The organism is Exiguobacterium sp. SH5S13 (genome assembly GCF_004337085.1).
GTDB lineage: Bacteria > Bacillota > Bacilli > Exiguobacteriales > Exiguobacteriaceae > Exiguobacterium > Exiguobacterium aurantiacum_A.
The window spans coordinates 1-55,423 of the sequence record NZ_SJUS01000017.1 but is presented as its reverse complement, the minus strand read 5'-3'; the positions used below and the strand labels follow the sequence as shown (position 1 = coordinate 55,423).

General features: G+C 53.2%; 56 protein-coding genes and 1 pseudogene. 33 read left to right on the top strand and 24 right to left on the bottom strand.

Annotation, left to right across the window (positions count from 1 at the left end; genetic code table 11):
* Positions 1 to 15: 15 nt before the first annotated feature.
* Positions 16 to 1,122, bottom strand: coding sequence for a glycerol dehydrogenase (locus tag EVJ30_RS09820; protein ID WP_131457848.1), 1,107 nt, complete (start codon positions 1,120 to 1,122; stop codon positions 16 to 18).
* 382 nt (positions 1,123 to 1,504) lie between these two features.
* Here EVJ30_RS09820 and EVJ30_RS09815 point away from each other — a divergent pair, with 382 nt between their 5' ends.
* From EVJ30_RS09815 to EVJ30_RS09795, 6 genes are all read left to right on the top strand, one after another.
* Positions 1,505 to 2,164: a type 1 glutamine amidotransferase domain-containing protein gene (locus EVJ30_RS09815; protein ID WP_071398770.1), complete on the top strand. Its 660-nt coding sequence runs from the start codon at positions 1,505 to 1,507 to the stop codon at positions 2,162 to 2,164.
* Between the two features lie 110 nt (positions 2,165 to 2,274).
* Positions 2,275 to 2,511 (top strand): DMT family transporter, encoded by a 237-nt coding sequence (locus EVJ30_RS15420; RefSeq protein ID WP_255417553.1) that lies wholly within the window; start codon positions 2,275 to 2,277, stop codon positions 2,509 to 2,511.
* On the top strand, positions 2,463 to 2,693 hold the full coding sequence (locus tag EVJ30_RS15415; protein ID WP_255417729.1) for a DMT family transporter: 231 nt from the start codon (positions 2,463 to 2,465) through the stop codon (positions 2,691 to 2,693). The genes EVJ30_RS15420 and EVJ30_RS15415 overlap by 49 nt, the downstream gene beginning before the upstream one ends.
* Before the next feature lie 11 nt (positions 2,694 to 2,704).
* A complete protein-coding gene (locus EVJ30_RS09805) occupies positions 2,705 to 3,376 on the top strand; it encodes a Crp/Fnr family transcriptional regulator (protein ID WP_083274036.1) in 672 nt (223 codons plus the stop codon).
* 11 nt (positions 3,377 to 3,387) lie between these two features.
* Positions 3,388 to 3,864, top strand: coding sequence for a DMT family transporter (locus EVJ30_RS09800; RefSeq protein ID WP_070328067.1), 477 nt, complete (start codon positions 3,388 to 3,390; stop codon positions 3,862 to 3,864).
* Positions 3,865 to 3,990: 126 nt separating this feature from the next.
* A complete protein-coding gene (locus EVJ30_RS09795; RefSeq protein WP_236634034.1) occupies positions 3,991 to 5,280 on the top strand; it encodes a hemolysin family protein in 1,290 nt (429 codons plus the stop codon).
* Between the two features lie 12 nt (positions 5,281 to 5,292).
* On the opposite strand, the gene EVJ30_RS09790 is transcribed toward EVJ30_RS09795, so the two are convergent.
* A complete protein-coding gene (locus EVJ30_RS09790; RefSeq protein ID WP_131457845.1) occupies positions 5,293 to 6,477 on the bottom strand; it encodes an amidohydrolase in 1,185 nt (394 codons plus the stop codon).
* A 203-nt stretch (positions 6,478 to 6,680) separates the two neighbouring features.
* Here EVJ30_RS09790 and EVJ30_RS09785 point away from each other — a divergent pair, with 203 nt between their 5' ends.
* Both EVJ30_RS09785 and htpX read left to right on the top strand, forming a co-directional pair.
* A complete protein-coding gene (locus EVJ30_RS09785; protein WP_131457844.1) occupies positions 6,681 to 7,229 on the top strand; it encodes a LemA family protein in 549 nt (182 codons plus the stop codon).
* Between the two features lie 21 nt (positions 7,230 to 7,250).
* Positions 7,251 to 8,132, top strand: coding sequence for a zinc metalloprotease HtpX (gene htpX, locus EVJ30_RS09780; protein WP_236634042.1), 882 nt, complete (start codon positions 7,251 to 7,253; stop codon positions 8,130 to 8,132).
* 36 nt (positions 8,133 to 8,168) lie between these two features.
* Here the strand turns inward: htpX and nagE are convergent, their stop codons facing one another.
* From nagE to EVJ30_RS09765, 3 genes are read right to left on the bottom strand one after another with little or no spacing between them, the layout of a single operon-like run.
* Positions 8,169 to 9,656, bottom strand: a complete 1,488-nt coding sequence (gene nagE, locus EVJ30_RS09775; RefSeq protein WP_131457842.1) for an N-acetylglucosamine-specific PTS transporter subunit IIBC — start codon at positions 9,654 to 9,656, stop codon at positions 8,169 to 8,171.
* On the bottom strand, positions 9,653 to 10,501 hold the full coding sequence (locus tag EVJ30_RS09770) for a PRD domain-containing protein (protein ID WP_131457841.1): 849 nt from the start codon (positions 10,499 to 10,501) through the stop codon (positions 9,653 to 9,655). Before EVJ30_RS09770 ends, nagE begins: the two co-directional genes overlap by 4 nt.
* A gap of 19 nt (positions 10,502 to 10,520) precedes the next feature.
* The gene (locus EVJ30_RS09765; RefSeq protein WP_236636077.1) at positions 10,521 to 10,991 is read right to left on the bottom strand and encodes a PTS sugar transporter subunit IIA; all 471 of its coding nucleotides are present in this window, start codon (positions 10,989 to 10,991) and stop codon (positions 10,521 to 10,523) included.
* Positions 10,992 to 11,467: 476 nt separating this feature from the next.
* Between EVJ30_RS09765 and EVJ30_RS09760 the strand changes: the two genes are divergently transcribed.
* Positions 11,468 to 13,378, top strand: coding sequence for an endonuclease MutS2 (locus EVJ30_RS09760; RefSeq protein WP_131468927.1), 1,911 nt, complete (start codon positions 11,468 to 11,470; stop codon positions 13,376 to 13,378).
* Positions 13,379 to 13,472: 94 nt separating this feature from the next.
* Positions 13,473 to 14,180 carry a hypothetical protein gene (locus EVJ30_RS09755; RefSeq protein ID WP_131468924.1) on the top strand — a complete coding sequence of 236 codons (708 nt, stop codon included), beginning with the start codon at positions 13,473 to 13,475 and terminating at the stop codon, positions 14,178 to 14,180.
* 31 nt (positions 14,181 to 14,211) lie between these two features.
* On the opposite strand, the gene EVJ30_RS09750 is transcribed toward EVJ30_RS09755, so the two are convergent.
* Entirely contained in the window at positions 14,212 to 14,784 is a 573-nt protein-coding gene (locus tag EVJ30_RS09750; protein WP_131468922.1) for a hypothetical protein, read from the bottom strand.
* Positions 14,785 to 14,927: 143 nt separating this feature from the next.
* Here EVJ30_RS09750 and EVJ30_RS09745 point away from each other — a divergent pair, with 143 nt between their 5' ends.
* The 5 genes from EVJ30_RS09745 (at position 14,928) to EVJ30_RS09725 (ending at position 19,936) form a co-directional block, all read left to right on the top strand.
* The gene (locus EVJ30_RS09745; RefSeq protein WP_131457837.1) at positions 14,928 to 15,575 is read left to right on the top strand and encodes a response regulator transcription factor; all 648 of its coding nucleotides are present in this window, start codon (positions 14,928 to 14,930) and stop codon (positions 15,573 to 15,575) included.
* The gene (locus EVJ30_RS09740; protein ID WP_131468920.1) at positions 15,575 to 16,843 is read left to right on the top strand and encodes a HAMP domain-containing sensor histidine kinase; all 1,269 of its coding nucleotides are present in this window, start codon (positions 15,575 to 15,577) and stop codon (positions 16,841 to 16,843) included. The genes EVJ30_RS09745 and EVJ30_RS09740 overlap by 1 nt, the downstream gene beginning before the upstream one ends.
* Positions 16,834 to 17,574 (top strand): AAA family ATPase, encoded by a 741-nt coding sequence (locus EVJ30_RS09735; protein ID WP_131468929.1) that lies wholly within the window; start codon positions 16,834 to 16,836, stop codon positions 17,572 to 17,574. The genes EVJ30_RS09740 and EVJ30_RS09735 overlap by 10 nt, the downstream gene beginning before the upstream one ends.
* A 353-nt stretch (positions 17,575 to 17,927) precedes the next feature.
* Complete coding sequence (locus EVJ30_RS09730; RefSeq protein WP_131457835.1) at positions 17,928 to 19,445, top strand: GGDEF domain-containing protein; 1,518 nt, start codon at positions 17,928 to 17,930, stop codon at positions 19,443 to 19,445.
* Positions 19,442 to 19,936: a hypothetical protein gene (locus tag EVJ30_RS09725; RefSeq protein WP_131457834.1), complete on the top strand. Its 495-nt coding sequence runs from the start codon at positions 19,442 to 19,444 to the stop codon at positions 19,934 to 19,936. The genes EVJ30_RS09730 and EVJ30_RS09725 overlap by 4 nt, the downstream gene beginning before the upstream one ends.
* 42 nt (positions 19,937 to 19,978) lie before the next feature.
* Here the strand turns inward: EVJ30_RS09725 and EVJ30_RS09720 are convergent, their stop codons facing one another.
* The gene (locus tag EVJ30_RS09720; RefSeq protein ID WP_161566949.1) at positions 19,979 to 20,851 is read right to left on the bottom strand and encodes an ROK family protein; all 873 of its coding nucleotides are present in this window, start codon (positions 20,849 to 20,851) and stop codon (positions 19,979 to 19,981) included.
* A gap of 136 nt (positions 20,852 to 20,987) precedes the next feature.
* On the opposite strand from EVJ30_RS09720, the gene EVJ30_RS15410 reads away from it, so the two are divergent.
* The 4 genes from EVJ30_RS15410 to EVJ30_RS09705 are packed head-to-tail and all read left to right on the top strand — an operon-like array spanning position 20,988 to position 23,091.
* Positions 20,988 to 21,110, top strand: a complete 123-nt coding sequence (locus EVJ30_RS15410; protein ID WP_255417728.1) for a hypothetical protein — start codon at positions 20,988 to 20,990, stop codon at positions 21,108 to 21,110.
* Positions 21,107 to 21,808, top strand: a complete 702-nt coding sequence (locus EVJ30_RS09715; protein WP_131468918.1) for an ABC transporter permease — start codon at positions 21,107 to 21,109, stop codon at positions 21,806 to 21,808. Before EVJ30_RS15410 ends, EVJ30_RS09715 begins: the two co-directional genes overlap by 4 nt.
* Positions 21,801 to 22,412 (top strand): class I SAM-dependent methyltransferase, encoded by a 612-nt coding sequence (locus EVJ30_RS09710; RefSeq protein WP_131468915.1) that lies wholly within the window; start codon positions 21,801 to 21,803, stop codon positions 22,410 to 22,412. Before EVJ30_RS09715 ends, EVJ30_RS09710 begins: the two co-directional genes overlap by 8 nt.
* 16 nt (positions 22,413 to 22,428) lie before the next feature.
* Positions 22,429 to 23,091: an NAD(P)H-dependent oxidoreductase gene (locus EVJ30_RS09705; RefSeq protein ID WP_131468913.1), complete on the top strand. Its 663-nt coding sequence runs from the start codon at positions 22,429 to 22,431 to the stop codon at positions 23,089 to 23,091.
* A 38-nt stretch (positions 23,092 to 23,129) separates the two neighbouring features.
* Here the strand turns inward: EVJ30_RS09705 and EVJ30_RS09700 are convergent, their stop codons facing one another.
* Together EVJ30_RS09700 and EVJ30_RS09695 are read right to left on the bottom strand one after the other, a co-directional pair.
* Positions 23,130 to 23,765 (bottom strand): nitroreductase family protein, encoded by a 636-nt coding sequence (locus EVJ30_RS09700; RefSeq protein WP_131468911.1) that lies wholly within the window; start codon positions 23,763 to 23,765, stop codon positions 23,130 to 23,132.
* Entirely contained in the window at positions 23,762 to 24,208 is a 447-nt protein-coding gene (locus tag EVJ30_RS09695; RefSeq protein WP_131468909.1) for a MarR family winged helix-turn-helix transcriptional regulator, read from the bottom strand. Before EVJ30_RS09695 ends, EVJ30_RS09700 begins: the two co-directional genes overlap by 4 nt.
* 179 nt (positions 24,209 to 24,387) lie before the next feature.
* On the opposite strand from EVJ30_RS09695, the gene EVJ30_RS09690 reads away from it, so the two are divergent.
* The 3 genes from EVJ30_RS09690 (at position 24,388) to aceA (ending at position 28,214) form a co-directional block, all read left to right on the top strand.
* Entirely contained in the window at positions 24,388 to 26,580 is a 2,193-nt protein-coding gene (locus EVJ30_RS09690) for a malate synthase G (RefSeq protein ID WP_131457829.1), read from the top strand.
* Entirely contained in the window at positions 26,577 to 26,873 is a 297-nt protein-coding gene (locus EVJ30_RS09685; RefSeq protein WP_131457828.1) for a hypothetical protein, read from the top strand. The genes EVJ30_RS09690 and EVJ30_RS09685 overlap by 4 nt, the downstream gene beginning before the upstream one ends.
* A 66-nt stretch (positions 26,874 to 26,939) precedes the next feature.
* Positions 26,940 to 28,214: an isocitrate lyase gene (gene aceA, locus EVJ30_RS09680; protein ID WP_131457827.1), complete on the top strand. Its 1,275-nt coding sequence runs from the start codon at positions 26,940 to 26,942 to the stop codon at positions 28,212 to 28,214.
* 43 nt (positions 28,215 to 28,257) lie between these two features.
* Here the strand turns inward: aceA and EVJ30_RS09675 are convergent, their stop codons facing one another.
* The gene (locus tag EVJ30_RS09675) at positions 28,258 to 29,427 is read right to left on the bottom strand and encodes a LysM peptidoglycan-binding domain-containing protein (protein WP_370250812.1); all 1,170 of its coding nucleotides are present in this window, start codon (positions 29,425 to 29,427) and stop codon (positions 28,258 to 28,260) included.
* Between the two features lie 304 nt (positions 29,428 to 29,731).
* Between EVJ30_RS09675 and EVJ30_RS09670 the strand changes: the two genes are divergently transcribed.
* Complete coding sequence (locus tag EVJ30_RS09670) at positions 29,732 to 30,475, top strand: FixH family protein (RefSeq protein ID WP_131457953.1); 744 nt, start codon at positions 29,732 to 29,734, stop codon at positions 30,473 to 30,475.
* A gap of 35 nt (positions 30,476 to 30,510) precedes the next feature.
* Here EVJ30_RS09670 and EVJ30_RS09665 read toward each other — a convergent pair whose 3' ends face one another.
* On the bottom strand, positions 30,511 to 32,136 hold the full coding sequence (locus tag EVJ30_RS09665) for an ABC-F family ATP-binding cassette domain-containing protein (RefSeq protein WP_131468907.1): 1,626 nt from the start codon (positions 32,134 to 32,136) through the stop codon (positions 30,511 to 30,513).
* 132 nt (positions 32,137 to 32,268) lie between these two features.
* Between EVJ30_RS09665 and EVJ30_RS09660 the strand changes: the two genes are divergently transcribed.
* Positions 32,269 to 32,880, top strand: a complete 612-nt coding sequence (locus EVJ30_RS09660) for a stage II sporulation protein M (protein ID WP_161568833.1) — start codon at positions 32,269 to 32,271, stop codon at positions 32,878 to 32,880.
* 24 nt (positions 32,881 to 32,904) lie between these two features.
* Here the strand turns inward: EVJ30_RS09660 and EVJ30_RS09655 are convergent, their stop codons facing one another.
* The 4 genes and pseudogenes from EVJ30_RS09655 to EVJ30_RS09640 all read right to left on the bottom strand — a co-directional run.
* Positions 32,905 to 33,627 (bottom strand): DNA/RNA nuclease SfsA, encoded by a 723-nt coding sequence (locus EVJ30_RS09655; protein WP_131468903.1) that lies wholly within the window; start codon positions 33,625 to 33,627, stop codon positions 32,905 to 32,907.
* Between the two features lie 2 nt (positions 33,628 to 33,629).
* Positions 33,630 to 34,076, bottom strand: coding sequence for an SACOL1771 family peroxiredoxin (locus tag EVJ30_RS09650; RefSeq protein ID WP_131468901.1), 447 nt, complete (start codon positions 34,074 to 34,076; stop codon positions 33,630 to 33,632).
* A gap of 54 nt (positions 34,077 to 34,130) precedes the next feature.
* On the bottom strand, positions 34,131 to 35,369 hold the full coding sequence (pepT, locus tag EVJ30_RS09645) for a peptidase T (protein ID WP_131457948.1): 1,239 nt from the start codon (positions 35,367 to 35,369) through the stop codon (positions 34,131 to 34,133).
* 115 nt (positions 35,370 to 35,484) lie between these two features.
* Positions 35,485 to 35,610: pseudogene (locus tag EVJ30_RS09640) on the bottom strand (SDR family oxidoreductase); the annotation flags it as partial.
* 296 nt (positions 35,611 to 35,906) lie between these two features.
* On the opposite strand from EVJ30_RS09640, the gene EVJ30_RS09635 reads away from it, so the two are divergent.
* Positions 35,907 to 36,992, top strand: coding sequence for an RNA-guided endonuclease TnpB family protein (locus EVJ30_RS09635; RefSeq protein WP_131468899.1), 1,086 nt, complete (start codon positions 35,907 to 35,909; stop codon positions 36,990 to 36,992).
* Between the two features lie 169 nt (positions 36,993 to 37,161).
* Here the strand turns inward: EVJ30_RS09635 and EVJ30_RS09630 are convergent, their stop codons facing one another.
* The 4 genes from EVJ30_RS09630 to EVJ30_RS09615 all read right to left on the bottom strand — a co-directional run bounded on the left by EVJ30_RS09630 (position 37,162) and on the right by EVJ30_RS09615 (position 42,064).
* Positions 37,162 to 37,818 (bottom strand): LrgB family protein, encoded by a 657-nt coding sequence (locus EVJ30_RS09630; protein WP_236636076.1) that lies wholly within the window; start codon positions 37,816 to 37,818, stop codon positions 37,162 to 37,164.
* A 14-nt stretch (positions 37,819 to 37,832) separates the two neighbouring features.
* The gene (locus EVJ30_RS09625) at positions 37,833 to 38,189 is read right to left on the bottom strand and encodes a CidA/LrgA family protein (RefSeq protein WP_131468895.1); all 357 of its coding nucleotides are present in this window, start codon (positions 38,187 to 38,189) and stop codon (positions 37,833 to 37,835) included.
* 133 nt (positions 38,190 to 38,322) lie between these two features.
* Complete coding sequence (locus EVJ30_RS09620; RefSeq protein ID WP_131468893.1) at positions 38,323 to 41,469, bottom strand: efflux RND transporter permease subunit; 3,147 nt, start codon at positions 41,467 to 41,469, stop codon at positions 38,323 to 38,325.
* Positions 41,470 to 41,497: 28 nt separating this feature from the next.
* Positions 41,498 to 42,064, bottom strand: a complete 567-nt coding sequence (locus tag EVJ30_RS09615) for a TetR/AcrR family transcriptional regulator (RefSeq protein ID WP_131457942.1) — start codon at positions 42,062 to 42,064, stop codon at positions 41,498 to 41,500.
* Between the two features lie 227 nt (positions 42,065 to 42,291).
* Between EVJ30_RS09615 and EVJ30_RS09610 the strand changes: the two genes are divergently transcribed.
* The 3 genes from EVJ30_RS09610 to EVJ30_RS09600 all read left to right on the top strand — a co-directional run bounded on the left by EVJ30_RS09610 (position 42,292) and on the right by EVJ30_RS09600 (position 45,838).
* On the top strand, positions 42,292 to 43,362 hold the full coding sequence (locus EVJ30_RS09610; protein ID WP_131457941.1) for a Fe(3+) ABC transporter substrate-binding protein: 1,071 nt from the start codon (positions 42,292 to 42,294) through the stop codon (positions 43,360 to 43,362).
* A 131-nt stretch (positions 43,363 to 43,493) separates the two neighbouring features.
* On the top strand, positions 43,494 to 45,131 hold the full coding sequence (locus tag EVJ30_RS09605) for an ABC transporter permease (RefSeq protein ID WP_131457940.1): 1,638 nt from the start codon (positions 43,494 to 43,496) through the stop codon (positions 45,129 to 45,131).
* Positions 45,131 to 45,838, top strand: a complete 708-nt coding sequence (locus tag EVJ30_RS09600) for an ABC transporter ATP-binding protein (protein WP_131457939.1) — start codon at positions 45,131 to 45,133, stop codon at positions 45,836 to 45,838. The genes EVJ30_RS09605 and EVJ30_RS09600 overlap by 1 nt, the downstream gene beginning before the upstream one ends.
* Before the next feature lie 52 nt (positions 45,839 to 45,890).
* Here EVJ30_RS09600 and EVJ30_RS09595 read toward each other — a convergent pair whose 3' ends face one another.
* The 4 genes from EVJ30_RS09595 to EVJ30_RS09580 form a co-directional block, all read right to left on the bottom strand.
* On the bottom strand, positions 45,891 to 46,337 hold the full coding sequence (locus tag EVJ30_RS09595; protein WP_131457938.1) for a hypothetical protein: 447 nt from the start codon (positions 46,335 to 46,337) through the stop codon (positions 45,891 to 45,893).
* Between the two features lie 105 nt (positions 46,338 to 46,442).
* Entirely contained in the window at positions 46,443 to 47,339 is an 897-nt protein-coding gene (locus EVJ30_RS09590) for a class F sortase (RefSeq protein ID WP_131457937.1), read from the bottom strand.
* Between the two features lie 19 nt (positions 47,340 to 47,358).
* Positions 47,359 to 48,684, bottom strand: a complete 1,326-nt coding sequence (locus EVJ30_RS09585; RefSeq protein ID WP_236636075.1) for a globin family protein — start codon at positions 48,682 to 48,684, stop codon at positions 47,359 to 47,361.
* 98 nt (positions 48,685 to 48,782) lie between these two features.
* On the bottom strand, positions 48,783 to 49,562 hold the full coding sequence (locus EVJ30_RS09580; RefSeq protein WP_131468889.1) for a helix-turn-helix domain-containing protein: 780 nt from the start codon (positions 49,560 to 49,562) through the stop codon (positions 48,783 to 48,785).
* Between the two features lie 123 nt (positions 49,563 to 49,685).
* Here EVJ30_RS09580 and EVJ30_RS09575 point away from each other — a divergent pair, with 123 nt between their 5' ends.
* Both EVJ30_RS09575 and EVJ30_RS09570 read left to right on the top strand, forming a co-directional pair.
* Complete coding sequence (locus tag EVJ30_RS09575) at positions 49,686 to 51,335, top strand: glycoside hydrolase family 13 protein (RefSeq protein WP_131457934.1); 1,650 nt, start codon at positions 49,686 to 49,688, stop codon at positions 51,333 to 51,335.
* A 102-nt stretch (positions 51,336 to 51,437) separates the two neighbouring features.
* Entirely contained in the window at positions 51,438 to 51,944 is a 507-nt protein-coding gene (locus EVJ30_RS09570; RefSeq protein WP_131457933.1) for a flavodoxin domain-containing protein, read from the top strand.
* Here the strand turns inward: EVJ30_RS09570 and EVJ30_RS09565 are convergent.
* Positions 51,908 to 53,506 carry a glycoside hydrolase family 55 protein gene (locus EVJ30_RS09565; protein ID WP_131457932.1) on the bottom strand — a complete coding sequence of 533 codons (1,599 nt, stop codon included), beginning with the start codon at positions 53,504 to 53,506 and terminating at the stop codon, positions 51,908 to 51,910. The genes EVJ30_RS09570 and EVJ30_RS09565 overlap by 37 nt on opposite strands.
* A gap of 265 nt (positions 53,507 to 53,771) precedes the next feature.
* Between EVJ30_RS09565 and EVJ30_RS09560 the strand changes: the two genes are divergently transcribed.
* The 3 genes from EVJ30_RS09560 (at position 53,772) to EVJ30_RS09550 (ending at position 55,381) form a co-directional block, all read left to right on the top strand.
* Entirely contained in the window at positions 53,772 to 53,972 is a 201-nt protein-coding gene (locus EVJ30_RS09560; protein ID WP_016507985.1) for a cold-shock protein, read from the top strand.
* Between the two features lie 125 nt (positions 53,973 to 54,097).
* The gene (locus EVJ30_RS09555; RefSeq protein WP_070328358.1) at positions 54,098 to 54,511 is read left to right on the top strand and encodes a pyridoxamine 5'-phosphate oxidase family protein; all 414 of its coding nucleotides are present in this window, start codon (positions 54,098 to 54,100) and stop codon (positions 54,509 to 54,511) included.
* A 213-nt stretch (positions 54,512 to 54,724) separates the two neighbouring features.
* Positions 54,725 to 55,381 (top strand): RNA-guided endonuclease TnpB family protein, encoded by a 657-nt coding sequence (locus EVJ30_RS09550; RefSeq protein WP_236636074.1) that lies wholly within the window; start codon positions 54,725 to 54,727, stop codon positions 55,379 to 55,381.
* The last annotated feature ends 42 nt before the right edge of the window (positions 55,382 to 55,423 follow it).

Sequence of the window (55,423 nt, the reverse complement as noted above, 5' to 3'; positions counted from 1 at the left end):
CCGTTCCTCGTCTTTTTAGGTCAGTTTGCTTTGGTAGAGGCGGGCGTAACGGTCGGCGGCGATGATGGCGTCGGCCACATCTTCAGGCGACACGTCGAAACCGCTATGAATCGTTTCCCCTTCAGCGGTCGCTGCTTGACCGACTTTCAAGATATCTTCTCGTGACGCGTCTTTTAGTTTCACGTCTTCGAGTGTGACCGGCAAATCGAGCGCCATGTAAAGGGCGACGTACCGTTCGAACTCGGCTTGCGTCCGTCCTTCAAGCGCGAGCTGGACGAGTGTCCCGAACGCGACTTTCTCACCGTGCGTCAAATGATGGATCTCCCCGTCTAAGGCGGTGAAGCCATTATGGATGGCGTGGGCTGCCGCTAATCCACCGCTCTCGAAACCGAGACCGCTCAATAGCGTGTTCGCTTCAACGACATCTTCAAGCGCTGGCGTGACGACTTTTGCTTTTACCGATTCATAGGCCGGAATCCCATAATCGAACAACACTTCTTCACAGCGTTTGGCGATCGCTTCGGCGGCGATCGTCGGGACGCCGCCTGCCATCGTCTTGCCACCGAACGCGAGGACACTCCGGACCTCGACCCACGTCGCGAGTGCGTCGGCGATCCCTGAGGCGAGGAAGCGGGCCGGGGCCTCGGCGATCAGTTTCGTGTCAACGAGGACCAAATCGGGATTCTTCTTATAAAACCGGTAACTCTCAAAATTACCTTCATCCGTATAGATGACCGAGAGGGCACTCGTCGGGGCGTCAGTCGAGGCGATGGTCGGCACGATGACGATGCGGGCATTAAGCGCATCGGCGACGGCTTTGGCCGTGTCGAGCGTTTTCCCGCCGCCCATACCGATGACGAACGACGTCTCGTTCGCTTCTGCCACCTTGGTGATCCGTTCGATTTCGTGGCGCGATGCCTCCCCGACAAAGTCAGCTTTCTCGGCGTTCACACCGCTCGACGTCAACGAGGCGGTCACCCGTTCCCCGATCAAGCGCCAGACGATATCGTCGGCGATGAGAAGTGCCTGTGAGCCGAAATGCCCGACATAATCCCCGATCCGGTCAATTGTATTCTTGCCTTGCACATACTTTGCGGGACTGATGAAAACGCGTTCTGACATATTCAACATCCTTTCTCAAATGAATGTGGCGATGGGACAACATGTGTCTGTTCCCGATTTAAGGCGTGTTTCAAACGAATAATCATGTGACATCTCAGCGAAGCGAGGTCACATGTTCGTCCACATTCCGCCGAGTACTACGAGGACGACAATTAGAGCGGCGACAGCGAGAAATCCCCATTCAAGTATCGATTTGGTCACGATGGTTCCCTCCTGATGACTGATAATCCGAGTATAACGAGTTCAGGCACCGTTCCTGTTTCAAAAAAATGACCAGGTCAAAAAAAGAATGACGTCTCGTCGTGTCGAGCGTTCGATGGTTTGAATCGAACCACAACGGGAACATTTAATTCGTATGCTTATTTCAGAAGGAGGAAATCACATGTCTAAACACGTACTGATCGTCACGACATCTGCCAATAAATTAGAGAACGGCCACGAAACAGGGTTATGGCTCGGGGAGTTCGCTGAACCGTACCTTTTGTTCGAGAAACAAGGCTACAAAGTAACGATTGCTAGTATCGAAGGTGGAGACGTGCCAATCGATGCGAACAGCCTAGAAGACGGGTTACCGGAAGAAATCTTAAATACGAAAACCTTGTTGAAAGATACGGTCCGCCTTGATCAAGTAGCGGATGAGACATATGATGCTGTCTTCCTTCCAGGCGGACACGGGACAGTCGTCGACTTCCCAGGAAGCGAGACGTTACAGCGTGTCGTTCGAGACGTGTACGAGAGCGGCAATATCGTTGCAGCTGTCTGTCACGGCCCGATCGGCCTCGTCAACGTCAAGTTGAGCAACGGCGAACCACTCGTGAAAGGTAAGCGCGTGACTGGATTCACGGATGCTGAAGAAGTCGAGATGCAACTCGATTCAGCTGTACCGTTCTTGTTAGAGACGGCCCTTCGTGAGAAGGGCGGAGATTTTGACAAAGCAGACAATTGGGCTGTCAACGTCGCCGTCGATGATCGCCTTGTCACGGGACAAAACCCGCAGTCTTCTGAGCAAGTCGCGGAAGAAATCGTGAAAATTTTAGGATAATGATGCGAACGACCTAGGGCTTGACCTAGGTTGTTCTTTTTTTTGGACATATGTCCTTTTCAAGCATTTTATTCTCGCGTACAGTAAGACGAGGAGAATAGGAGGTAAGTATGGGAATCATTTTTGCAGTACTCTCGGGCACGTTCATCGCGCTACAAGGCATCTTTAACGCAAAGCTTGGTTACGCGGTCGGGGCCTGGTTGTCCGTCACGATCGTCCACTTTGTCGGACTCATACTCGCTTTGGGCATTTATGCGTTCAAACGTGATGCAGACATGACGGCGTTCCGGCGTGTGCCATGGTATTACAGTTTAGGTGGGTTATTTGGCGTCTTCGTCGAGAGCTGACGGCCATCCAGCGACTCGGTGTGACGTGGGCAATCTGCGTGTTGCTCGTCGCCCAATTGATCGGGGCGTTCCTTATCGATTTGAACGGTTGGTTCGGGATGAAGAAGAAGCCTGTCAATCAAGGTCAGATCATGGGACTCGCCTTGATGGTTGTCGGTATCGGGATTTATACATTCACGTGAGGAGGGGTGACATGGGAGTTGAAGCTGCGTTAACACGCCTTAACTGGCACCATCTTTTTTCGACGGAGACACTCGCGGCGTCGTCGATCGTGACATTTCCCACCGGTGCGATGTTGTGTGCGAACGATCAAACGATTGAGTCGTTGTTCGTCGTTTTAGAGGGACGCGTCAAAATTTATACGTTGAGCGAGGAAGGGAAACTGAGACTCTTGCGGTTGAAGACGGCGCCGTCTTTGATTGGCGATATTGAGTACGCCAGCGGCCGGGACGTCCTGCATACGGTCGAAGCGGTCGGGGCGGTCACGTGTCTGCGCATCCCGTTTGAAGCGCTGCGGACGCATAACCGGACGATTGAGTTTACGGAACATCTGCTCCGCGGGGTGTCGGAAAAGTTATTTATTGAGGCGAACGCCTCCTCGAATCATCTGATGTCGACGCTTGAAGAGCGGTTAGCAGGCTATCTCGTCTCACTCAGTGCGTCAGGAAATGAGTTGTTCCAACAAGAGATGAGTCAGTTGAAACGGAAAGAAGTCGCCGAATGGCTCGGGACGAGCTATCGCCACTTGAATCGGACGCTGCAGGCGTTCGCGGACGAGGGACTCGTCGAACGGAGTCGGACGAAAGTGACAATTCTCGATGCGAAACGATTAAACGAACGTGCCAATGGCATGGTGTATGAATAAGGAGGCAGTTCATGTTAGTAGGAATCATTTGTTCAGCGGTGGCTGGCGCGTTCATCAGTGTACAAGCGGCGGTCAATGCCAAAATGAACGTGTATTTAGGAGCTTGGGCGACGACCGTGCTCGTCTTTATCGTCGGATTCGTCGGGTCGCTCGTCCCGCTCGCACTTTTCGGCGGAAACATCCGCGGCGTGTTCGACATTTCACCGATTTATGCGCTCGGTGGTTTGCTCGGTGTCGGGGTTGTATTTTGTGTGATGCGAAGCATTCAACTGCTCGGTCCGACATTATCTGTCTCGATCATTCTCGTGTCTCAGTTGATTTGGGCACTCGGCGTCGACCTCTTCGGAGTGTTCGGAATGCCGCGGTTATCACTGTCACCAGGCCAAATCATCGGGTTGATGATCTTGCTACTAGGCGTGATTGTATTCAAACAAGCTCAGGCGGCAGCCATCGAACATCAAGCGACGGAACAGGCTACTTCACAATGAAGTGGCTTTTTTCGTGAGCAAAACGGGTACAGGTGGATAATGGATGTCTGATATGATGAGATGGAGTAGTACAAAATATACGTAGAGGTGATGAAACAAGTGGATTCTTCCATAGTAATTGATTTAATGATCGTCATATTTTTGATCGTGTTGAACGGGGTGTTCGCGATGACTGAAATCGCGCTCATCTCGTCGAAACCGGCAAAACTTGAAGTCGAGGCGAATCGAGGCAAACGCAGCGCCAAGATCGCGCTCAGACATTCAAAAGACCCGACCGACCTGTTGTCGACCGTCCAAGTCGGGATCACATTGATCGGGATCATCAACGGGGCTTACGGGGGCGCGCGTTTTTCAACACCGCTCGCTGACTTATTCGCACAGCTCGGAATGAGCGCGCAGTATGCGCCGACGGTCGGTTACGTCGTCGTCGTCACGATCATCACGTATTTGTCGCTCATCATCGGAGAGCTTGTCCCGAAACGGATTGCGCTCGTGTCACCTGAACGGGTGACGATGTCGATCATTCCGGCGCTTGACCTGTTCAGCAAAGTCATGCGCCCGTTCATTTGGATCTTATCGAAATCGACACTGTTCTTGTTCAAATTGCTCGGCTTGAAAGCAGAACAGTCGAGTGGGGAGACCGAGCTCGAAATTAAACAGTTGTTGTTCGAAGGGGCGCAGCAAGGGGCGTTCGCCCATGAAGAAGTGCAACAAGTCGAGCGCGTCTTCGCTTTCCACGACCAGTTGATTTATGAACTGATGCAGCCGCGGACGATGCTCGAATGGGTCGACCTCGAGGATGACATGGACGATATTAAAAAATCGATTTATGAGAGTAAACACAACAAACTTCCAGTCGGACGCGATTCGCTCGACGAGTTCGTCGGCTACATCGATGTCCGTGATATTTTAACGCTCGCGACGTTGCGTGAGCCGTCACAAATTTTAAAACGCATTAAGCAGCCGCTCATCGTGCCAAAGCAACGCGAGGCCAGCCAAGTGCTGCAGATGATGCAAAAGAACGGTGTCGAGATTGCGTTCGTGCTCGATGAATACGGTGGCTTCCTCGGTATGGTCACGTTGTTCGACATACTAGAAGAGATTGTCGGAGAAGTGATGATTGAAGAAGAGACACCGGAAGTGGTCCGCCGCGCGGACGGGACGTACTTGGCGGATGGCTTGCTCGGGATTGAAGATTTAAAACGAACGTTCGGGATTCGAGATAATCGTTTCGATGAGGGCCGTAATTTGTACCACACGCTAGCAGGGCTCGTCATTTACTCGCTCGGTGACTTCCCGAAACGCGGAGACATCGTCGAGGCGTACGGGTTACGTTTCGAAGTCGTCGATATGGACGGGAAACGCGTCGACCAAGTTCTCGTGTCGATGTTGCCAGAAACGCCAAACGAAGACTGATGCCTCAGGGCGTCAGTCTTCGTTTTTGTGTGTGTTCCATGTCTCGAACGCCGCGCGCATGAGGACACGGGCGGTGTGGAGCATGGCCCGTTCGTCCACATCGAAGCGAGGATGGTGATGAGGGAAGAGGGCGCCGACTTCAGGATTGCCGGCCCCGGCGAAAAAGAAGCTGCCGGGAACGTGTTGCATGTAGTAGGCGAAATCTTCTCCGACCATGAGCGGAGACATCTCGATGACGCCGGCTTCACCGACGACGTGAGCTGCACTTTGGCGAACATGCTCTGTCTCGGCGTAATGATTGATGACTGGAGGGTAGCCGCGGATATATTCGAGCTCATACGTCGCCTCGCTCGCCGCGCAGACGTGGGAGATGGCGCGCTCCATCTCTGTGATGATCCGTTCTTGTGTTTCTAGCGTGAACGTTCGGACTGTCCCCGATAACTTCGCTTCGTCAGCAATCACGTTGAACGCCTGGCCCGCGGTAAACGTGCCGACGCTTAAGACGGCCGGTTCGAGCGGATCGGTGCGACGGCTGATGACTTGTTGCAACTGACCGACGACGTTCGCCCCGACCATGACGGCATCGACCGTATGTTGCGGAATCGCGCCGTGACCGCCTTTCCCTTTGATCGTCAGCTCGAAGCGGTCGGCTGCGGCCATGATCGGACCGGATTTTACCCCGATCGTGCCGTACGGGAGCGGCGTCCAGATGTGAGCGCCGAAGATGTAGTCGACACCGTCCAAGCAGCCGTCTTCGATCATCGGTTTGGCTCCTCCGGGCGCGAGTTCTTCCGCAAACTGATGGATGAGAACGACGTCTCCCGGCAGGTCGGTCTCACTCAAAGCTTTGGCGAGCACGAGCAGTGTCGCCGTATGGGCGTCATGGCCGCACGCATGCATCGAACCGTTCACTTTTGAGCGGTACGGCACGTCTTTCAAGTCTTGGATCGGCAAAGCGTCAAAGTCGGCCCGGAAAGCGATGGTTGGTCCGTTGCCGCCTCGGATGCGTCCGACGACGCCGTTGCCGCCGACGCCTTCGCGGACTTCGAGGCCGAGCTTGCGCAAATAAGTGGCGATCGTTTTTGGTGTCTCCTGTTCTTCAAACGACAGTTCGGGATATTGGTGAAAATGGCGTCGGAGCGACACCATCTCGTCGTACAGTTCCGTCAATCGTGAATCGAGGTCAGTCACAAGCATGATTTGCACTCCTGTCAGTTAATCATTTTTGTTTGAAACCAGCTCCATAGATTATACGTATCTAAGAGGTAAGAGTTTCTAATCGTCTAAGCGGTGTTTCCCACGATCACCATGAGTCATTGGTTACATTTTTCTAAGTTATGCTTATGGTATACGACGAAAGGGAATTAATACAGAAGTAAATCATGAAATGAGGTGTTGAAATGGGTTGGATTATCGCAATTGGTATCATCGCCGTCTTGGCGGTCATCTATTTTTCGATGTACAACGGGCTCATCAAATATCGAAACTGGGTCGACGAGTCGTGGGCGCAGATCGATGTTCAGCTGAAACGCCGTTACGACTTGATCCCGAACTTGGTCGAGACGGTGAAAGGATACGCGAAGCATGAACAAGAGACGCTCACGAAAGTCGTCGAGCTACGAAACCAGCTTGGCTCGAAGACGAGCCGTCAAGAACAGATGGAAGTGAACGATCAACTGAGCGGTGCGCTCAAAAACTTGTTCGCGCTGCGCGAGGCGTATCCGGACTTGAAAGCGAACGAGAACTTTATGATGCTTCAAGAAGAGCTGACGCAGACAGAGAACAAAGTCGCTTACTCGCGACAGCTGTATAACAATACGGTCATGAAATACAATACGAAAATCGAATCGGTCCCGACGAACATCATCGCTTCCGTCCATAAGTTCGAAAAACGCGACATGCTCGAGGCGCGAGAAGAAGAACGCGAGAACGTTCGCGTCTCATTCTAATGGATTGGAGTGGCGACGATGATTCTGTATGAACAAATCCGCAAGAATAAGATTAAAACCGTGTTCATCGTGGCCGGATTCGTCCTCCTCGTCTTAGCCGTCGGGGTTGTCATCTCGTATTTGAACTATGGCGATCCGCTCCCAGGGCTCATCTTTACTCCGGTGTTCTCGTTGTTTTACATCGGGATCGTCATCATGTCGAGCACGAATATCGTCATGAAGATGAATCACGCCCAAGAGATCACATCGGTTGAACAACATCGTTTCTTATGGCACACGGTCGAGAACATGGCGATGGTCGCCCGTGTCCCGATGCCACGGATCTTCATCATCAATGACGCGTCACCGAACGCGTTCGCGACCGGGCTCAAACCCGAGAAGGCCGCGGTCGCCGTGACAACCGGTTTAATGGACCAGTTGACCCGTGAAGAACTCGAAGGTGTCATCGCCCACGAAGTTGCGCATATTAAAAATTATGACGTCCGCCTGGCGACGGTGACGCTCGCCCTCGTCTCCGTCATCGCCATCATGAGTGACATCGGCTCACGGATGCTGTTTTTCCGAAGTATCGGTGGACGGCGCGACAACAACCAAAATCCGATCTTTATGATCGTCGGGCTCGTCCTGTTGATTTTAGCCCCGATCATCGCGACGCTCGTCAACCTTGCTATCTCGCGAAATCGTGAGTTTTTGGCTGATGCGAGCGGGGCCGAGTTGACGCGGAACCCGGACGCACTCGCTTCGGCGCTCGAGAAAATCGCTAACGTCAAAACGCCAGTGAAAGAGGCGTCACGGGCGTCGGCATCACTTTATTTTTCGGACCCTATGAAGAAAAAGCTGAGTGGGCTGTTCTCGACACACCCGAATCCGGCTGAACGGATTGCCAGACTGCGAAGCATGTAAAAAAAGCCACCTCGCTATGGAGGTGGCTTTCGTTCGTCATCCGGCGCGGTTGCTCCGGAGTTTTTCAATCTCTTCGAGGACGAATTGAACGTTCGTCCCGACGATGACTTGAATATGGTTCGGGCTGACGACTTTAATTCCTGGGATGCCCGCTTTCTTAATTTGCGTTTGATCGACCGTCTCCATGTCTTTGACGTCGACACGGAGACGTGTGACACACGATTCGATACCGGTGACGTTTTGGTCACCACCGAGACCGTCATAAATCATGGCTGCCATCGCAGAGTACTGACCACCTGCTGCGACTGGTGCCGTTTTCGTGTCACCTTCAGGCGCTGTTTCTGTCGCGACCGCATCAACTGCTTCGTCCGACTCGCGACCTGGCGTTGCCAAGTTAAGTTTGACGATCATGAAGCGGAAGATCGTGTAGTAGATGGCACCGAAGACGAGGCCTTGGACGAGCAACATGTACGGCTGGTTCGCAAGCGGTAGCCGTGAGCTGAGGACGAAGTCGACGAGACCGGCACTGAAGCCGAACCCGGCCGTCCATTGGAACGTGGCAGCGATAAAGAGTGACACGCCTGTCAACACAGCATGGACAAGGTAAAGAACTGGTGCGAGGAACATGAACGAGAACTCGAGCGGTTCCGTGACACCTGTGAAGAATGAAGCGAACGCTGCGGCGAGAAGGAGCGAGGCCGCTTGTTTTTTACGTTTCGTTTTCGCAGTGTGATACATCGCGAGTGCTGCTGCCGGGAGACCGAACATCATGATCGGGAAGAATCCAGCTTGATAGCGTCCAGTGATCCCTTTCTCACCTTCACCGGACCAGAAGTTACCGATATCGTTGATGCCGGCAACGTCAAACCAAAATACCGAGTTGAGGGCGTGGTGAAGACCTGTCGGGATCAATAGACGGTTGAAGAATCCGTAAAGTCCAGCCCCGATCGCCCCCATTTTCGAAATTGTTTCACCGAATCCGACGAGTCCTGTGTAGACGACCGGCCAGACGAAGTAAAGTGCGACCGAGACGACAATCATGGCGAACGCCGTCATGATTGGCACGAGACGTTTGCCGCTGAAGAAGGCGAGCGCGTCCGGGAGCTTCACATGGCTGAAGCGGTTATACATTTGAGCAGCGACGATACCTGACAAGATACCGACGAACGCGTTGGCGATCCGACCGAATGCTGGGTTGACTTCAGTGACGTCGATTCCTTGGAACAGGGCGACTGTCGCGGAAGACAACAATGTCGTGACCGTGAGGAAAGCGACGAGACCACTGAGAGCGGCCGAGCCGTCACGGTTTTTCGCCATACCGAGGGCGACCCCGACAGCGAAGAGAATTGGAATGTTATCGATGATGGCTGCACCGGCTTTAATGAGGAAGGCGGCGGCGATGTTTTCAGAACCCCAGCCGACTGGGTCGATCCAGTAACCGATGCCCATGAGGATGGCCGCTGCAGGAAGTACCGCAACCGGCAACATGAGCGAACGTCCGAGACGTTGTAAAAAGTTCATCATTGTAAATGTCCTCCTTTTTGATGGTGTTGATCTTGCAGGCGTTGAATGTGGAGCGTGATGTAACCAAGCTCTGACTCGGGCAAGACGATGCCGTATAAGTTTTCCATTTCAGTTGCGACGTCAGACGCACACGCGTAAGCGGACGAGAATTTTGTTTGAATCATCCGAAGCATGTCCTCGTCGATCGTGTGATGATCGTAATGGTTGACCCGATCCATGACGAATCGTAAATGGGTTAATAAGCGTTGATAGGATAAGTCATCTTCTTCGATAGATAGGTCGAGTCGTCGTGAAATCGATTGAATCATGTCTCTTACGATCGTCGTCTGTTTGACCGTCTTGCGCAAATCACCTCCTTTCACTTTGAGTGTATGGATATGGAGCGCGATGAAAGCCGCTTCGTCTTTCGGCATCTTCAATCCGATTTTGTCCTCGATTAGTTGCAGCGCCCACAGTCCGATTTCATATTCGTTGCGATACAAGATTTTGATCTCATTCAACAGCTTGTTCCGAAGTGAGATTCCTTCTTCTTCACGCTCGATGGCGAATGAGATATGATCGGTCAAAACGACGTGGATATGCTCATTGAACGTCGTCTCGAGCCGCTTCTCCGCATGCGTGATAATTTCTTCGGAAATCGTGAAGTGCTCGACCGGGATACGGCTGAGGAGTTGTTGAAACTTATCGTTTTCCGACATGACGAAAAGTTTTTCGATTTTGTGCGGGTTGACGATGTCGTTGCGCCCTTTTTTAAACGCGACGCCGGGTCCGATGGCGATCTTTTCTTCACCTTCGTCCGAGACGATGACCGCGTTGTTGTTTAAAATCTTTTTAATTTTTAACATGTGTCCTCCTATCGAGGAGTCATTGTTCCGCTTGAGCGACGACAGTCTTTCCGGAAAGCGAGGGGCCACCTGCGTGGAACGAGTAAGGATTTGGCAGCTCGCTTCCGTTCGTGACAATCATCGGAGTGACCGTGTCCTTCCCGGCTTGATTAATCTGCTTCAAGTCCGCTGTCAACAAAGGATGTCCGACGTCAACATGGTCACCGACAGTGACGTGGACTGTGAACGGGTCTCCTGAAAGTTCGACCGTGTCTAACCCGACGTGAATCAAAATCTCAGCTCCGTCTTCCGTCCGGATGCCGATGGCGTGCTTCGTCGGTGCGATTTGGACGATCGTTCCATTAGCCGGTGCGACGACTGTCCCGTTTGTCGGCTTAATGGCGATTCCGTCGCCCATCATCTTCTCGCTGAAGACGGGGTCGGCCACTTGCTCAAGTGGAATGATGTCTCCTTCCATGGGTGCATAAAGTGTCAGTGTATGTCGCTTCATCCACTTATTCAATAACATGTTCACTTCATCCTTTCCCTACGAAAATGATTGTGAAAAAACAAAACAGGCATGGAGTATAGACGGGTGGCGTGAGCCTTTCGTCTTACCCCATGCCTGATCGAATCAGTCACATGTGATCAATATTTGTTTCTTCTGTCTCAACATAGCACGCTATCTAAAAGAAGACAAGACCTAATTTGTAAGCGCTCTCTAAAAAATGTACTTATTCTGAAATTTGTTGTATAGTGAAAACGAATCTTAAGTGAAAGGTGTTGCATGTTGATGAGTGAGGTCGTATCTGCCTAACGAACTGAAAAATGTAGGATGACGCGTGTTTTTGTCATGCCTTCATGTTCTGTTACGGATACCGCCCATCATAAACTGCCAGACACCGGTCTGTCTTTTTGCGTTGGTCGTCATCGACCGACGCTTTTTGTTTGCGCGGTATCTCCACCCTATTTTAAGGAGAGATCACCATGAACGAACAAACGTTAGAAAAACTACAATATACTGAACTCATCCAACGAGTCGAACGCTACTGCATCAGCGGGTTCGGTCGCAAGTTGCTCAGAAATCAACAACCGACGAGCCATCTACAGACGGTGAAGAAACGACTGCAAGAGACGTCGGAGGCACGAGCGATCCTAGACGCCTCGTCGCACGTCCCGTTCATCGGGGTGTCCGACATGGAACCGCTCATCGGGAAAATCAGTCGTGGCATCCAGCTCGAAGCGGGTGAACTTGAAGCCGTCGCTGAATTTTTCCGCGGAGCCCGCAAACTGAAACGATTCATGGCCGAGCAGACGTTCTTTGCACCGTTGTTATCTCTGTACGCGGACGAGATGAGTGAAAGGCGCTCGATCGAAGAAGAAATCGTTCGGTCGATCCGGGCCGGACGCGTCGTCGATGAGGCGTCAAAAGAACTGAAACGGACTCGGAAGCAAATCGATATTCTCGAAGGACGGATCGAGGAGCGGTTGACTAAATTTTTGAAGAGCGCGGCCAACCGTGAAGCGATTCAAGACGCGTTTGTGACGAAGAAGCAGGACCGATTCACGATCCCAATCAAGGCGTCGTACAAACATAAAGTCGCCGGGACGATCATCGATACGTCGAACCGGGGGACGACCGTGTTCATCGAGCCGGAAGCGATCAGCAAGCTGAACGCGGAACTCGCCGTCAAACGGACCGAGGAAGCGGTTGAAATCTATCAAGTGCTCGCGACGCTGACCGGTATGGTAGCCGAAGCGTTACCGGCGATTGAGACGACGCTCGACGTCATCGCCCAGTACGACATGGTATTCGCCAAAGGGAAGTATAGCCAGACGATCGAAGGAATTTCGCCACGCGTGAACGGGACCGGGAAAATTCGTTTGCGACAAGTCCGGCACCCGTTGCTTGATGGGGCGGTCCCGCTCGACTTCTCGCTCGGCGAGACGTACCGCGGACTCATCATCACCGGACCGAACGCCGGCGGGAAAACGGTCGTCTTGAAAACGATCGGCTTGCTTACTTTAATGACGATGAGCGGCCTGCACATTCCGACCCATCCTGATACTGACATCTCGACGTTTGACGACGTGTTCGTCGATATCGGTGACAATCAAGACATGGGTTCTGCCCTCAGCACGTTCTCGGCCCACATGAACAACGTGGCGACGATCATGCAGCGGGCCGGCAAGCGATCGCTGCTCTTATTTGACGAAATTGGGAGTGGGACCGAACCGAACGAAGGCGCGGCGCTCGCCATCGCGATTTTAGAAGAGGCGTACAAGCGCGGCTGTCTCGTCGTCGCCTCGACCCATTACGGGGAAATCAAAGCGTATTCCGAGGCGCATCCGGACTTCATGAACGCGGCGATGCAGTTCGACCCGGACACGCTCGAGCCGAAGTATCGGTTGTTGATCGGTCAGTCCGGTGACAGCAACGCGTTGTTCATTGCCCGGAAAATGAAGCTGCCTGAAGCGATTTTGAAACAGGCGTCACGTTATATGAAAGAAAAAGTATATGACCAGACACTCGTCGACACTTCGAAGCTGACACAAGAAGTGGTGAATGCGAAACCGGAACTGATCCAGCAATTTGAAAAAGGAGATCGCGTCCGGTTACTCGAGACGAATCAAGTCGGGCTCGTCTATGCGACGGACGATTCTGGGCGACATGTCACGGTTTATGCAGAAGGGACGTTCAGCGACCATCCGTTGCGACGCGTCCGGCTTGAAGCGCAGGCGGTTGATCTCTATCCGGCGGGTTATGACTTAGAGACGTTGTTCGTAGACTATCGAGAGCGCAAAGAGGCGCATGATTTTGAGCGTGGCTCGAAGAAAGCGTTGCGTCGTGTTGAAAAAGAGATTCGGGCACGGCAACGCGCCGAACGTGGAGACTAAAAAGTGTATGACCGCCAGCGCTCGGGTAAGGACCAAGGACCGAGAGTCATGACGAAACGTCCGGCTGTCGGGTAATGTGTCGGAGGTGGACTAGATGTTTTGGTTAAGTTTGTTGTTTGCCATCGGATTTGCCTTGATCCACTACTTTTCAGGTCAACTGATTCACGTGCGCGAGACGCCACGGAGCCGCTTCTTGTCGCTCGCCGGTGGCGTCGCTGTCGCTTACGTGTTCTTGCATCTCTTGCCTGAACTGAATGAATACCAACGCGAACTCGAAGGACATCTCGGGAGCGGCCTGTTCGCCTCGATCGAGAACCATATCCTCATCGTTAGTATGTTCGGTTTGGCCGTTTTTTACGGATTAGAGCGGCTGGCATCCCAAATGAAAAAACGAGATGAAGGAAGCGTGTTTTGGATTCATATGGCGCTGTTCATCTTTTACAACTTTAGCATCGGGTATGTGCTCGCAGAGAGTGAGTTCGACACGATATGGGCGATGACGCTCTACTTTCTCGCGTTAGGGATTCATTTCATCACGGTCGATCAAGGGTTGAGACACCACCATCAACAGTTATATGACGAGCGGGGACGGTTGTTGCTTTCACTCGCGGTGCTCGTCGGCTGGAGTGTTGGGGCGTTTTCAGCGCTTCATGAAGTCACGCTGTCGATGATTGTCGCCTTTTTGGCCGGTGGCATCATCTTGAACGTTATGAAAGAAGAGTTACCCGAAGAGCGTGACAGCAGTTTTCGTGCCTTTGCCGTCGGGCTCATCGGATACGCGTTACTTTTATTGGCCATATGAAAAGGCAACCGAGATTTGGTTGCCTTTTTGCTTACAGTGAATTTGTACTCTGATTTTCTACATTGTCATCTGTTGAAGGTGTATTGTCGTCTTGGTTTGGACCACCGAATTGGCCACCGTGATGCGACCCGTGACCGTGTCGACCTCTCCCTCCCGGTCCTTGCATGTCTAGGTCGTCATAGCTTGTCACGTCGGCGAATCGCTCCTCATGTTCAGCTAAAATCGCGTCGGCTTCCGCTTGCGTCAAATTACCGTTCTCGACCGCTGCATCAAGTTTCACTTCGTGTGAGGCGATGATCGCGTCAATGAATGCGTCGACCGTGATGCCTTTCTCTTCCGCGAGCTCAGGAAGCGACTGTCCTTCTTCACGTGCCGCTTCGACCTCGGCTTCGGTCAAACCGAACGCCTCAAGCAACGCCGCTTGTCCGGCTGCCCGGTCTCCGAACATGCCGCGTTCACCACGTTCACCGCGTTCGCATTGCGTCGAAGCTTCCGTCGATTCTGTCGTTTCAGTTGTCGTCGTCTCGTTTGTGGCTGCGTAGACGCCTGTGCCCGAGACGGCAAGCAGACCGGCCAAAGCGAGTGCTATTTTTGATGATTTCATGTGTATCTCCTCCTTTTACTACCTCAAGTGTAAATCTTGCCCGCCGGCAAGTTGTGAGGGAGTTGCAAGGTTTTTGCAAATTGTATTTGGGAAACGATGGGATGCTTTCTTGATGCGATATAATGGGAGTGGAGGCGATACAGATGAACGTGCTCGTAGTGGAAGATGAACAGAAGCTAGCGGACGGGATGGCCCGTTTTTTGACGTACGCGGGCTTTACTGTCAGCGTGGCGGGGACACTCGCCGAGGCGAAACGACTGCTTGATCAGCCGTTCGATGCGGTCCTGCTCGACGTTCGCCTGCCGGACGGAGAAGGATGGACGCTCATTCCGAGATTACAGACACTTCAGCCGCGGCCGGCCATCGTGTTGACGACGGCACGCGGGGAAGCCGATGACCGAGTGTTCGGTCTTGAGCTCGGTGCTGACGACTATTTGGTCAAACCGATCGTCTTGAAAGAGCTCGAGATTCGATTGAAGCGTCTCGTCAAGCAGACGGATGGCATCGTGTTCGGCGATCTGAAAGTTGATGAAAAATCACGGACGGTGACGGAAGACGGGAAATCGATTCGATTGGCCAATAAGGAGTACGAACTGCTGCTCTATTTCATGAAGCATATCGGGGAAGCGCTTGACCGGAACCGATTGCTCGACGACGTGTGGGACTATACGTTCGTCGGTGACACGAGGACGGTCGACACGCACGTTAAACAGCTCCGCGACAAGTCCAAGACGATCAAACGGCAGTTGAAGACGGTGCATCGGGTCGGTTATCGATTGGAGGACGTGTGATGAACCGGTTGATGAAAAAGTTGTTGTGGACCGCCATTCTCCCGCTCGTGGTCATGGCCGTGCTCACGTTCGGGCTCACGTCGCTCTTGATCGGCCGCTTTGCCGAGACGGAAAGCTACGCCCAGCTCGAGCGTGAAGCGGACATCGTCTATGACGCGTTAGCTGAAGGGCGAGGCATACCGGGACAGCTTAACGTCCTCGTGTTTCAAGACGGCGAACCGATCGATCTTGACCGAGGCGGACGGATGCGGCGACAGATGACACCGACGCTGAACCCGGACGCATTGGTAGAACGCGATCAAGTCAGCGTAAACGGGACGCGTCTCTTGACGTTTTTACGAGAAGAAGGAGACATTCAAATCGTGACGTATACGAATGCGCCGCTAGCGAATCCCCAGTTCCGTCAAATCTATATGATTCTCGGGAGTGGCTTCCTGCTCGCCCTCGTCGCGGCGATAGGCGTGACGTATTGGATGGGTCGGCGCTTGACGTCACCGCTCGTCCAATTGAAACAAGCGGCAACGGCGATCATGGCAGGAACACACACAATCAACTTGCCGCCGGTCACAGACGATGAAATCGGTGATTTGACGGAAGCGGTCGATCAGATGAATCGTGCGCTTCAAGAAAAAGAGACGCTGCAAAAGACGTTCATCTCTGGGGTCACACACGATGTTCGGACACCGCTCGCCATCGTTCGCAACGAGGCAGAGATGCTCGAGCTCGGCGTCGTCAAGCCAGAAGACGTCTCATCGACAGGACGAAGCATGACCGAAGAAGTTGACCGGATCGATCGTCTCGTCACGCAGATGCTCGAGTACTCGAAGTTATCGTCACGAAGTCTGCCGCTTCAAATCGAGCCGATCCGATTGGACGGACTCGTTCGTGAGACGGTGGCACGAATGGAAGACTGGTTCCGGCATAAACAAGTCACCGTCCAACTCGAACTCGAAGCAGTCACGCTACAAGCCGACCAAACGGCGATGGAACGGGTGTTGTCCAACTTTCTTCATAACGCCTACCAGGTGAGTCCCGACGGTGGCGTCATCACAATCAGAATTGTCGGAAACCGACTCGAGATCGAGGATCAAGGTCCGGGGCTCGATGATAGGATGCGTGCGAGCGTATGGGATATGTACGTCAAAGGTGATCGGTCGAACGGACACGGTCTTGGACTCGCCATCAACAAGTTGTTGCTTGAAGCGCAGCAACTCAATTACGGGGTCGAATCAAACGAGGGGGCGATTTTTTGGATCGAATGGGATTGAACTTATTTTTACGAGGTGTCCGCTTAGAACGAGATCGGATCGAAACGCCAGGGTATCCGTTTTCGCTCCCGATTTTTGAAGCGTTTGACGAATTGACGTTGACGAAGCCGGTCACGTTTTTAGTCGGGGAAAACGGCAGCGGCAAGTCGACGTTGATCGAAGGGATGGCGATTGCCGCCGGATTCAATCCGGAAGGCGGGGCGACGACGTTCCGCTTTGAGACCGAGTCGACGCATAGCCCGCTGTTCGAGGCGTTGCGCCCGATTCGTAGTGCGTATCGCCCGAAGGACGGTTTTTTCCTCCGGGCCGAGACGGCGTATCAGCTATCAAGTTACGTGGACGAAATAGCGCGCTTGAGTCCAGACCCTGAGCGGTTTTATCAATCGTATGGTGGTCGCTCGCTCCATGAGCAGTCACACGGGGAAGCGTTCTTGTCGCTCATGCTCCACCGTTTCCGGGGCGCGGGCCTCTATATTTTAGACGAGCCGGAGGCCGCGTTGTCGCCGATGCGTCAATTGACGATGCTCGCCCGGATGCATGAGCTCGTGCAGGCCGGGAGTCAATTCATCATCGCGAGTCATTCACCGATTCTCATGTCGTACCCTGACGCGGCGATTTTGGAAGTCGAGGCGGGGCTCGCGCCGACGACGTTCGATGAACTCGAACACGTCCGGGTCATGCGCGACTTTTTAGCAGCGCCGGAACGGATGCAACGGATTTTATTTGACTAACAAAAGGCGGCCGTGGCCGCCTTTTGTTATGACTTCGTGATTTTCCGCAACAAAATGATCGCGACGCTGACACCGGCAGCGATCAGCATGTACGTCCCGATCGATGAGAGCGTGTCTATCCAAAAATCCATTAGGTTTCCACCTCACTTGATTCGGTTAATTGCTTCCATCATTTCACGTTACTGTGCTGAAGTACACGAAATAATGATGTAAAACAAACGTTGAAGTCTATTGGGAAATCTTTCAAGAAACTTAAAAGTTTGGTCAGTGATTGGGCGGAAACTGTCCCACGTTTGAATAATCGCTCTATAATAGACGTGTAGAGATGATTATTGACGAAATGAGGGGTAGCGATGGTATACGGTTTATTGATTGTTGGCATCGTCCTGATCACACTCGTCATCAACGTACTGCGCTTGATGACGACCCCATCTTTGAACCGTTGGCTACTCGTTGGGGCGAGTAGCCTTGTCGTGATTTGGCATGGGATTCTGTTCGACTTTTATGATTTACATTGGTCAGTGCTGCTGCTCATCGCGACCGGCCTCATCTGTTTTCAATGGACGGGCATGGTGACCGCGACTCTTGTCGGTTGGTTGCTCGTCTATAGCCAATCAGGAAACTTATCGTTTCCGTTGTTGCTCAGTTATATCTTTTTCGGACTCGGTGCCGCGCTCTTGTTCGGTTATATTAAACAATTGAAACGGGAACGATCGGATCGGTTACGGATGTTGACGACAAGCTCTCGTCAATTGAACGTGTTTCGTGAAGTCAGCTTCACGATGCAAGATACGCTCGACCCGGACCGTCTCCTACAGACGATTTTGACATCGGTGACGGCAGGTCATGGGCTCGGCTTCAACCGCTCAATCATCTTTTTTGCCGACCCGGAAAAAGACAGCATTTACGGCGTCATGGGGACGGGACCGATGAATCCCGAGGAAGGGTACCAAATTTGGGAAGAAATCACACGGCAACATTATGACCTTCAAGATTTAATTGACGAGAAAGAGACGGACTCGACACACGATGAGCCATTGAACGAACGGATTCGTAAAATGACGTTCCCATTTAATTCCAATCATGTGTTTAAACAGACACTCGACTCGGGCCGACCCCAACACGTCTATGCGAGCATCACCGATGATGCGGTCCTACGACTATTACATACAGAGTTACAGATGGACGAGTGCACAATTTTCCCGTTACATCATCAAGGTATCCCGTACGGATTGCTCGTCATCGATAACGTCGTCAACAAGAAGCCGATCACCCCTCAAAAAATCGATGGGGTTCGGCCCATCGCGGAACAAGCATCGCTTGCGTTGCATCAGACGACGCTTTATCAACGGATTGAGACGCTCGCGCTCCGTGACGGACTGACTCGTTTGAAGAACCATCGCTCGTTCGAGCAAGATTTGGATGTATTGTTCCGCGAGTGTGATGAAGACGAACTGTCGCTCATCGTCATGGACATCGACCACTTCAAACATTATAACGATACGAACGGCCATTTGGCGGGGAACGAACTGTTGACGCGACTCGCGAGCGTCATTCGCCGAAGTGTACCCGATGAACAGATGGCGTATCGGTTCGGCGGCGAAGAGTTTGTCGTTTTGCTCCCGCAATTCGATGAGATCGGAGCGACGCACGTGGCCGAAACGATTCGTTCAGCCGTGCTCGGTACAACATTCACGCACGGGAATCAACAACCGGGCGGGCAGTTGACGCTCAGTTTTGGCGTCGCCTCGAAGCATACGCTTCGTGATCAGACGGTCGAACAGTTGATTGAATGTGCGGACCAGGCGCTTTATGCGGCCAAGTCACGCGGGAAAAATCAAGTCTGTCGCTGGGAAGGGGTGGTGCTATGAGTGAGTTTAGCGTCATGATGATGGCGGTCGCCTTTGTTGGGACCATACTGCTGTCGAGCCGACCTTGCTATCTATTCATCTTACGTCACATCGCCAAGCGTGAGGCGGCGGCATTGCACGTTTCGTTACAAGACGTCTCGTTCTCGTTTGATCAGATGGTGTACTTTATTGCCTTGCCGACGACAATTCCCGAAGTAAGGGACGCGATGAAAGACGAGCTCATCATCGAGCCGTATTACGAGTCGCACTTCTTTCCTGACGTGAACGGGATACAAGTCTCCGTTAAATCGGGACAGGAAGTGATCCCGATTACGTATTTGCCAATCGATGACTTCAGTTTACCGATCTTAGATCGCTATCTAGAGACGCGGAAAATCGATGAGCGGACGAACCGCATCATTCGCGCCCACGTGATTGTTCATGATCGGACGCTCCAAGCCATCCGGGACGAGGTGTATCACCACTTGCATGAGGACCGCATCAGACAATAGAAAACAGGGTTCCTTCACCAAGCGGTGATGGAAACCCTGTTTTTAGTTCGTTAAAAGGTGGAACCGGACAGCACCGATCAAGTTGGCCTCATTGAAGTGGGCGCACGTCTCGACGTCGATCCGGAACGTGCCGAACGAATCCGTGAGCACATCGAGGTGACGCTTGATGCCGTCACGGACTTCAGGCCGCCGGCTGATGCCGCCGCCGATCAAAATCCGTTCCGGGTCGAGTCCGAACTGGAGATTGTAGAGTCCAATCGCATTCCAACGATAGAAGTTTTCGAGTTCCTCATGGATACGTGAGTCCGATTGAAGGTCGAACACGTCTTTGCCGGTGAGGGGCAGTCCGAGGCGATCACTGCACCGCTTCACGAGAACGGCCGTCGCACCGACTTTACTCCACGTGCCGTCCGGGTGGGGGGCATTCGGGTCAAGAATCCAATAGCCGTACTCGCCGCCATGGAAGTGTGAACCGACCATGACTTCGTTCGAGTCGATAAAAGCACCACCGACACCCGTGCCGATGACGACTGTCGCATAACGTTTCAAAGAAGCGGCGGCCCCGGTCCATCCTTCGGCGAGCGCTGCCGCGTTCGCGTCGTTTAGGACGGTGACGGGTAAGTCGTACTGGTCTTGAAACGGCTCGAGGAAAGGCTGTTCGTGAATGTAGGGGAGGGCGGTAACGCCGTGAATCACCCCGGTCGACGAATCGACGGCGCCTGGAGCGCTAAAGGCGATTCCTTGGATCGGTCCCGCGGCTTGCGTGTTGTTCACGATTGCATCGATCTGTTCGAGAAATGCTTTCCACGTCTTAGGGGTCGGGACGTGGTCGTTCGACAGAAGTGTCCCATCAGTTTGGACGACTCCGTATTTGATACTCGTTCCACCGATATCGATGGCTAGATAATGTTGCATAGTACTTACTCCTTTACGGGGGATTTTGTTGTCAAGGCTATGTTTGGGGCATGGTATGATAGATAGACAAGAACACATGCTTATCCACATTAGCGCACCATGCCAAATGATGCAAATCGGTCGCGAGGAGGTTCACATGGATGTTCATATCGGGAACGCCGGTTTTGAGACGGAAGCGGCGAAACGACAGCTGCGCGACTCGATTCAATCGGTAAGCAGGACGTTGTTTGAAATGGTTGAACATGTGGCCGTGCGATGACAGCTCGGTATTTATTGAAGCGACGCGTGATGGACCATGCGGCCAAGCGTTGGAAAACGTGGCGGCTCAGATTGTACGTCGTGTTTCCGCTCTTTTTCTTTCTCGGTTATCAGTATATCTTGTTCTGGCAAGGTGGTCTTGATTGGGTCGGCGACGTTTCGGCGTTCGTTTGGGCGGTGCTCTTCCTGCTCCTTGTCGTCAGCGATACGTTTTTCATTTGGGTCGAACGAGCAGATGTCACGCGAAGCACCGGCGATGCGCTCATCAAGGTGTTGAAGCGCTATTCGCTGTCCTATCATATCGTTAAGCTGATCATTAAATATGGTGTGGTCGTTTCGTTGTTTAGGCCGGTGCTCGTCGATTGGGGATGGACACATGCTTCAATTTTGTCATTCTTCTTGTCGGTTCTCCTAATCGCTTGGCTCCATATGTGGACTCAGTATCAGTTACAGATTAGGCGAAGCCATTGGATGTTGCGGGTTAGCGTCACGATCATCGCCATGATTTGCCTATATGCGTTCCTTGACGGCCGTCCGCTCGCGGCAGTCGTCTTCGGCAGTGGTTTCGTCGCACTGGCACTTTATGCCGGGGAAGGTTGGATGTCGCGTCAGCCGTACCTTGATCGCGAAATCGACTTGGCCGAGGCGTTGCATGATTCATTCTTCCAAAAAATCAAGAAGGGACACTTTCATGACTGAACAACAATATGAACGACTGCTACAAATCGAGACGGTGAAGCCTCAGCAAGGCTTCCCGACCTCGGTCGAATACCATCGTTATGAGCCGACCCCATATGCTGCGCTCGACTTGTTGCGCGACGCCTATCCGCTCGAGCCGACGGACACGGTCGTCGACTTTGGATCCGGGAAAGGGAGGTTGCCGTTTTATCTCGCCTACACGTTCCGTGTCCGCGCCATCGGGGTCGAGATGGATGGGGGCTATCACGAGGAGGCGCTTCAAAACTGGGTCAACTATACGAAGAAGCATCGGTCGCGTGGGAGCATCCAGTTCGAGTGCGCGTATGCCGAACGGTTTATGATCCCACCTGAGGCGAACCGATTTTATTTCTTCAACCCGTTTTCGGTTCAAGTGTTCCGCAAAGTCGTTGCCAATATTCTCGACTCGGTTGAGCTCTCGCCGCGTTCGGTCGATATCATCCTCTACTATCCGTCCGACGATTATTTACACTTTTTGAATGATGAGACACCGTTCCGTTACGTCCAAGACGTCCGATTGCCGTTGAAGAATCTTCATGAACGGTTTCTCATTTATCGATTTGATATGATGGAGTCATCTTGGTAATGGGGAGTGGATTTGAGTGAAGAAAAAAGATATTTTAGAAGCGTACCGTTGGCGTCAAGCGACGAAAGAGTTCGACGCGGACCGCAAGATTGATGAAAGCGACTTTGAATTTATCCTGGAGACGGGACGATTGTCACCGAGCTCATTCGGCTTCGAGCCGTGGCAGTTCGTCGTCGTTCGCCGCGAAGATTTACTTCAAAAAATTAAAGACAACACGTGGGGCGCTCAAGGACAAGCGTTGACGGCAAGCCATTTCGTCTTGATTTTGGCCCGGACTCCTGAGGCGATGCGCTATGATTCGGACTATCTGCGCCACATCATCACTGGCGTCCAAGGACGGACCGAGGACGAATATGCGCTCCGGATCAAACGAGTGCAGGAGTTCCAAGAACAAGATTATCGTCTGTTAGACGATGAGCGAGTGTTCCAAGAGTGGATCAAGCGCCAGACGTACATCCCGCTCGGCAACATGATGACGGCAGCAGCCCAAATCGGGATCGACTCATGTCCGATCGAAGGGTTCAACCAACAACAGATTGACGAACTGTTGATTTCAGAAGGTGTCATGGAACGCGGGGCGTGGTCGCTCTCGGCCATGGTCGCGTTCGGTTACCGGGCTCGCGATTTCGCGCCGAAGACGCGCCGCGACTTCAACGAGGTCGTCAAATACATCGGATGAAAAAAAGCTCAATCGCCTCGACGCGATTGAGCTTTTGCTTACTTCCAGTCTGTGATGCGGTCGATTGGGAAGCGGACCGACGGGTAACCTTCTTCTGCGGCTTTACCGATCGAGAGGAGCATGACCGGGAGGTAGCGTTCTTTCTCGAGACCGAACGCTTCGGCGATATTCTTCTTATCGTAGCCGCCGATCGGGTTCGTGTCATAGCCGTGGGCACGGGCGACGAGCATGAGCTGCATCGCGACGAGGCCTGAGTCGAGCAAGATGCTGTCTTTGATCATTTCGTTCGGTGCGTCTTTGAAGATGCCTTTGATCATGTCGACTTGGCGGTCGCGGACTTCAGGAGGCATCAGGCCGCGCTCGACGGCAGAATTGAAGATCTCTTCCGTGTAGTCGGCCATTTGGTAGTCGGCGAAGATGGCGATGACAGCCGATGACGTCTCGACTTGACGCTTATTGAAGCTCGAGAGCGGGAGGAGTGTCTCTTTTCCGGTGGCGCTGTCGATGACGACGAAGCGCCATGGCTGAAGGTTGAGCGAAGACGGTGCTGTCGTCGCTTCCTCGAGGATTTGTGTCATTTCGTCTTTCGAGATTTTGACGTTCTCGTCATAGACGCGAATCGAACGGCGTCCTTTTACAATCTCCATAAAGTCTTTCTGTGTTGTCGTGTTCATGTTAGGGTCTTCCTTTCGTGTTGAATATTGTGTTGTAACGTATTTAACAGGTCGAGCAAATGTTGTTGCTCCTCTACCTTCATGTTTACAAAAAGTCGGTCCGATAAGCACTTCTTTTGCTCGGTCCAATGTGCAATTTTGTCGCGACCGAGCTCGGTCAAGTCGACGTAGATGACACGATTGTCTTGAAGACATCGTTCACGAGCGATCAGCCCTTGCGTCTCGAGTTGTTTCAAGTGACGGGTGATGGCCGCGTGATCGACATCGACGCGCTGTTGCAGCTCGCGTTGGCGAAGCGGACCGACGTGATTCAAGTTGCTCAAAATATCGTATCGGGTCAGGCTCAGTCCATCCATTTCGGTATCGAACAGCTGGCTGAGTTCTTTTTGTACAGTGATGACGTTGTAGAGAATTTGGTCGCTAGGCGAACAAGATTCGCGCATCCATAACCCTCCTTAACTAATTGATGACTCAATCATTGATGGGTCATGTAATCTATCGTAACGCGTTTTTCGTTTGTGGGCAAATAAAAAGTTTAAAAAAACTGTTGCCAAACTGTTATATAATAGTCTATATTAAAGTCAACTGATATATAACAACAAATACGGGAGGATGTGAAGGCTTGGAACAGTATACACAAGTAGGTACTTATCGCGTACATCGGGAGCTCCTCGACTTCGTCTCGGCTCATGTATTGCCAGGAGCCGAGACGGGCCATCAGTTTTGGCAAGGAGTCGAGCGCATACTAGACGAGTTCATTCCTCGAAATGAGGCGTTGCTTCACGAACGGAAGTCGTTTGAGCGACTGTTACAGAAGTGGTACAGCGAACAGAAACCAAATTTCGACATTGTCGGCTACGAGCGCTTCCTCCAATCAATCGGCTACATCGAACCGGTCGTCCCTGATTTTAGTATCGATGTCTCGGGTGTCGATTCGGAGATCACACAGCAAGCGGGACCGCAGCTCGTCGTCCCGCTCGACAACGCACGCTATGCGCTGAACGCGGCGAACGCACGCTGGGGAAGTCTTTATGACGCGCTGTATGGAACGGACGTCATCGATGAAGCGGACGGAAAAACGAAGTCGGCCGGCTACAATCCGGTCCGGGGTAAAGCGGTCATCGCTTACGCCAAACAATACCTCGACGACACGTTCCCGCTTCTAACGGGTTCGCACCGGGACGCGGAAGGATACGCGGTTCGCGCCGATGAACCATACGTCATCATCAACGGACAAGACGTCCCGTTCAGCAATGACTGTTTCGTCGGTTACGTCGGGAATCCGGACAGTCCGACGAGCTTAGTGCTCGTCCATAACGGCCTCCATGCCGAACTGAAATTTGACCGGAACCATCCGATCGGCCGCACGGATGGGGCAGGGCTCACCGATATCGAACTCGAGTCTGCCTTATCGGCCATCGTCGACTGTGAGGACTCGGTCGCAGCCGTCAACGCTCGGGACAAGGTCCACCTGTACAAAAACTGGCTCGGGCTGATGGACGGCACGCTCGAAGCGACGTTCACGAAAGGCGGTAAGCCCCTCGAGCGCCAGCTGAATGAAGACCGCCGCTACACAGGCAGAAACGGACGAGACGTCGTGCTACCGGGACGTTCCTTACTGTTCATTCGGAACGTCGGTCACTTGATGACGACAGATTTGATGCTCGACAATCAAGGAAGGGAAGTACCGGAAGGAATCCTCGACGGCATCTTCACGTCACTGATCGCGAGCCGTCACCTCGACTCAAAACGGAACTCGCGGGAACGGTCGATCTACATCGTCAAACCGAAAATGCACGGTTCAAAAGAAGTCACGTTCACGAACGACTTGTTCGACGCGATCGAAGACGTGCTCGACTTGCCGCGCCATACGCTCAAAGTCGGTGTGATGGACGAGGAGAGACGGACGTCGCTCAACTTGAAAAACTGCATCGAACGCGTGAAGGGGCGAATCGTCTTCATCAACACCGGTTTTCTTGACCGGACCGGTGACGAGATCCATACGTCGCTCACGTTCGGGCCGATGCGCAAAAAAGGCGAGATGAAGACGTCGGCTTGGCTCGATGCCTACGAACGCTTGAACGTCTTGACCGGACTCGCGGCCGACTTCTATCAACAAGCCCAAATCGGCAAAGGGATGTGGGCGATGCCTGATAAGATGCGCGACATGATGCGGGAGAAAGTCGCCCATGCTGAGTCCGGCGCGACGACCGCCTGGGTCCCATCGCCGACGGCCGCGACGCTCCACGCGCTCCATTACCATCAAGTGGATGCGTTCCGTGTCCAACGTGAGTTGGTGCAACGGTCGTTCGATATCGACAGCGAACGGAAACGCCTGCTCGAGATTCCGCTCGCGACACGCGTCTATACAGACGATGAAGTGAGGGAGGAGCTCGAGAACAACCTGCAAGGGCTGCTCGGTTATGTCGTCCGCTGGATCGAGCAAGGCGTCGGCTGCTCGAAAGTGCCGGACATCCACCATATCGGGTTGATGGAGGACCGGGCGACGCTCCGCATCTCGAGCCAACACGTGGCCAACTGGCTCTATCATGGTGTCTGTACGCGTGAGCAAGTCGAAGCGACGATGTACCGGATGGCTGAAGTCGTCGACAAGCAGAACGCGGCCGACCCGAACTACCGGCCAATGACGCCGGACGTGACCGACTCGATCGCGTATCAAGCAGCAAAAGACTTAGTGTTCGAAGGAACGGATTCGCCAAGCGGGTACACGGAACCGATCTTGCATCGCCGCCGCCGTCAGTTTTTGACACAGTCGACACTTGAATTGAACTTAAAAGGAGGAGCATCATCATGACAACGAAAAAAATCGAAAGCGAACAGTTAATCGAACGTTGGGTCATCCGCCGCATCGTCTCTGGAGAGTCGACAGCGACGCTCGCCAATACCGCATTCGTATACGGCAACGACTTGATGCGCCTCGTGCTCGACCGGACGGACGGTTCGCTCCAAATCATGAAAGAACCGGTCGAGGAAGTCGTCGTGTTCCGCAAACCGGAAGAGCGGGACGAGGAAAACGTCTGCCGCAGTTGTGGGATGGAACATTCGACGTTCAAGTCGGCACTCGAATGCTGCGCCTACTTGGATTAAGTTTGCAACGTCTGTTATATAACAATTTAATTAAAATAAAACTAATATAATACAGGAGGAATAACAATGAATGAACAACGCATGCAACTCGAGAAGATTTTTCAGTCGGAACGGTTTGACGGGGTCGAGCGTCCGTACGGAGTCGACGACGTCATGAAGCTTCGTGGATCGGTCTTGATCGAACATACGCTCGCGACGAAAGGGTCGGAACGTCTGTGGGACCTGCTCCACAAACGGGATTACGTCCACGCGCTCGGGGCGCTCACCGGAAATCAGGCGATCCAACAAGTGAAGGCGGGGCTTGAGGCCATCTACTTGAGCGGCTGGCAAGTCGCCGCTGATGCGAACTTATCAGGGCATATGTATCCGGACCAAAGCCTGTACCCGGCCAACTCGGTACCGAGCGTCGTCAAGCGAATCAATCAGGCGCTGCAACGGGCCGATCAGATTCAAACGGCGGAAGGGAAAGGGGATACGCACTGGTTCGCGCCGATTGTCGCCGATATGGAAGCTGGGTTCGGCGGTGCGCTCAACGTCTTCGAGCTGACGAAAGCGATGATCGAGTCTGGTGCGGCCGGTGTCCACTTAGAAGACCAGCTGTCTTCGGAGAAAAAGTGTGGTCACCTCGGCGGTAAAGTATTGCTCCCGACGCAAACGGCTGTGAAAAACTTGATCGCGGCGCGCCTCGCAGCAGACGTCATGGGCGTATCGACGATCATCGTTGCCCGGACGGACGCGCATGCGGCCAACTTGATCACAAGTGACATCGACCCGATTGACCATCCGTTCATCGTCGGCGACCGGACGCCGGAAGGCTTCTACCGGACCGAGGCCGGCATCGAGCAGGCGATCGCCCGCGGTCTCGCCTATGCGCCTTACGCCGATCTCGTCTGGTGTGAGACGTCGGAACCGGACTTGGACGAGGCACGCCAGTTCGCGGACGCAATCCATACGAAGTATCCTGGAAAAATGCTCGCCTACAACTGTTCACCTTCGTTCAACTGGAAGAAGAAGCTGTCTGACGACGAGATCGCGACGTTCCAACAAGAGATCGGGGCGATGGGCTACAAGTTCCAATTCGTCACACTCGCCGGGTTCCATTCGCTCAACTTCGGCATGTTCGAGCTCGCCCGCGGCTATAAAGAGCGTGGGATGGCAGCATATTCTGAGTTACAACAAGCCGAATTTGCGGCCGAACAACACGGCTACACGGCGACGCGCCATCAGCGTGAAGTCGGCACCGGCTACTTCGATGAAGTCTCACTCGTCATCTCGAGCGGACAGTCGTCGACGACAGCGCTGGCTGGATCGACCGAGGCGGAACAGTTTGAAGTGAAATGAAGCAAACAAAAAAGATGATGCCGCGGCATCATCTTTTTTGTGGTTAACGAGGAATTGTGAGTACTTGACCGATGCTGATCAAATTGATGTTCGTGATGTTGTTGGCAGCAGCGATTTTGGCGACGGTCGTATTATATGTCGTCGCAATCTTATAGAGCGTGTCGCCTGACTTGACGGTATACTTCACGGTCGTCGCTGGCGGAGGAGTGACGGTTGTGCCTGGGATGATCAGTACTTGACCGACGCTGATCAGGTTGATGTTCGTGATGTTATTGGCGGCAGCGATTTTGGCGACGGTCGTTTTGTACAGTGTCGCAATCTTGTAGAGTGTATCGCCTGCTTTTACCGTATATTTGACAGTCGTCGCTGGGGGTGGTGTGACGCTTGTTCCTGGGATGACGAGCACTTGACCGACACTAATTAGGTTGATGTTCGTAATCTTGTTAGCGGCAGCGAGTGCAGCGACGGTGACGTTGTAAGCCCGGGCGATGCTATAGAGCGTGTCGCCTGATTTGACAGTATACGTTTTAGCGGTTGAAGTAGATTGGTAAGCGAGCAATTGGGAAACTGTCACGAACTTGTAGCCTTTCGCTTTCAGTTGCGAGATCATCGTCGGCAAGGCGAGCGGTGTGCCCGGTGCGCCAGCGCCAGTGTGCATGAGAACGATCGATCCTGGTTTGATGTTTGTTTGGACTTTCGTATTGATTTGGCTAGCAGTGAGCCCTTTCCAGTCAATCGTGTCGATGTTCCATTGGATCGTATAAGCGTAGCCGGCAGCGCCGACACCGCTCAAGACGGCGCTGTTCACGGCGCCAAACGGAGCCCGGAAGATCGGTTTTGTCGTTTTACCGGTCAGTGATTTAACAATTGCTTCGGTACGGTCGAGTTCGGTCTTCATTTGAGTGGCGGTCAACTGGGTGAAGTATGGGTGGCTGTACGAGTGGTTACCTAGTTGGTGACCTTTAGCTGCGATGTTTTTAATGTATTGAGGATGGTGGTTGGCGCCGGTTCCAGTCAAAAAGAAAGTGGCTTTGACGTTGTTCTTGGCAAGTATGTCCAAAATCTTGTTCGTATTCGCACCATCCGCTCCGTCATCGAACGTCAATGCCACGACTTTACTCGTCGTGTTCACGCTCGTTATGAACTTCGAAGCAGCGGCATCAGCTGATTTTGGATAGGCGACTAACGGTGCCAGCACGATCAACAAAGCCATCAATAACCGTACAAATTTGCTCTTCATTTTTCCTTTCGCCTCCACTCTTGGTGTATGTATCTTGGTGTCAAGGCTTTCCATATATTGAGCTGTGTATATATTTTATATACCCCGTTTTGGTGATAAACACGTGATAAACCTAAAAATAGGCAAAGGGATTTTTGGATAATGACTCTCAAATTTTGTGTTTAATTTATGAGCAGGAGGCGTGGTAAATATCACAAAATCCTCACACACTTCCTGAAAAAGGATGATATCATGAACAAAGTGTGAAACGTGTAAGCGATTAACTAGGGGGGTCATGATGAGACAAACAGTGAAACGAATCGGGATGGCCACAGGGTTAGCCGGTCTGTTCGTCCTCGGGGCATGCGGGACAGAAGAGGCGGACAATGCGACGGAGATGGTGCAGTCGATGGAGCCCGTCGAAGCAGAATTGAACGTACCGGCGACAGCGGAAATAGATGAAGCGGTCACGTTATCGGTTCGCGTCACGCAAGACGGCGCAGGGGTCGATGACGCGGACGAGATCAAGTTCGAAGTGTGGAAGAACGGTGCCAAGGAAGAGAGCGAGATGCTGAAAGCTTCGCTCACGGAAGACGGGGTCTATGAGACGGAAGCAACGTTTGCGGATGAAGCGGTCTATACGGTCCAAGTCCATGTGACGGCGCGGGCGATGCACACGATGCCGACGGCGAACGTGACGGTCGGCCATCCAGAAACGGATGCTGAGGCTGAATCAGACCATCACCAACACGCCGGGGCCGATATCATGCTCGATCCAAAGCAAGTGACGGCGAATGAAGCGAGCCCGTTCACAGTCAACGTTGAAATTGACCATGAGGCGCTGACAGGTGCGGACGTTCAACTTGAAGTATTCAAAGACGGTGCGGATAAGCACGATTGGGTGAAGCTTGAGGAAACGGAAAACGGGAGCTATGCGGGTGAGCATACGTTCCCTGAGACCGGTACGTACAACGTCCAAGTCCATGTGACGAAAGGACACGACATCCATGAACACGTCATGGAGACAGTCGAGGTCAAATAAAAAAATCGATCGGCGCACGCGCCGATCGATTTTTATTATGCGTTTTGGTAAAGTGATTCGACTTGTTGTTGAAGCGATTCGTTCTCGAGGAACTGGTCGTACGTCGCTTCTTTGTCGACAATCCCATTCGGCGTCACTTCGATGATGCGTGTCGCAATCGTCGAGATGAGCTGATGGTCATGTGAGCTGAAGAGGAGTACGCCTTTGAACGTCTCGAGTCCGTTGTTGAGCGCTGTGATCGATTCGAGGTCCAAGTGGTTCGTCGGATCGTCAAGGACGAGCACGTTCGAGTTCGAGAGCATCATCTTCGAGAGCATGCAACGAACTTTCTCTCCCCCTGAGAGGACAGACGCTTTCTTCATGACTTCTTCGCCAGAGAAGAGCATACGGCCGAGGAAACCACGGAGGAACGTATCTGACTCGTCAGCTGGTGAGAACTGGCGTAACCAGTCCAAGATGCTCTTATCTGAGCCTTCGAAGTATTCCGAGTTGTCTTTCGGGAAGTACGACTGGATCGTCGTCACGCCCCATTTGACCGTACCCGTGTCTGGCTCCATCTCACCCATGAGGATCTTGAAGAGCGTCGTGATAGCGACGTCGTTGCGACCGACGAAAGCGACTTTGTCCATCTTGTTCAATGAGAACGTGACGTTGTCGAGTACTTTGACACCGTCGATCGTCTTCGAGACGTTGTCGACGTACAAGACGTCATTTCCGATTTCACGTTCCATCGAGAAACCGACGAACGGATAACGGCGTGATGACGGACGGATGTCGTCCAGTGTGATCTTATCGAGCAACTTTTTACGCGACGTCGCTTGACGCGCCTTCGAGGCGTTCGAGCTGAAACGGGCGATAAAGTTTTGGAGCTCTTTGATCTTCTCTTCTTTTTTCTTGTTCTGGTCGTTGGCCATGCGCGATGCGAGTTGGCTCGACTCGTACCAGAAGTCGTAGTTCCCGACGTACAGTTGAATCTTACCGAAGTCGAGGTCAGCCATGTGTGTACAAACTTTGTTCAAGAAGTGACGGTCGTGGGAAACGACGATGACAGTGTTCTCAAAGTTGATCAAGAACTCTTCGAGCCATTGAATCGCTTTGATGTCAAGTCCGTTCGTCGGCTCATCGAGGAGCAAGATGTCTGGCTTACCGAACAACGCTTGGGCAAGGAGTACCTTGACCTTCTCGCCACCCGTGAGCTCGCTCATGAGTTTATGGTGCGACGCGTCAGTGATGCCGAGACCTTGAAGCACCGTTGCGGCTTCCGACTCGGCTTCCCAACCGTTCATCTCAGCGAATTCACCTTCGAGTTCAGCGGCACGCATGCCGTCTTCGTCAGAGAAATCTTCTTTCATATAGATTGCATCTTTTTCTTTCATGACTTGATACAAGCGCTCATGACCTTTGATGACTGTTTCAAGCACAGCCTGGTCTTCGTACGCATAATGGTCCTGTTTGAGGACGGCGAGACGTTCGCCAGGTGAGAAGCTGACGTCACCCGTTGACGTCTCTTGCTCACCGGAAAGAATTTTCAAGAATGTTGATTTACCGGCACCGTTCGCGCCGATCAAGCCGTAACAGTTGCCTGGTGTGAACTTGATGTTCACGTCTTCGAACAACTTACGGCCACCGAATTGAAGACTTACGTTATTTACTGTAATCATGTATAGAATACCTCGTTTTTCTGATTTGTTTACGACGTGTATTGTATCACGTTTTTTAAAAACGCGCAGTCGCGGGTAAATATGAAACAAATGTGGAACGGATTCGTATGAATGGATAAGGGGGAATCGTTCATGAAAACATCACTATCGATCCGCGAGGCGTGGAACGACTACTACCGCAAGGATTTCGTCCGACTGTTGCTCGTGTTCTTCGTGACAGGCGTCGTCTCGTATTGGTTATTCCGCACGTTCGTCGCGGCCGAACAAGTCGACGAGATTTTAGCCCAACTCGGCGAATCGTTTGAAGCGAGCGGGCTGACGTTCGACTCGAGTCCACGTGACATGATGATCGCCTTGTTCGTGAACAATACACGTGTCACGTTGCTCGCCTTCTTGCTCGGGATGATCCCGCTCTTCATCCCATATGTGTTCGTCGTCATCAACGCTGCCGTCATCGGCCTCGTCGCCATGCTCGTCGGTTTCACGGGCGAGTCGGTCGTCAAAGTGCTCGTTCTCGGGATTTTACCGCACGGCGTCACCGAGATCTCGGCGATTCTGCTCGGGGCGGCGATGGGACTGTCGCTCAACCGTCATGTATGGAAGAAGTTACGAGGAAAAGAAACGGACGTCACGTTCAAAGCGCTATTGCTCGTAGGGGTCAAGACGTTCTTATTTATCGCGGTCCCGCTCCTCGCTGTCTCCGCTGTCATCGAGGCGTACGTCACGCCGCTATTGCTACAGTAAAAGTCATCGCAGGATGGCTTTTTTTTATTTAAAGTGATGTGTCGTCTCGAGACAGCGCAGCGGGGTAATGCCTTCTATGGTGACTTCGCAGTTCAACTGCCAGACTTCGAACCCGTCCGCGATCGCGTCACAGATCAGCCGGCGGATGGCCTCGTCATGTCTCCGCTTCGGATTGCCGGTGAAGACAGGCGCATCATATAAAAAGACATACAATAAAACGGCCCGGCCTGCTTGTGGCAACGTCGTGATCAGCGTTTCAAGATGACGGATGAACCGTTTCGTCTCGACAGGGGTTTGCCTTGCGTTTCCTTCAAAGCGAGGGAGCGGCGTCACGAACAGTTCCGTCAGCGGTGTTTTAACTTCCATGTAGACTGCATCGACTTTGAAATCGAGGCGTGAACCGCCTGACACGATTTCACGTTCGACACGTTCTGGAGACGGAAAGACCGGCAAAGCGTCCGCTTTCAAGAGATGTTCGACGTAGTCGTTGGCCCGTCCTTGATGGATGCCGATCCAGCGCTTGTCTCGGTCAATCGAGATGGCTTCCACCGTGAAAGCAGTGTGGCGTCGCGGATTGTTTGCCGCCGAAACGAGGCAAGGCACACCGTCGAAGACGAGATCACCGATTCGCCCTGTGACCGGACAGTGGCACGCGACAATCTTGTCATCGAGCAACACGTCCATGACGAAGCGGTTGCGCCGCTTGACGATCACCCCTTCTTTTAACGGTCGTTCAAACCGGTACATCGTCAGCCCGTGCGGACGACCGTCGTGTCGAGCTCGAACGTCACGTTGCCGGCCAAGGCGCGTGAAATCATACAGCCGTCTTTCGCTTTCTTAGCAATTCGTTCGACGAGCGTGATATCCCGGTCGGTCGCCGCAGCGCGGACGTTGATCACGGTTTTATAACGGATCGTCTCGTATGTGAACACGCCGTTCGTCACGTCGACGATACCTTCGGCGTCGATCGTGATGCCTTGATGAAAAAGATCGCTCCGTCCAAGCATGGCCGCGAGCGTGATGATATAGCACGTCGCCGCAGCTCCGAGGAGCATCTCATCGGGATTCGTCCCGATACCCGGTCCGTCCATTTCCGGGGGAATCGAAATTTGTGTCTTCAACCGTTCGGCCTCGATCGTGCCGACGTCGTTACGTCCGCCGGTCCAGTCAAGGTTCATGTGAAACGTATGCTTCATAAAAATCGCCTCCAATGTCTCTAGTGTAGAAGAGAATGATTGGAGGCGCATAGATTATGCTCGCGCGCGTTCGGCGAACGTGCGGAGCGTCTGGATAATGACGTGTGTCGCTTTTTCCATATTGTTGACGGAGACGTACTCGAACTTGCCGTGATAGTTCTCGCCGCCAGTGAAGATGTTTGGCGTCGGGAGACCCATATACGACAGTTGCGAGCCATCGGTCCCGCCGCGGATCGGTTCGATCACCGGTTCGATCCCGAGCTCGCGCATGACGTCGGCGACGGTGTCGACGATGTGTTTGACCGGCTCGATCTTCTCGGCCATGTTGTAGTACTGGTCGTCCATCTTCAAGTCGACGCGTGCCTCGCCGTATTTTTGTTTCCATTCGGCGACAAGTTTCTCGAGCAAGACTTTCCGGGCTTCGAACTTCGTCCGGTCGTGGTCGCGGATGATGTATTGGAGAACGGTCGTCTCGACATCACCCGAGAATCCGTTCAAGTGGAAGAACCCTTCGTAATGGCTCGTATGCTCCGGTGCCTCGTCGGCCGGAAGGCGGTTATGGAACGCCATCGCCAGTTTCATCGAGTTGACCATCTTGTTCTTGGCGCTGCCTGGGTGGACGTTCGTGCCGTGGAACGTGACGGTCGCTCCGGCGGCGTTGAAACTCTCATATTGAAGTTCGCCAAGCGGACCGCCGTCCATCGTGTAGGCGAAGTCGGCATTGAAGCGGGCGACGTCGAACTTGTGGGGGCCGCGCCCGATCTCTTCATCCGGTGTGAACGCAATCCGGACCGGTCCGTGTGGGATTTCCGGATGCGCCAGTAAGTATTCGACCGCCGTGACGATTTCAGCCATGCCGGCCTTATCATCGGCACCGAGGAGCGTCGTCCCGTCTGTCGTCATGAGCGTATGGCCGACGTAATCATCAAGTTCGGGGAAGTCACGCGGTGACAAGATAACATTGAGTGCCTCGTTCAAGACGATATCGCCACCCGCATAGTGTTCAACGAGTTGCGGATTGACGTTGGTGCCCGTAAAATCGGTCGCCGTATCGACGTGAGCAAGCAGCCCGATCGTCGGCACGTCATGGTCGACGTTACTCGGCAACGTCGCGAACAAGTAGCCGTACTCGTCGGTCTCGACGTCCTCGAGCCCAATCGCCTTCAGTTCGGCCTCGAGATGGCGGATCAAATCCCACTGTTTCGCCGTCGACGGCGTCGTCTCACTCGTAAAGTCAGATTGCGTGTCAATTTTGGCATACGTCATCAACCGTTCAATCAATTTTGCTTGCATAAAAAATACCTCCCCATATCGTTTCTCATCCGTTTTAGTGTAGCACGGGAACCGTTTGGAGAAGTATCAAAATTGTTTGAAAAATGGACAGGCGACCGAAGCGCCTGTCCATCGTTTACTGGATGATGACACCGCCGTCAATGACGAACTCGGCGCCCGTGAAGTAACTCGACTCGTCTGAGGCGAGGAACAAGACGAGGTTCGAGACGTCGGCCGGCTTTCCGATTCGTTTAAGCGGCACCGCCCGTCACAAGCGCGACTCCACCTTGTACACGTTTCATTGTCCTTCCTCCTTTTCAAAAAAGAAAGCAACCGTCTTCTTTAACATCATTAAGCGAGAATTCTCCCACCTCTAAGCGTCTGGGGCGAGGCCCAACGTAGGTGGGAGATGAATCGCCCGTACATAAACCTCTTGGGCACCCCTGTGACATAATTACGAACATAAGTTCTTGATTCCGTCAGATTTCCCTTCCCCCGCCGCGGGTATCGGAATGGGAAGAGAATCATCCTGACGCCGGGTGTGAAGGAGGGACAGACATGCTGAAGGGCTATAAATACCGGCTCTATCCGACGGCGGCACAGGCCGAGTTCCTGGTCAGGACGATCGGCTGCGCCCGGTTCGTCTACAACAAGCTGCTCGAGGACCGCATCGCCCTCCACGAGGAGGCGAAGGCGAACGGCGGGCCGAAGCGGAAGCCGCCGACGCCGGCCTCCTACAAGCCGCTGTTCCCGTTCCTCTGCGAGGCGGACAGCCTCGCGAACGCGAAGCTTCACCTCGACGCGGCGTTCGCGAAGTTCTTCGCCGGGACGGCCGGCTTCCCGGTGTTCAAGTCTAAACGGAAGGCGCGCGCGTCCTACACGACGAACAACCAGCACGGCACGATCCGCATCGAGGGGGACCGGGTCCGGCTCCCGAAGGTCGGGTTCATCCGCTTCACACAGCACCGAATCTTCGACGGCGAGATCCGGTCGGCGACCGTGTCGATGACGAAGACGGGCAAGTTCTTCGTGTCGCTCCTCGTCGAGCAGCCCGACGAGCCGTGGGTCCCGGCCGAGCACAAAATCGGGATCGATCTCGGCCTCGGGCACTTCGCCGTCATGACGAACGACGCGATGGTGACGGAGAAGGTCCCGAACCCGCGCAACCTGCGCGAGGCCGAGGCACGGCTGAGACGAGCGCAGCGCGCGCTCTCCCACAAGAAGCCCGGCAGCAGGAACCGCGAGAAGGCAAGGCTCGTCCTCGCGAAGAAACACGAGCAGGTCAAGAACCGACGGCACGACTCCCTCCACAAGCTGTCGCGACGCATCGTCGACGAGAACCAAGTCGTCGTCGTCGAGACGCTGAAGCCGAAAGAGATGATGCAGGACCGCCGCCTTTCGAAGTCGATCGGGGACGCCGGGTGGGGCGAGTTCGTCCGCCAGCTGGAATATAAGGCGAGGTTCTATGGACGGACGCTCATCAAGGCCGACCCGTGGTTCGCCTCGACCCAGGTTTGTTCGGCCTGTGGCGGGAACGGCGGCAAGAAGGATCTGCACGTCCGAGAGTGGACATGCGCCGCATGCGGCACGCACCATGACCGCGACGTCAACGCGAGCCTCAACCTGTTGCGTCTCGCCGACTGAAACACTTCAGGGCAGGGACTGCCCGACGAGCTTGGTCCACAACCGTGGCTGGTAAGAGCACGGTCTTCCCAAGAAGCTCCCACTTCAAGTTGCGAAGCAAATAAGTGGTGAGTAGTTCACTTATAATATGAGATGTCACATATTATGAAATATTTTGAACGCTTGTCAATTAGAAAAGAACAGGGAGTAGCAACGGCAACAAGAACGACGTGAGAATGGCTGTCAGTCCCATTGCGGCACCACCGGTCGCGCCTGAGAGCGGATGTTCGGTCGCGGCTTGGGCTGTCCCGATGCCGTGGCTGATCGTCCCGAGGGCGAGTCCGCGCGTGAACGGGTCGGTCACGTTGAACATAGATAGAATCACTGGGCCGAGCATGGCGCCAAGGATGCCGCAGGCGACGGCGACCGAAGCGGCGAGCGCGGCGTCACCTTGTAACTGTCGTGCCAGCTCGAGCGCAATCGGCGAGGTCACCGATTTGACGGACAAGGCGAGCAAGACGTGATCCGTCAACTTGAGTGCGGTCCCGAGACCGACAGCGACGAAAATCGTTGATAACGTCCCGAACACGATGGCACCGAGCGCTCGTTTAGCCCGAGCGAGCAGGATCGGCAAGTTGCGATAGAGCGGCAAGCCGAGCGCCACTGTCGCCGGCCCGAGCAGTGTCGTGATCGCATCTTTCGCCGGCGCATACGTGTCGTACGTCTGTCCAGAGCCGAGCAATAACAAGATGAGCGTGAGCGTGCTCAAAAAGACGACGTTCGTGAACGGGGACGCCCATTTGAATGACAGCTTCCGGCTCAACATATAGACGGCAATGGTAATCAATATCCAGAAGACGGTCATGACGCCTCACCGTGTTTTCCGGAAACGAGCGCCGTCACGACGAGGCCGATCGTCATGCTAATGATCAAGGCGAGGAAGAGCGGAATGCCTTCCGCCTTTAAAAGCGAGCTATACGACATGAGCCCGACCGCGATCGGGATGAAGAAAAAGGCGAGGTGCTTCGTCAAGAAGCCGGCGCTATCTTCGATCCATTCGACGCGGATGATCTTGGTCATCAATAAGAGCAGTAACAGGACCATGCCGATGACGCTCCCTGGCACTTTTAAAGCGAGCACGGCGACGATCCAATTCCCGAGCGCGCTCAAGCCAAATAAGAGCGAAAGGCCGATAATCCATTTGATAAGACGTTGCATGTGATTCATCCTTTCGCATATACGTTCAAAACGTAAGAATTTTCTCAAACTTATCCGTTTGGGTCAAGGTGTAGGCAATGTGATTGAACACAAAAAGAGATTTGACCGGTTCTCGGTCAAATCTCTTTTTGAATTATGCTTGTTGTTTCTTGCGGAACCGGGCGAAGAACTCATAGACGATTGGGACGATGAGCAACGTCAGTAACGTCGAACTTGTGAGTCCGCCGATGACGGTGACACCGAGACCTTTCGAGATGAGTGCGCCGCCTTCGAGTCCGAGGGCGAGTGGTGATAAGGCACCGATTGTCGCGAGCGCCGTCATGAGGATCGGACGGAGTCGCGTACCGGCTGCTTCAAGCAACGCTTCACGCGTCGATAGACCGGCTTCTTCTTTATGAATGACGCGGTCGATCAAGACGATCGCGTTTGTGACGACGATCCCGATCAACATGAGCGCACCGATCAAAGCAGATACGGAAATCGTTTCTCCCGTGATCAAGAGGGCGACGAGTCCGCCGATGATCGCGTAAGGGAGCGAGAACAATACGACGAACGGGGTGATGGCACCGCCGAACGTGACGACGAGCACCAAGTAGACGATGGCGATGGCTGCGAGCATCGCGAGGCCGAGCTGCGTGAACGATTCTTGAATCTGTTCTGTCACACCGCCGACGTCATACGAGACGCCAGTCGGGAGATCGATGTCAGAGACACGTTCTTCGATGGCGGCCGACGCTTCCGTCGCCTTGTCCGTGCTAAGTTCGACGCTGACGGTAGCAAGGAGCTTGCCGTCGCGCTGGACGAGTGTGTCCGGCGTCGTGCCTTCTTCGACTTCGATGAAGTCTGAGATTGGGCGCGGTCCGAACGGCGTCGTCACTTCTTGCGCTTGCAAGTCTTCAATGCTGTCATACGTGACTTGTTCCGTCGGGATGATGACGTCGAGCTGTTTGTCATCGATCGTCACACTGGCGAGCGGACTCGCTTGTGCTTGGAACTGACCGATCGTTTGAGCGAGTTGAGCGGCCGAGACGCCAGCTTCAGCTGCTGCTTGTTGATCGACGTTGAACGTGTACTGGACGTATGACTCACGAAGATCAGACGTCGCTTGGCGGACGTAGTCCGTCTCTTCTTCGATCGTCTCGATGAATGTCGGGACAATCGCTTCAAGATCTTCGAGCGAGTTAGCGTAGACGTTATACGTCACACCGCTCGTTCCGGCACCGCCGGCGAAGTTTTGTTCTTTCCATTCTCCGCCTGAGGCAAGTTCGTTCAATTGTTCGATGTCTGCCAATTTGACGTCGGCAAAGTCTTCTGTGTCCGGGTCGTACTGGACGATGAAGATCCCTTGCTTGTTATTCCCCGGGTTGAGCGGGTTTTCGCCACCGACCGTGAACTGGACGTCGGTCGCGTTCGGCTGGTCTTCCATAAAGTATGTCTCGGCGATCTCAGCAGCCGCGATCGAGTCGTCAAGCGTCTGTCCCGGTTCCGGGTCGAACGTGACGAACAGCGTCTTATCCGAACCTTGGTTCAAGAAGTTGACCCCGATGGCTGGGACGAGGGCGAAACTGCCGATCAAGAGAAGTGTCGCGAGTCCGAAGACGACGAGCTTATGGTTGAGTGACCAGTTGAGCACACCGCGGTACCATTCGGCAAGTTTACCGGGTCCTTCTTCCGGCTTCAGCTTGTCACGGTTTTTAAAGAACGAATCGGCCATCATCGGTACGACCGTGATCGCGACGAGGAGCGAAGCGAGCAAGGCGAAGACGACGGTCAAGGCGAACGGCAAGAACAGTTCGCCGACGAAGCCGGTCACGAAACCGAGCGGCAAGAAGACGGCGATCGTCACGATTGTTGATGACGCGATCGGGACGAACACTTCTTTCGTCGCGGCGATGATCAACGCTTTGCCGCGTAACGGTTCGTTCGGACGAGTGAGTCGACGATAAATGTTTTCGATGACGACAATCGAGTCATCGACGACGCGTCCAATCGCGACGGTCATCGCCCCGAGCGTCATGATGTTGAGCGTGATATCGAGTTGCTTCAAGACGATGAGCGCCATCAAGAGCGATAGCGGAATCGAGATGACAGCAATAATCGTCGAACGGAAGTTACGAAGGAACACTAAGATGATCAAAATGGCGAATAGTCCGCCGAGTAACGCCTTCGATACCATCGTCTCGACCGATGCTTCAATCGGCTGACCTTGGTCGAGTGTGATTGAGACGTTCGCCGTATCATATTCGGCCTCAAAGTCGTCTAAAATCGTTTTGACGGCGTTGACGACGTCGACGGTGTTCGCGTCTTGTGTCTTCGTCACTTGAATCCCGATCGAACGTTCTCCGTTCGACCGCGAGATCGATTCTTCGATGCCGCGGTCTTCGATTGTCGCGAGTTCGCTTAAAGCGACGGTCGGGACTGTTGTCGGCACATTCGCAGGTGGGACTGTGCCTGGGACTTCGCTTGGCAATTCAGGTGTCTCGCCAGCCGGGAATCCGCTTGGCGCCCCTGGGACAGTCGGTTCAGCAGCTGGAGCTGGTGAGTAGGGGATTTGCAGGTCACGGAACGCTTCGAGCGTCTCCGACTTCCCGTCGATGACGACGGCCTGTTCCGTATCCCCGAGCTCGTACAAGCCGAGCGCGATGCGGGCATCGTTTGCTTGAATCAACTGTTTGACCGCATCTTCTGTCAAGTTGTATTCAGCAAGTGCGGCCTCGTCGAAGCGAAGCTCGACGCGACGGACTTCTTGACCGGCGATTTGGACGAGCTGGGCACCTTCGACACCTTCAAGGGCCGGTTGGAGCTCGTCTTCGACAAGTTTTGTCAACTCAGCCAAATCGAGGCTTTCATCTGAAACGGCTGCCCCGACGACCGGGAAAGCGTCGAAGCTGAGGCGTGACACTTGCGGGTCTTGGACGGACTCTGGCAGCTCGACGTTGCTGAGTGCATCTTTGACCTGTTGTTCAGCCGCTTCCATATCCGTGCTGAAATCATAATCGATTTGAATGTTCGAAGCGTTTTGGAACGAAGACGAACGGACTTGTTCGACACCGTTCAAACTCTTCAAGCGATCTTCGAGCACGGAGCTCACTTCGTTGAGCACTTGTTCAGGGGAAGCACCGGGATAAATCGTCGTCACCGAGACGGTCGGTGTCGTGATGTCAGGCAGTGTCTCTAGTTTCATCGTCAGGCCGGCAAAGATTCCGGCGGCCGTTAAGATGATCGTCATCAACCAAACGGCAAACTTGTTGTTGACGGAGAAGGTCGTGATCTTTTGCATGGGGTTCATTTCTCCTCTAATAATTAGTCTAGTTTCCCGAATCGATGTGTCGGGCGCGCTCGATGAGTCGAGCGATAATGTCTTGTTTTAAAGCGGTAGGGGGGACGCCGACATTGAAGTGTTCGGACATCATCATCCCTTCAAGGGCGTAGCGGATGATCATCGTCTCGACGGGATCGCTCGTCTGTTGAAATCCGGCGAAGAACGTGTCGATATCGTGCTTCCAACGGTCGGCGTACGCTTGATCGACGGCGAATAACGTCAAGAAGGCGATCATCTTCTCGGCATCGATATGAATCGGTGAGCGTTCCGGATAGAGTTTCGTCTCATCGAATAAGCGGACGAACGCCTCGACCGGACCGTGGCCGTCAGCCTGAAGTGATTCGTATAAATCGTTTTGTTCGGTTTGAAGCCGTTCGACGATGGCGGTCAAAAGCGCTTCTTTCGACGGATAATGATATAACAGGCCACCTTTTGAGACACCAGCGGTCTTCGCGACTTCATCTAATGTCAGTTGGTGCACACCGTGCTCCATGATGATCTCGGTTGCGGCATCTAACAGTTTTTGTTTCGTGATAGTTGATCGGTTTGTCATTGCGTCACTCCTTTCTGTACCGACCAGACGGTCTTTTCATTTCAACTATAGGCGCCCCATCATTTTGAAGTCAAGAAATGATATCGTCAAAACTGTTAAGTTATAAATACATAAGCAATGTCAACATTTTCAAAAAAAGGTTGACATGAGAATGATTATCATTGATTATAGTGATTGAGAGTAATTATCATTACCAACAAAGAGACTAAAACGTGGGGGAATTACAAATGAACAAAAAGTACATGGCACTTGGACTTTCAGCAGCACTTACGACATCACTGCTTGCGGCTTGCGCGAGCACTGAAGAGACGACTACTACGGGGGACAATGAGACGGCAGAAGAATCAAAAGTCGTCAACGTCTACTCGAGCCGTCATTACGATGTCGACAAAGAGCTCTACAAACAGTTCGAAGAAGAGACGGGCGTGAAAGTCAACGTCGTCGAAGGAAAAGGTGATGAACTTCTCGAACGTTTGAACACAGAAGGTGAGAACACGGAAGCGGATCTCTTCATTACTGCTGACGCCGGGAACTTGCACCAGGCAAAAGAAGCAGGGCATCTTCAAGCGGTCGATAGCGATGTGCTTGAGTCGAACATCCCAGAAAAATACCGTGACACGGACAAGGAATGGTTCGGTCTCACGAAGCGTGCACGTGTCATTGTCTACGCGAAAGATCGCGTGAAGCCGGAAGACTTGTCGACGTACGAAGCGCTCACGGAAGAACAGTGGAATGGGAAAGTGCTCGTTCGTCCATCTGAAAACATGTACAACATCTCGCTCCTCGCGTCATTCATCGAAGTGAACGGTGTCGACCAAGCGAAAGAATGGGCAGAAGGTCTTGTCAACAACATGGCACGTGACCCACAAGGGAACGATCGTGATCAAGCGAAAGCCGTCGTCGCCGGTGAAGGTGATGTGGCCATCATGAACACATACTACATGGGTCTCATGTTGAACTCAGAAGACGCGGAAGAGAAGAAAGTCGCTGAAGCGCTCGGTATCTTCTTCCCGAACCAAGACACGACAGGTACGCACGTCAACATCTCTGGAATCGCGATGACGAAAGCGGCAAAGAACTCTGACAACGCGAAGAAACTCATGGAGTTCATGTCTGACCCGTCAGCGCAAGAGCAGTTCGCAAGCGCCAACTACGAGTACCCGGTCAACGAATCAGTCGAGCCGAACGAGCTCCTCAAATCATGGGGTGAGTTCAAAGAACAAGATATCAACCTATCTGTTCTCGGTGAAAATCAGCAAGAAGCCATCCGCATCTTCAACGAAGCTGGTTGGAAATAAGACGACTTCGGCTTGAACGCATGTTCAGGCCGAAGGTTTTTGCGTTTCCTGACAGTCTAAAGGTATGACCGGGACGATGAAACTGATATGATGGGACAGGAAGTAAATGAAAGAAACGGGAGCTGTAAGACATGAACTGGTATGCAATCAAACGACAACTGAATGGATGGTCCATCCTGAGCTTTATCGCGTTGTCGTTTATCGTCCTGCCAGGAATCGTTGTCTTAGTAGAACTGTTCGCACCGGTCAATGACAATTGGCAACACATCCGCGAATATCTGCTGCCGACGTACGTGAGGAACACGTTGTTCATCATGCTCGTGACCGGTTTCTTGACGACCATCATCGGAACGAGCCTCGCTTGGTTCGTCACGGTGTATGACTTCCCGTTACGGCGATTCTTCAAATGGGCGCTCATCTTGCCGCTCGCAATACCGCCGTATATCGGTGCTTACACGTATCATGGCATCTTGAACTACACCGGCGTCATCCAGACGACGCTGCGCAACGAGTTTGGCATCACCGTGGATCAGACGTACTTCAATATCATGACGATCCAAGGGACGATCTTCATCTTCACGTTGTTCTTATATCCGTACATTTATACGATCACACGCGCGTTCCTACACAACCAGTCATCGTCGATGATCGAGAACGCCCGCATCCTCGGACGCGGGTCGTGGGATATCTTTTTCACCGTCGTCATCCCGATCTCGCGCGTCGCCATCATCGGTGGCGTCAGTCTCGTCTTGATGGAAGTGTTGAACGACTACGGCGTCGTCAAATACTTCGGGATCCAGACGTTCAGTACGGCCATCTTCAGCACGTGGTTCGGTATGAAAGACACGTCTTCAGCGTTAAAACTTGCCGGCACGCTCATGATCATCGTCATCGCCATCTTGATGGCGGAACGACTCGTCCGAGGCCGCAAGCAGTTCAGCTATGCGACGACAAAAGTGAAGCCGCTCAAGCCAAGACCGTTGAACGGCTGGCACCGCTACGCCGTGTTCGGTTACGTGGCGACGATCTTCGGTATCGCTTTTGCGATCCCGTTCATCCAACTCGTCGCTTGGACGTTCTTGACGTTCGAGCAAGTGTTCACGGCTGAATTTTTCCGCCTCGTCTGGAACACGGTGAGCGTCGCCTTTATCGCGACAATCATCATTCTCGTATTCGCACTCATCATCGCCAACTATACGCGGCTGTTCCCATCGAACATGACGCGCGTCATCTCGAAAGTGACGACGCTCGGCTACTCGATCCCGGGAGCGGCCATCGCCATCGCTGTCATCACGTTGTTCTTACTATTAGACGAATGGGTGCTAAAAGCAGCGCTCGCGCTCGATGTCGGACAGACGTTCGTGTTCCGGACGACGCTCATCATGCTCATCTTCGCCTACGTCATCCGTTTCCTCGCCATCGGTTACAACTCGATCGAGAGCGGATTCGAGAAAGTCGGGAAGTCGTTCACGGAAGCGTCACGTATGCTCGGTTGGGGCACGGTGCAGACGTTCTTCCGGGTCGATATCCCGATGATCAAAGGGGCGATCATGAGCGCGTTCATCCTCGTCTTCATCGATATTATGAAAGAGTTGCCGCTCACGCTGTTCTTGCAGCCGTTCAACTTCTCGACGCTTGCGACGCAGGCGTTCAAATATGTCAGTGATGAGAAGATTCACGAAGCGGCGCTCGCGTCGATCGTCATCGTTCTCATGAGCGGATTGTTAATCTTTGTGTTCCATAAGGTGCTTGATAAGGAGGCCGACTAATGTTTGTTCAAATCAACGATTTACACTTCAGCTATAAAGGTGCGCAAGCAGAGACGATCAAAGGGTTCTCGCTCTCGATCACGAAAGGCGAAATCGTATCCCTCCTCGGCGACAGCGGTTCGGGGAAAAGTACGATCTTGCGCCTGATCGCCGGTCTCGAGATGCCAAATCAAGGCGTCGTCGTCGTCAACGATTGCGTCTGTTGTGACGACTGCCAGTTTATGCCGCCCGAACAACGCGGCGTCGGCATGGTGTTTCAAGACTATGCGCTCTTCCCGCACATGACCGTTGAGAAGAACATCCGCTTCGGCCTCCATAAGCTCAGCCGGAAGGAGCGGAACGAACGGGTCGAGGAGATGCTCACGCTCGTGAACTTATCTGAGTTCCGACATCGCTATCCGTATGAGCTGAGCGGCGGTCAGCAGCAGCGTGTCGCGCTCGCGCGTGCGCTCGCACCGAAGCCGTCTCTCTTGATCTTAGACGAGCCGTTCAGTAACTTGGACACGTCGCTCCAACACCGGATCCGCGACGACTTGCGCCGTCTCCTCAAACAGACGGGCACGACGACGATCTTTGTCACGCACGACGAGGAAGACGCGGAAGCGCTCGCCGACCGTATCGTCTATCTCGGAGAAGGCAAAATTAAAAAGCAGGTCATGACGGAGAACAACAAGACGTTCAACCCGCAGATTCCTTGCTTTGTGTAAGTACGGCGCACTCATTGATCAAAAATGGGTGCGTCTTTTTTTGTGAAGTTCATTACTCAAAAAATCGATTGTCTAAAACGGACAGATGCTCCTGCCAATCCGACCAGTAGGACTGGAGTGATGTGATCAATCCATGCCCACCAAAGCTAATTGTACTTTCGTGGGACGCATAAATGATCCAGTTCATTTTTTGGTCAAACCAATAGCGTTCTAAATAACGACCTTCATAACAAGGATCTAATGAAGCGGTGTCGATTTGCCATAGTGTACGGTCCTCATGCAGTTCAAATATAAGCTCCGTCCCTTGGTCCCATACCCATTGGCGGATTTCTTCGATTTTTTGATCAACATCTTCAATATAATCGCTGTCGAATGCAATCACATCGAGTCGAGGAGAAGTGGAAAGAGGGTACCAATAATACGAATCGTTCACACCCCAAATGGTGCGAATTCTTCTCTTTAACTGATTTGCGAATGGTTGTGAAAGTCGAGTCCTCATGACTTGAAACTCCTTATCCTAAATCTATGCATTTTTTGCTACATTCACTATATATGGAAAACAGAAAAAATGCCCTTAGATTTTTTATCCAAGGGCGTTTCGTGTCTACTTCGCTGTCTGAGACGGCTTCGACTCATTTCCAAGCCGGTCGATCGCCGTCACGTAATACGTTGCCTGCCCGTTCGTGACTTCAACGCTCTTCCGGGCGTGTGACGGGACGCTCTCGATACGTGTCGCGTTCCCGTCGATGACTTCATAGACACGGTAGCCGATGACGGCATCGTCACGGACCGCGTGCCATGTGAGCAAGTTACCGCTTAACGTGACGTTCGTCGGGGCGTCGAGTTCGACTGTCGACTTGATCTCGCTATCGACAAGCTCCGTGTAAACGACGAAACGTTGGTCATAACCGCCGTCCCCGAACGTACCGGAACACGTGATCAAGTTCAAGTTGCGATTTGACGTGGCGCCAAAAATCTCGTCGATCGGGGCATTTTTCGTGTCATAACTCTCTGTTTTTGTGACACGAAATCGCAGCGTGTTGCCGTTCTCGTCGATAATCGTCACGTCATCGCCTGTCTTCAGTTGATCGAGTTCATAAAAGACGGCGGGCCCCGTCTTACTATCAACGTGTCCGGCGACGACGGCGTTGCCTTTACTGCCTGGTTTGACACCGGGTTCGAACCAGCCGACTTGATTCTCGTCAACGGGTACGCCCATCTGTCCGTTATCGAGCACGCCGACTTGTTCGATCGCGGTGTCGACATTGATGCTCGGGATTTGAATCTGGACAGGTGTCACGGCTTTAGTGCTTTCCTCTTCCTCGGCTAAACGAAGTTTCTTCACCTCTTCCTGTAGAAGTGAGAATTCAGCCGATAAATCTGGGCTCTCCTCTATTTGTTTTTCTTCTACAGGTGGTGATGACGATTCTTGAGCGCTCGTCCACGACCAGAAGCCGAAACAAAATAGAGAGAGCGCCAAAAACAAATGGCGCTTGTTCATTGGGCTCTCTCCTTATTTATTATTGAACAGATTGTTTACGGTTGCGAAGCGTGACAAAGGCGAGCATGATTCCGCCAAGTATAGCAAGGCCAGCGTAAAGGGTATTCATTGATTGTGCTTGTGCACCACCGAGACCTGTTTCAGGCATCGCTTCAGGCATTGTCGTTTCAGCGAACTTGTCAGGCATTTGTGTCACGATCGCGTTACCAAGTGTTTCACCAACACCGAACATGAACGCGTATCCTTCACGGAATGACATCCAAGCTGCATCTGCGTTACCGGCTACATATTGATCAAACGTTTGAAGCACGAGTGCCTCATGTTGCATGATCGCTTCTTGACCGGCCGCTTGTGGCAAGTTGCCTTCTGTCGCCGCATCGAGGAACGTGCTGAAGTCGACAGCGAACTGATCGAGTTTCATGCGTGCTTCTTCGATTTTAGCTTCGTCGCCTTCAAGTGTTGCTGCGACGATGTCACCTTGTGCTGTGATGTGGTTCCCGTTCCATACTTTTTCAAACTGAGCCGCACCTTCGTCACCGTAGACCGAACCGATGGCTGCTTTAAAGTCGAGCGTGTTTTGATCTTCAGCCCAGCTGACGTAGTCGAAATCTTCCGCTTTGTCGTAGCCTTTTTGCATGCCGATCGCAGCGAGGGCAAAGTGTTCACCGGCGAGGCTGTTCAATGTCGAACGAAGCTCTACAGCTGGCGTGTCAGCAGGTGTCGGGAACTTGTCAGGCATTTGCGTGACGATTGCTCCTGAGAGGGCTTTACTGATGTCGAACATGAGCTTGTAGCCTTCACGGTATGTCATGTAAGCCGACTCGTAGTCACCGGCGACGTAGTTATCAAACACCGAGAGAACTTGGTCTTCGTGAAGTTCAAGGACGTCAGCGGCTGCTTCTTTCGGTAAGTTGCCTTCTGTCGCAGCATCGAGGAATGTCGAGAACTCTTCGACGAACTCATCGACTTCGGCTTCAGCCTCGGCACGAAGTTCTTTGTCGTCTGACTTGGCAGCTTCGACGAAGTCAGGCGAGTAGTCGTTATGGCCGGCGAAGATGTCTTCGAACTGAGCCGCGCCTGCATCACCGTAGATTGAGGCGATGGCTGGCGTCATGTCAAGCGCGTTTTGATCGAGTGCTTTTACTACGACTTCGGCATCAGGTGCCCCGTCGTAAGCTTTCATCATCGATGTGACGGCTAAGACATAATGCTCAGATAGTAATTGGTCGAGCGTGGCACGAAGGTCTCCAGCTGGTGTGCTCGCTGTTGGAGAGTGGTCAGCTGCCTGTGCGTTCAATGGTACGAGTAACCCCAGTGCCAGTGCCGGTGCAACAAATTTGTTCATTGTTTTTTTCTTCATGTTCAATCGCTCCTTTTTTGTGAGTGGTTGTCGTTGTTTACACCCATCTAACGGAGCGATTCAAAAAATGGATCACTTTTTGATTATTTTTTTTCGTTTTTTTGTTGAAGTGTGCGGTACACCCCTGGTGCGACGCCATATTTCCGTTTAAAAATCCGGTGGAAATAGGGATACGTTCGAAACCCGGACAGCTCGGCGATCCGTTCGAGCGAGTGTTGTGTATACCGCATTTGCTCTTCGGCGAGCTGAAGCCGGATCGTGTGCGCGTACTCGATGATCGTCATCCCGGTCACTTCCTTAAAGAGGTGCACGGTCCGCGACACGCTCAAGCCGACGGCAGCGGCGACGTCGTCAATTTTGAAGTCGGCGGTGACGTTTCCTTCTATATAACGCATCATGCGAGACACGACCGGGGGACGTACATTCGTCCGGACGTCTCGCATCGACCGATCGAGCATGAGCAGAAGCGCCTCGGTCAACTTCTCGATCAACGCTGTGCTCTGTTCATCGGTCGGTCGTCGTGCCTCTTCCGTGACGTGTTGCCAAAGCGACAGGAGGCGAGGGTCAATCGAGATCGTGGTGAGCTGTGAGCGGGTAGTCGTCGACCACCAGGCGTCGAGCGTCGGACCAGCGCAGAACAAATGATAGTCGCCACTCGCCGGGGTATCGATATTCAACTCATAGTAGTCACCCGGTTTGACGAGCAACAGATCGCCGGGGTGCGCGACGTATGTCTCCCCGTTGACGAGGATTCGGGCCGACCCTTCAGTCTGCAAGCGGATCAAGTACGTGTCCAACCGGTTGGCGAACGGAAAAGTATATGCTGCTGTGTGATACGAATAGCCACAAAAGCCGATTTCCATCGAATTACTCCTTTATAATAGCAAGATTGTGCATATCTTAATCATATCATGGATAGGCACAGGCGGCGGGACAAGGTACGATGATGACGTCAGATTTGAACCGATGATGAGGAGGAGACTTTTATGAAACAATGGTGGAAAGAAGCGGTCGTCTATCAGATTTATCCGCGCAGCTTTAACGACTCGAACGGGGACGGAATCGGGGACATCCCGGGCATCACGGAAAAGATGTCCTATTTGGCTGAACTCGGGATCGACGTCATCTGGTTGTCACCGGTGTACGATTCGCCGAACGATGACAACGGCTATGACATCCGCGACTACCGTGCGATTATGGATGAGTTCGGGACGATGGACGATTTCGATGCGATGCTCGAAGAGGCGCACCGTCACGGCATCAAGATCATGATGGACCTCGTCGTCAACCATTCTTCCGATGAGCACCAATGGTTCATGGAGTCTCGGTCTTCGAAAGACAGCCCGTACCGCGACTACTACATTTGGAAAAAAGGCGAGAACGGTCAGCCGCCGACGAACTGGGGGGCTTTCTTTGGCGGCAGCGCGTGGGCGTACGATGAAGCGAGCGACGAATATTATCTGCACTTGTTCAGTAAGAAACAGCCCGACTTGAACTGGGAGTCGGAGACGCTGCGCCGCGAAGTGTACGATTTGATGGCTTACTGGCTCGACAAAGGCGTCGACGGTTTCCGGATGGACGTCATCAATATGATCTCGAAAGACCAAAGCTATCCGGACGGGAAGACGCGCGGGACGGGCTACGGAGACGGAACGCCGTTCTTCTTCAACGGGCCGCGCATCCATGAGTTCATGCAAGAGATGAATCGTGAAGTGTTGTCGAAGTACGATACAATCACGGTCGGGGAGATGCCGGGTGTCAGCGTCGACGAGGCGAAGCTCTACACTGGTGAAGACCGTGACGAGCTCAACATGGTGTTCCATTTCGAGCACGTCGACGTCGGCAACGGTAGCTTTGGGAAGTGGAATCCGACCGACTGGAAGCTGACGGAGCTGAAGACGATCTTCTCGCGTTGGCAAGAAGGACTCGAGGAAGAGGGGTGGAACAGCCTGTATTGGAGCAACCACGACCAACCGCGGGCGATTTCGCGATTCGGCAACGATTCGGATGAGTACCGGGTCGTCTCTGGCAAGATGCTTGCGACACTCCTGCACATGTTGAAAGGGACGCCGTACATTTATCAGGGCGAAGAGTTCGGCATGACGAACGTCGCGTTCGACTCGATCGACAAGTACCGTGACATCGAGACGCTCAACGCGTATCGCGATTACACATCGAACGATTTGTTGACGCACGAGGAGATCTTCCGCGGCATCCACGCCCGCGGACGCGACAATTCGCGGACGCCGGTCCAATGGTCGGCTGACGCGCAAGGTGGGTTCACGACCGGTACGCCGTGGATCGATGTCAATCCGAACTACGTTGACGTGAACGCGGAAGCGGCACGTCTTGATCCGAATTCACTCTTCCATTACTACCGTCAGTTGATCGCGCTGCGGAAACAGAATCCGGTCGTCGTCTACGGGAAGTATGAGCTGTTGCTCCCTGAAGACGAAGCCGTCTACGCGTTCACGCGGGCGCTCGAAGGAGAGACGTGGCTCGTGCTGTGCAACTTCTCTGCTGAAACACAAGAACGGACATTGCCGTATGACGTCAAAGACCGTGTCATCGGCAACATGGAGCCAATCGAACCGTTCACGCTTCGTCCGTACGAGGCACAAGTGTATAAACTATGACAAAAAACTCGCCCAAGCGGCGAGTTTTTTTCGGGCGTATAGTATTCTCCAAGGCATTCGGGAATAGGAAGAGTAGATTCCGACTTAAAAGGGGGAAACGAGATGAAGACGTTGATTGCGTATACGTCACGATATGGTACGAGCGAGAAAGTCGCCCATCTTTTGGCCGCACGGTTGTCCGGAAACGTCCACGTTCAAAACTTGGTCGATGAGCCAGACGTCGATTGGGCAACGGTCGACCACGTCATCGTCGGGGGATCGATCCGGATGGGGAAAGTCCAAGACGAGCTGACCGACTGGTTGAAGCAAAATGAAGTCCAATTGCTTGAACGTCCGCTCGGATTGTACTTGTGCGCCGGCACGCCGACCGCGGCGGAGCGGCAACGTGAGCTCGAAGGCGCGTACGGGGAACATTTACGAGCACACGCCTACTTCGTCGAAGTCGTCGGTAGCGGCTATGACTTTGAGCGGATGGGCTTCCTCGACAAAGCCATCGTCCGGATGATGGCCAAACAGACGGTCAGTTCGCTCAATTTGGACGAAGCACGGTTGAATGAGCTCGTCGAGTCGGCTCAAGCGTCACTTCGCACCCGATCTGAGAAACCATAAGCGAATAAGTCGTGCGCTTCGACCGGGCTACTCGTGGAGATGAGGACATCTCCACTTTTTTGTTCGCCTTCGATGTGTTTTAGCACGACGTTAGCGAGCTGTCCGCCGATCTTTACAGAGATCGGGGCCGAATTCCGGCACGTGACATCTTCGATTGTGACGTGATCGGTCCGGTTGTCGCCGCCGAACAGTTCGATGTCGGCGCGGCTGGAAACGAACCCGCTTGTGGCAATTCGTTTTAATTGAACGTTCCGAGACTTATACTGGACGGCGAGCGCTGGATGTCCTGTATAATCATAGGACGGGTCACCGATGGCCGTAAAGCCATGGATCAATACGTCTTGATACGCCGATACGACGAGGCTACGGGGCGATGACTTGGCGTATAGCTTCGAGCGTACCGGTTCAATCGATAGTAAATTCGTTCCCGAGATGAACCGCGCCGTCTTCGACTCGGGATCGTCGGCCAAGTGGTGTCCGATGTGGCGAAAATTGAAGGACCGATTATCACGATACGAGACGTGCCCAAAAATATGGACGTCATGGGCGGCCGAGGACGTACCGTGGGCTTTCACCTCGACTCCTCCAAAACAACCTTCCGTCATATTGTTGACGAGCACGACGTGACGCGAACCGTCATCGACCTCGATGCCGTTTGAATTGGAGAAGCCGTGGGCGTGCGTACGTCCGTGCGGGTGATGACAGTAGCAGTTCGTGATGTAGATGGCGTCGCTATGATGCGTCGTGATGCCGTCGTCCCCATAGTTCGTCGCCTCGCAGCGATCGAGCCAGATGTAGCGGCTGCCTTTTTTGGCACGCGATCCGTCCCCGAGGTAATGGTAGTGAGGGGCGGTGATATCGAACGCGTGCAGTCCGGCACCTTTGGCGGTGACGTGATGGACCCAGGCGAATTTGACGTGGGCGAACGTCAACGCGCTCGAAGCCGTGTCTCCACTCGACGTCCGATCGACGTCGCCAAGGCGCTCGACGTTCCAGTCGAGCGTCAGATGGGCGACCTCGATGTGATGGTTCCCATAAAACGGTGTCGCATTTCGCAGCAGCCGGCGATGCTTCGGTGTGCCGTCGGCCAAGCGTAATACCGTGTCCTGCTGTCCCGCACCTTCGAGCACGCAGTTCGAGGGGATCCGGACGCCACGGACGATATAGACACCGGCCGGCACGTGGACGTGGCGGTTCGACCGAAGCGCGAGCCGGAATGCGAGCGTGCAGTCCGTCTTGCCGTCCCCGACGGCCCCGTAATCGGTCACGTCGACGTGATGGCGTGTCGTCTGCAGTAAATTCAAATGTTCCGCGTCGAGACGACGCATCCAGACGGGCCGGACGAGATCGTCGACGACCTCGAGCGGGAGTGCACTCGTCACCGGTGTGATCCGTTCCGTCATCGGCAAGTGGGAGCGGTACGACTTCGATTGGTCAGGATAATGGTCGTGTCGCGTCGCTTGATGCCAAGCGAGCGTCTCCGTCAATAGCTCATCTGTCGACCAGGCCGCGTAGCGGGCGATAGTGGCAGCGATATGCGTGCGGTCAATTTGATTCATCATATGAGTCGTCCTCCTAACGTTCACTACATGTGATGTACCCGTTTTGAAATTATTTTTAGCAAACCGAAGTATTTAGTAGACAGAAGCATTTATCCATGGTATATTACATATGTGCTTAATTAAGAATAGCTGGAAACATAATTCACAATCGCTTGGGATTATTTTTCATGAAAGATAATCCAACAAGTTTTGTGCTTTTTTTTGGTCAGTTTTTTCTAGTAAGGCACTACTAGAACGCACAGCGTTTATTTCAGGAGGGTTCATTATGAACACAGGTAAAGTAAAATGGTTTAACTCAGAAAAAGGTTACGGCTTCATCGAAATGGAAGGCGGAGACGACGTATTCGTACACTTCTCAGCAATCCAAGGCGACGGCTTCAAGACACTTGAAGAAGGCCAAGCAGTAACTTTCGAAATCACTGACGGAGCTCGTGGCCCACAAGCTTCTAACGTTGAAAAAATCTAATCTTCCTTTCTAAGGAATTTTATAACCTGCTCGCTTCGGCGAGCAGGTTTTTTCGTGTCTTCGTGTTTAATCAAATGCCGCAAGGGAATGATTATACGAGTGACTATGATAAGGGGGCTTTTTAAATGGATGCTAAAACAACGGCACAACAAATTCTAGATGCAAGCAACGTCGGAACGATGGCCACGGTATATAAAGGGAAGCCGCACAGCCGATACATGACGTTTTTCCATGACGGTCTGACACTCTATACGGCAACCTCGAAAGATACGGATAAAGTCGATGAGTTGAAGAACAATCCGTACACGCACGTCTTGATCGGCTACGACGGGGACGGGGTCGGCGACACGTATCTCGAGATTTTAGGAGAGACGTCGGTGTCTGATGACGAGTCGATGAAAGAAAAAGTGTGGAACGAAAAACTTGAGGGCTGGTTCGACGGCCCGGATGATCCAAAACTCGTCATTTTAAAAATCTCACCGCAATCGATGCGTGTGATGAATAAAAAAGGCCAACCGCCACAACAAGTTGATCTTTAACATAATTAAGCGAGAATTCTCCCACCTCTAAGCGTCTGGGGCGAGGCCCAGCGTAGGTGGGAGATGAATCGCCCGTACATAAACCTCTTGGCCACCCCTGTGACAGATATGACGAACATAAGTTCGTAATTCCGTCAGATTTCCCTTCCCCCGTCGCGGGTATCGGATGAGGAAGGCGTTCATCACGATCATCGGCCGAGAGGAGGGGGAGACATGCTGAATGGCTACAAATACAGGCTCCACCCGACGTCGGAACAGGCCGATTTCCTGGTCAGGACGATCGGCTGTGCCCGGTTCGTCTACAACAAGCTGCTCGAGGACCGCATCGCTATCCACGAGGAGACGAAGGCTGGGAGCGGCGCGAAGCGAAAGCCGCCGACGCCGGCCTCGTACAAGCCGCTGTTCCCGTTCCTCGCCGAGGCGGACAGCCTCGCGCTCGCGAACGCGAAGCTGCACCTCGACACGGCGTTCGCGAAGTTCTTCGCCGGGACGGCCGGCTTCCCGGTGTTCAAGTCGAAACGGAAAGCGCGCGCGTCCTACACGACGAACAACCAGCACGGCACGATCCGCATCGAGGGGGACCGGGTCCGGCTCCCGAAGGTCGGGTTCATCCGCTTCACACAGCACCGAATCTTCGACGGGGCCATCCGCTCTGCGACCGTGTCGATGACGAAGACGGGCAAGTTCTTCGTGTCGCTCCTCGTCGAGCAGGACGACGAGCCGTGGGTCCCGGCCGAGCACAAGATCGGGATCGACCTCGGCCTCGGGCACTTCGCCGTCATGACTATAAATGTCAACGTCTTTATGTACAATTTCGTTCGCTTAATAATGCTCACTATTGCTCACTTCATCAGCCACAGTTTGTTCTGACCGATGGTCTTTCAATCGATAAGAGTCCCCGGTGATTGGCAC

What these genes read in the sequence shown, in the direction of transcription:
- EVJ30_RS09820 (WP_131457848.1), bottom strand. Translation starts at nt 1,122, where the DNA reads ATGTCAGAACGCGTTTTCATCAGTCCCGCAAAGTATGTGCAAGGCAAG.
- EVJ30_RS09815 (WP_071398770.1), top strand. Translation starts at nt 1,505, where the DNA reads ATGTCTAAACACGTACTGATCGTCACGACATCTGCCAATAAATTAGAG.
- EVJ30_RS15420 (WP_255417553.1), top strand. Translation starts at nt 2,275, where the DNA reads ATGGGAATCATTTTTGCAGTACTCTCGGGCACGTTCATCGCGCTACAA.
- EVJ30_RS15415 (WP_255417729.1), top strand. Translation starts at nt 2,463, where the DNA reads ATGGTATTACAGTTTAGGTGGGTTATTTGGCGTCTTCGTCGAGAGCTG.
- EVJ30_RS09805 (WP_083274036.1), top strand. Translation starts at nt 2,705, where the DNA reads ATGGGAGTTGAAGCTGCGTTAACACGCCTTAACTGGCACCATCTTTTT.
- EVJ30_RS09800 (WP_070328067.1), top strand. Translation starts at nt 3,388, where the DNA reads ATGTTAGTAGGAATCATTTGTTCAGCGGTGGCTGGCGCGTTCATCAGT.
- EVJ30_RS09795 (WP_236634034.1), top strand. Translation starts at nt 3,991, where the DNA reads ATGATCGTCATATTTTTGATCGTGTTGAACGGGGTGTTCGCGATGACT.
- EVJ30_RS09790 (WP_131457845.1), bottom strand. Translation starts at nt 6,477, where the DNA reads ATGCTTGTGACTGACCTCGATTCACGATTGACGGAACTGTACGACGAG.
- EVJ30_RS09785 (WP_131457844.1), top strand. Translation starts at nt 6,681, where the DNA reads ATGGGTTGGATTATCGCAATTGGTATCATCGCCGTCTTGGCGGTCATC.
- nagE (WP_131457842.1), bottom strand. Translation starts at nt 9,656, where the DNA reads ATGATGAACTTTTTACAACGTCTCGGACGTTCGCTCATGTTGCCGGTT.
- EVJ30_RS09770 (WP_131457841.1), bottom strand. Translation starts at nt 10,501, where the DNA reads ATGTTAAAAATTAAAAAGATTTTAAACAACAACGCGGTCATCGTCTCG.
- EVJ30_RS09765 (WP_236636077.1), bottom strand. Translation starts at nt 10,991, where the DNA reads ATGAAGCGACATACACTGACACTTTATGCACCCATGGAAGGAGACATC.
- EVJ30_RS09760 (WP_131468927.1), top strand. Translation starts at nt 11,468, where the DNA reads ATGAACGAACAAACGTTAGAAAAACTACAATATACTGAACTCATCCAA.
- EVJ30_RS09755 (WP_131468924.1), top strand. Translation starts at nt 13,473, where the DNA reads ATGTTTTGGTTAAGTTTGTTGTTTGCCATCGGATTTGCCTTGATCCAC.
- EVJ30_RS09750 (WP_131468922.1), bottom strand. Translation starts at nt 14,784, where the DNA reads ATGAAATCATCAAAAATAGCACTCGCTTTGGCCGGTCTGCTTGCCGTC.
- EVJ30_RS09745 (WP_131457837.1), top strand. Translation starts at nt 14,928, where the DNA reads ATGAACGTGCTCGTAGTGGAAGATGAACAGAAGCTAGCGGACGGGATG.
- EVJ30_RS09740 (WP_131468920.1), top strand. Translation starts at nt 15,575, where the DNA reads ATGAACCGGTTGATGAAAAAGTTGTTGTGGACCGCCATTCTCCCGCTC.
- EVJ30_RS09735 (WP_131468929.1), top strand. Translation starts at nt 16,834, where the DNA reads ATGGGATTGAACTTATTTTTACGAGGTGTCCGCTTAGAACGAGATCGG.
- EVJ30_RS09730 (WP_131457835.1), top strand. Translation starts at nt 17,928, where the DNA reads ATGGTATACGGTTTATTGATTGTTGGCATCGTCCTGATCACACTCGTC.
- EVJ30_RS09725 (WP_131457834.1), top strand. Translation starts at nt 19,442, where the DNA reads ATGAGTGAGTTTAGCGTCATGATGATGGCGGTCGCCTTTGTTGGGACC.
- EVJ30_RS09720 (WP_161566949.1), bottom strand. Translation starts at nt 20,851, where the DNA reads ATGCAACATTATCTAGCCATCGATATCGGTGGAACGAGTATCAAATAC.
- EVJ30_RS15410 (WP_255417728.1), top strand. Translation starts at nt 20,988, where the DNA reads ATGGATGTTCATATCGGGAACGCCGGTTTTGAGACGGAAGCGGCGAAA.
- EVJ30_RS09715 (WP_131468918.1), top strand. Translation starts at nt 21,107, where the DNA reads ATGACAGCTCGGTATTTATTGAAGCGACGCGTGATGGACCATGCGGCC.
- EVJ30_RS09710 (WP_131468915.1), top strand. Translation starts at nt 21,801, where the DNA reads ATGACTGAACAACAATATGAACGACTGCTACAAATCGAGACGGTGAAG.
- EVJ30_RS09700 (WP_131468911.1), bottom strand. Translation starts at nt 23,765, where the DNA reads ATGAACACGACAACACAGAAAGACTTTATGGAGATTGTAAAAGGACGC.
- EVJ30_RS09695 (WP_131468909.1), bottom strand. Translation starts at nt 24,208, where the DNA reads ATGCGCGAATCTTGTTCGCCTAGCGACCAAATTCTCTACAACGTCATC.
- EVJ30_RS09685 (WP_131457828.1), top strand. Translation starts at nt 26,577, where the DNA reads ATGACAACGAAAAAAATCGAAAGCGAACAGTTAATCGAACGTTGGGTC.
- aceA (WP_131457827.1), top strand. Translation starts at nt 26,940, where the DNA reads ATGAATGAACAACGCATGCAACTCGAGAAGATTTTTCAGTCGGAACGG.
- EVJ30_RS09675 (WP_370250812.1), bottom strand. Translation starts at nt 29,427, where the DNA reads ATGGCTTTGTTGATCGTGCTGGCACCGTTAGTCGCCTATCCAAAATCA.
- EVJ30_RS09670 (WP_131457953.1), top strand. Translation starts at nt 29,732, where the DNA reads ATGAGACAAACAGTGAAACGAATCGGGATGGCCACAGGGTTAGCCGGT.
- EVJ30_RS09665 (WP_131468907.1), bottom strand. Translation starts at nt 32,136, where the DNA reads ATGATTACAGTAAATAACGTAAGTCTTCAATTCGGTGGCCGTAAGTTG.
- EVJ30_RS09660 (WP_161568833.1), top strand. Translation starts at nt 32,269, where the DNA reads ATGAAAACATCACTATCGATCCGCGAGGCGTGGAACGACTACTACCGC.
- EVJ30_RS09655 (WP_131468903.1), bottom strand. Translation starts at nt 33,627, where the DNA reads ATGTACCGGTTTGAACGACCGTTAAAAGAAGGGGTGATCGTCAAGCGG.
- EVJ30_RS09650 (WP_131468901.1), bottom strand. Translation starts at nt 34,076, where the DNA reads ATGAAGCATACGTTTCACATGAACCTTGACTGGACCGGCGGACGTAAC.
- pepT (WP_131457948.1), bottom strand. Translation starts at nt 35,369, where the DNA reads ATGCAAGCAAAATTGATTGAACGGTTGATGACGTATGCCAAAATTGAC.
- EVJ30_RS09635 (WP_131468899.1), top strand. Translation starts at nt 35,907, where the DNA reads ATGCTGAAGGGCTATAAATACCGGCTCTATCCGACGGCGGCACAGGCC.
- EVJ30_RS09625 (WP_131468895.1), bottom strand. Translation starts at nt 38,189, where the DNA reads ATGCAACGTCTTATCAAATGGATTATCGGCCTTTCGCTCTTATTTGGC.
- EVJ30_RS09620 (WP_131468893.1), bottom strand. Translation starts at nt 41,469, where the DNA reads ATGCAAAAGATCACGACCTTCTCCGTCAACAACAAGTTTGCCGTTTGG.
- EVJ30_RS09615 (WP_131457942.1), bottom strand. Translation starts at nt 42,064, where the DNA reads ATGACAAACCGATCAACTATCACGAAACAAAAACTGTTAGATGCCGCA.
- EVJ30_RS09610 (WP_131457941.1), top strand. Translation starts at nt 42,292, where the DNA reads ATGAACAAAAAGTACATGGCACTTGGACTTTCAGCAGCACTTACGACA.
- EVJ30_RS09605 (WP_131457940.1), top strand. Translation starts at nt 43,494, where the DNA reads ATGAACTGGTATGCAATCAAACGACAACTGAATGGATGGTCCATCCTG.
- EVJ30_RS09600 (WP_131457939.1), top strand. Translation starts at nt 45,131, where the DNA reads ATGTTTGTTCAAATCAACGATTTACACTTCAGCTATAAAGGTGCGCAA.
- EVJ30_RS09595 (WP_131457938.1), bottom strand. Translation starts at nt 46,337, where the DNA reads ATGAGGACTCGACTTTCACAACCATTCGCAAATCAGTTAAAGAGAAGA.
- EVJ30_RS09590 (WP_131457937.1), bottom strand. Translation starts at nt 47,339, where the DNA reads ATGAACAAGCGCCATTTGTTTTTGGCGCTCTCTCTATTTTGTTTCGGC.
- EVJ30_RS09585 (WP_236636075.1), bottom strand. Translation starts at nt 48,684, where the DNA reads ATGAACAAATTTGTTGCACCGGCACTGGCACTGGGGTTACTCGTACCA.
- EVJ30_RS09580 (WP_131468889.1), bottom strand. Translation starts at nt 49,562, where the DNA reads ATGGAAATCGGCTTTTGTGGCTATTCGTATCACACAGCAGCATATACT.
- EVJ30_RS09575 (WP_131457934.1), top strand. Translation starts at nt 49,686, where the DNA reads ATGAAACAATGGTGGAAAGAAGCGGTCGTCTATCAGATTTATCCGCGC.
- EVJ30_RS09570 (WP_131457933.1), top strand. Translation starts at nt 51,438, where the DNA reads ATGAAGACGTTGATTGCGTATACGTCACGATATGGTACGAGCGAGAAA.
- EVJ30_RS09565 (WP_131457932.1), bottom strand. Translation starts at nt 53,506, where the DNA reads ATGATGAATCAAATTGACCGCACGCATATCGCTGCCACTATCGCCCGC.
- EVJ30_RS09560 (WP_016507985.1), top strand. Translation starts at nt 53,772, where the DNA reads ATGAACACAGGTAAAGTAAAATGGTTTAACTCAGAAAAAGGTTACGGC.
- EVJ30_RS09555 (WP_070328358.1), top strand. Translation starts at nt 54,098, where the DNA reads ATGGATGCTAAAACAACGGCACAACAAATTCTAGATGCAAGCAACGTC.
- EVJ30_RS09550 (WP_236636074.1), top strand. Translation starts at nt 54,725, where the DNA reads ATGCTGAATGGCTACAAATACAGGCTCCACCCGACGTCGGAACAGGCC.